This window comes from Aeromonas sp. 603404, from assembly GCF_049171775.1.
In the GTDB taxonomy this organism is placed as follows: Bacteria; Pseudomonadota; Gammaproteobacteria; order Enterobacterales; family Aeromonadaceae; genus Aeromonas; species Aeromonas veronii_A.
This window is the reverse complement of the sequence record NZ_JAAKPE010000004.1, coordinates 172,578-226,102: the sequence shown is the minus strand read 5'-3', so window position 1 is coordinate 226,102 and position 53,525 is coordinate 172,578. Positions and strand designations below refer to the sequence as shown.

Here is a 53,525-nt window from a genome sequence, read left to right as displayed (position 1 = left end):
TCCGTACGACACCGAATCTTACGTTCACCGTATCGGTCGTACCGGTCGTGCCGGTCGCAAGGGCGAGGCCATCCTGTTCGTGGCTCCGCGCGAGCGCCGCATGCTGCGCGCCATCGAGCACGCAACCCGTCAGGCCATCGAGCCGATGAAGATGCCGAGCACCGAGGACATCAACCAGCACCGTCTGGCCAAGTTCAAAGAGCGCATCCGCGAAACCATGATGGGCGAAGAGCTCGAGATCTACCACAACCTGGTAAACGAGCTGATCGAAGAAGATTCTGCCGATCCGCTGGAGCTGGCTGCCGCACTGGCCAAGCTGGTACAGGGCGACCAACCGCTGCTGCTGGATGACTCCATCCCGGATCCGCTGTTCAACAACAGCAACGATCGTGGTGGCTTCGAGCGTCGTGACTTCAACGATCGCGGCGGTCGTGACTTCGGTGACCGTGGCGATCGTCCGGCCCGTCGCATGCCGTCCCTGGAGCCGCGTCCGCTGAAAGACAACCCGGACGTGGAGATGGAGCGCTACCGTGTCGACGTGGGTGCCCATCACGGCGTCAAGCCGGGCCAGATCGTGGGCGCCATCGCCAACGAAGCGAACATCGAGAGCCGCTTCATCGGCAACATCGACATCGCTGACGACTTCTCCACCGTTGACCTGCCCAAGGGCATTAGCGCCGATGTGCTGGAAGTGATCAAGAAAGCCCGTGTTTGCCAGCGTCCGCTGCAGATCACTCGCTACACCGAGGTGCCGGCCGGTGGCAACACCAGCAGCCGTCCGCCGCGCGGTGATCGTCCGTTCCGTGGCGACCGTCCTTTCAACAAGGATCGCCGTCCGCAGGGTGACCGTCCGTTCAACAAGGATCGCCGCGAAGGTGGTTTCAACAAAGATCGCAAATTCGGTGGCAAGCGCCGCGAAAGCTGATTGCTGATCCCGTTATGAAGAAGGCCGCTCATTGAGCGGCCTTTTTTTGTGCCAGCCTCTCGCGAGGCGGTAAGGTGCTGGTGCGCCGAGGATAACAGGAAAACTGTGCTCAGAACCTTGTGGTGAGCGCTCAGGCTGCCATAAAGCTGTCATGCCGAGGAGATAGATGACGCCGACGTGGCATGCCTCACCATCGCCCTGAGGGGGGGTTGCTGGGTACCCGTCGCAGAGCGTTAGAAAAGGGGGGCATGCCGGCTAATGACACAACGGCGATGAGCAAGCCCATGCCCAACCAGCTGCTCCATGGGAAGTGCCGGGGAGGTGTTGCTCATACAGGCGATGGTCTGGCGAGAGTGCTCACCTGTTTTTGTCGTTGTTGCCGTTGTCGGCACCGATGTTTGTGTTTTCCGGAAAGCAAAAAACCGACCCTGAGGTCGGTTTTTTTAATTTGGCGGTGAGGGAGGGATTCGAACCCTCGATACGTTGCCGTATACACACTTTCCAGGCGTGCTCCTTCAGCCACTCGGACACCTCACCAAATTTTCGTTCGCTGCGCTGTTGCGCTGGGACGGGGCGTAATTTAGGGGAAAGGGCTGTGTGGGTCAACCTCTTTTCCCCTTATTTTTCATAATCTTTTCCGAATGCCTAACCCTTGTGCAGAATGCCGGTTTTTTAAACCGGATCAGGGCTTGTCGAGGATGATCAGGCTGTCCGGCAGCTCGTTTTGATCCCGGGTGGCCGGGAAGGCATCGGTCAGAATGGCGCTAACGCGCTCAACGCACTCCAGAAAACCTTGTTCGATCTCCTTGTTGCGCACTCGCGCCACGAAGTCGTCGATGATCTCCTGCCACTGGCCGTTGTCGATATGCTGGGCGATGCCGTCATCCACCAGTATTTCTACATAGTGCTCGGCGGCCGAGACGAAGATCAGCACCCCGAGCCGGTCGCGGGTGCGGTGCAGCCCCTGCTCGACAAATTGCAGGCGAGCCATCAGGGCCGCCCGGTGCTGGCGAACCTTCTTCGGGATGAGCCGCATCTTGATGGGGGTCCAGTGGAACAGCAGGCTCAGCAGCAGCCAGACCGACCACTGCACCAGCAGGATTTCGTACCAGCCGAGCCAGAAGCCGAGCTGGAACACCAGCAGAGGGGTGAGCATCGCCAGCAGCGCCGCCCAGAGGGTGGGAATGTAGCGATAGCCATCGCTGGCCGGGGCCAGCACGGTGACCAGTTCAGCATCAGTCTCTAGCTCCGCTTCGCGCACCTTGGCCTGAAGCGTGTGGAAGAACTGTTTAGAAATCATGATTTGTCTCTTTACTCCTGTTACCAGCCACCGGAGGCTCCGCCGCCGCCAAAACTGCCGCCGCCACCGCTGAATCCGCCGCCGGAGCGACCACCAAAGGAGCCGGCACCCAATCCACCAGCCATGTAGGTCGACCGACGTCGTCCTCCCGGCCCACCGCCACCCCCCCCGCGCAGGTTGCGGAGCACGATCATTGCAATCACCACCAGAATAAACAGCCAGGGGCCGCCACCGTTGTCACTCTTTGGCTGCTCGACCGGCTGATATTCTCCGGCGAGTGCCTTCATGATGCTCTGGCTGCCCGCCATGATCCCGGCCACCATATCGCCGCGCTTGAAGGCGGGCAGGATGCGGCCATGGATGATGTTGGCGGCGATGGCGTCGGGCAGGGCGCCTTCCAGCCCATATCCCACCTCGATCCGCACCTTGCGCTCATCCTGGGCGATCAGCAACAGCACGCCATTGTTTTTGCCTTTCTGGCCGATCCCCCAGTGGCGACCGAGTTGGTAGCCGTACTCCTCGATAGTCTCCCCATCGAGGCTGTCGACGGAGACCACCACCAGCTGGATGCCGCTGCGCTTTTCAAAGGCGGCCAGCTGTTGGGTCAGTTGATGGGCCTGTTTGCGGGACATCAGACTGGCTTCATCCACCACCCGTCCGCTCAGCGTCGGGAAGTCGGGCGCCGCTTGCAGGGCACTGGCCCAGAGCAGCAGACAGGGAAGAAACCAGCGCAGCATCATCTTCATTGGAAGCTGACCTTGGGTGCCTCATCGGCACCGGGTTTGGCACTGAAACTGGGTTTGGCTTCCAGATCCGAGTAGAGCAACTTGGACCAGATGACGCCGGGGAAGGTGCGGATCTCGGTATTAAACTGGCGCACCGCCTCGATATAGTCGCGGCGTGCCACCGAGATGCGGTTCTCGGTTCCTTCTAGCTGTGCCTGCAGGGCAAGGAACTGCTGATCCGCTTTCAGCTCGGGGTAGCGTTCTACCACCACCATCAGGCGGGAGAGGGCGCTGGAGAGCTGGTTCTGCGCCGCTTCAAACTCCTTGAGCTTGGCAGGATCGCCCACCTGCACGCTGCCGACCCGGGCACGGGCATCGGTGACCGCTTTGAGAGTCTCCTGCTCATGGCTGGCGTAGCCCTTGACGGTGGCGACCAGATTGGGAATGAGGTCGGCGCGGCGCTGATACTGGTTCTCCACCTGTCCCCAGCTCGCCTTGACCTGTTCATCCAGGGTCGGAATATTGTTCATGCCGCAGCCGGTCAGGCCGAGCAGCAGGGTCAGGGTCAACAGGCTCTGCGTGGTTCTGCGCCAGAGTGATGTGGCCATCTTGTTGTTCTCCTTTGGTATTTCGAGTCGATAGTGCGCCATGGATGGTGTACGACCAAGCGTGCACCACCATACCAGCTTGGGGTCAGTTGCCACAACGCGCAGGTAGTTCGGGTCGCTTGTTGATGCCGGAGACCTTGGGCAGTTGGGGCTTGTCTTTGAGCCAGGAGGCCAGCTCTTCCCCGCAGCCATTGCCGGGCGGAATGGGGGCCTGAGGTTCGCAATCGGGGCTGCCTACCGGGCAGCGCAGCCTCACGTGGAAGTGGCTGAAGTGGCCCACCCAGGGGCGCAGCTTGGCGACCCAGGGCTCGTCACCAGCCTGTTGGCAGACCGCAGATTTGATCACCGGATTGACGAAGATGCGGGCCACCTCGGGTTTGCTGGCCGCAAGCCGCAGCAGGGTGAGCTGCTGTGGGCCAAAGCGGCCCGGTAACATCTTGTAGCTGGGTTCGTCGATCAGTGCCCACTCCTTGGGGGCATCCTGCTCCCACTTGCTGATGGGACGGTTGGCCATGCGAAACCAGATATCGGCATCAAGTCCGGTCTGATGGCTGCGATGGCCAGAGGTAAAGGGGCCGCCCCGGGCCATCGCCAGATCGGCGATATAGAGATCCGGCAGCCCGGCCATGCGGGTCTGGTTGGCCAGCGCTTGCAGATAGTGGATGAGGTCGGGGTGGCCGTAGTAGCGCAGCCGTTTGGTACGGATCACCTGATAACCCGGCCCTTCGAGGGGTAGGGATACGCCGTTTTTCAGGCAACCGGCGGCATAACCACCGATGGCTTCCGCTTGCAATACAGTCGCCAGCAACAGGGACGTCAGCATGTGCGTGCTCCTTGTCTTGCTTCGAGTCGGCTCAGCAATACGAACAGACTCAAACATATAAATAAATAGGCCGCGGCCACCAGCAGCCAGATCTCGTAGACCAGTCCGCTGGAGTTGGCCATCTCGGTACCGACGAAGGTGAGCTCCTGCACCGAGATAAGGGAAACAATGGCGGTATCCTTCACCAGCGCGATGAGCTGACCGGTGAGGGGGGGCAACATCAGCAGCATGGCCTGCGGCAGGATCACATGGCGCAGCCGCACCCAGGGGGAGAGTCCGAGGCTCTGCGCCGCCTCCCACTGGCCACGGGGGATGGCGGCAAGCCCGGCACGGACGATCTCGGCGACGAAGGCTGCGCTGATCATGCCAACGCAGAGGGTGCCTGAGATGAGGTTTTCCCAGCGGGCAGGTGGGCCAAACAGCGCCTCTTGCCACGGGGAGAGTGATACGGTGCCGAGCCAGCGGGAGAGGCCGCTCGCAGGCAGCAGCTGGTTGGCGATAAAGAAGTAGAAGATGAAGATAAAGACCAGCGGCGGCAGATTGCGGATCAGCTGGATAAACAGGGTCGCGGGCATCACCAGCCAGGGGCGGCGGCTGAAGGCGGCTACCCCCAGCGCAGTGCCGAGCAGCAGCGCCAGCACCATGCCGAGCAGGGCGATGCGCAAGGTGGTGAGCAGACCGCTGAAAAAGTAGGGCAACTCGCCGTGAGGGCCAGGGGTGAACAGCAGATCGAAGGCCTCATGCCAGCGCCACTGATAGGCCACCCCGATGTGCAAGCGGCTGGCCAGCCAGAGGCCAGCCAGCAGCAGGATCAGGGCGATCGCCCCATCCAGCCAGTTGATGTTCCGACATGCCCCACGGACGATGCGCCGGATGGTCTCTTTTAGAGCAATCAGCATCAGGGGTTGGCGACCTGCGCTTCCCAGGCCAGCGACTTGAACCAGTAGTCATGGCGCGCCTTGAGCCAGCCATCGGCCTGACGGGCGGCGATCCACTCGTTGAACTGTTCAGCCAAGGCATCATCCCCCTTGCGCAGGGCAAAGCCTTCATCGCCTTGTGCCAACGGCTCGGCAAACGGCATAAAGAGGGCATCCGGGTGGCGCAGCGCCTCTTGCTCGGGTTTCGGGGAAGAGGAGAGGGCGCCGTGGGCGCGGCCGTTCAGCACCTCCTGAAATACCTGTGACTCGTCATCAAACTGGCGCAGGGTGGCCTTGGGGAAGTGTTCTTTTGCCACCTGTACCGGTGAGGCGCCACGACGTACCGCCAGGATCACCCCGCGCTGGTTGAAGTCCGCCACGGTTTTCTTCTCTTTGGCCATGGTGCTGGAGGCGGCCAGCTGCACCCCCGAATGGGAGTAGGCCTGGGTGAAGCGCACGCTCTTCTCCCGCTCGGGGGTGATGGTGAGGCCGCCGATGATGACGTCATATTTTTTCGCCAACAGGGAGGGGATGATGCCATCCCAGGCGGTAGGCACGAACTCTACCTGCCAGCCGTTATCTGTGGCGAGGCGACGGGCCACGTCAATCTCGAAACCGATTAGCGCCCCCTGCTTGTCGCGCATCGCCCAGGGGGCGAAGGTGGACATGCCGACCCGCAGGGTACCGCTCTGCTCGATCTGTGCCTGGGTGTCGGAGGGGGCAGTTTCTGCCAGTGCCGGAGTGAGCAGGCTTGCCAGCAGCAGGGCTGCGCCCGACAGGGTGGTCTTGAATGACAGATTCATGGTTAGCGTCCTTGTTGATCCGGATTCAGGTGACGGGCCAGCGCCCGCGAACAGGCTGACAGCGTCAGGGTTAACAGCAAATAGAGGGCAGCCACGGTAAACCACACCTCAAAGGTCAGAAACGTATCGGCAACCAGAGTACGCCCTTCGTTGGTCAGATCGAAGATGGCGATCACACTCACCAGCGCCGAATGTTTGATAAGGGAGACCAGCTCGTTGGTGAGCGGCGGCAAGGTGATGCGCACCAGCTGGGGCAGGATCACCTTGCGCAGGGTGATGGCCCGTGACAAGCCAAGCGACCGGGCTGCCTCCCACTGTCCTTTGAGAATGGCCTGTACACCTGCACGCAGCACTTCGGCGGTGAAGGCCCCCTGATAGAGGGAGAGGCTCAACACGGCGCAGGCAAGGGGGGCCAATCCCAGCATGGGGCCCAGCAAGAAATAGAGAATATAGAGCTGCACCAACTGGGGCGTGGTGCGCACCAGCGCCAGATAGGCGATAGCGAGCCAGGGGCCGAGCATGGAGGGAAGCAGCCGCAGGCTAACCACGCACACCCCGACCGCCATCGTGCCCAACAGACTGAGCAGCGCCACCTGCAAAGTGACCAGCAGGCCGTTTAGCAAGGGGCCGGCATAAAAGGTTCCCTCATCCCATTCGCCGAGAAAGGGCAACACCCGCGGCCACTGCCACTCATAGCCCATCTGGCGAGCGCCGCTATAGAGCGCCCAGCCGAGCAACACAGAGAGCATCACTGTGCCCGACAGCCAGCCGAGCAGGCGGGGGCGTTTGAGCCTAGCCATGATAGCTGAGCACCTGTTCGAGGAAGGCCCGGGTGCGCGGGTGCCGGGGGGTGTTGAACAGCTGGGCGGGCGGGGCCGACTCGATGATTTTCCCCTCATCCATAAAGAGCACCCGATCCGCCACTTGACGGGCAAAGCCCATCTCGTGAGTGACGCAGAGCAGGGTCATCCCCTCGTCAGCCAGCTCGCGGATCACATCGAGCACTTCGCGGATCATCTCGGGGTCGAGGGCGGAGGTGGGCTCGTCAAACAGCATCAGCTCGGGTTGCATGCAGAGGGAGCGGGCGATGGCGACCCGCTGCTGCTGGCCGCCGGAGAGCTGGTGGGGGTACTTGTCGGCCTGTGCCTGAATGCGCACCCGCTCGAGCAGCCCGAGCGCCCGGGCTTTGGCCTCCTGAGAGCGCAGCCCCAGGGTATGTACCGGCGCCACCATCAGGTTTTCCAGCACCGTCATATGGGGGAAGAGGTTGAACTGCTGAAACACCATGCCGACCCGACCTTGCAGGCGGCGCAGGTAGGAAGGGGTCACCGGCTCGCCAAACAGGAACAGCTGGCCGTCGTCGATCCCCTCCAGCCCGTTGATGGTGCGGATCAGGGTCGATTTTCCCGAGCCTGACGGGCCACAGATAACCCACTTCTCTCCCCGTTCAATGGTGAGATCGATGTGATGAAGAGCCTGAAAGTCGCCATAGAATTTGTCGACGCCACAAAAGCGCACACAGGGTTGCGAGCTGGTCAAGAAGCGGGTTCCACTGAGAATCATTTACGCCATGGTATTGATTTTATAGGGGGATGACAAAGAAAACCCCCTTGTCAGCATCCTGATGGCTATTCACAATGGCGCCATTTCGTGATGACAGGAGCTTTTCATGCGTATTACATCCTTGCTTGCCGGTTCCCAGGTGCAGCTGTTGATGCCGCCAGCGGTTCGCTATCGCTGCGTCATTTTTCTGTTGTTGCTGGTGAGTTGGGGCGTGGTGGCGGCCTCCTTGTGGGATGGTTGGGGCGCCATGGCGCTGCTCAACTGGGTGGGCGTGGTCTTTGGTGGCATCACCGGGATCATGGTGTCGCTGCCCCGCAGCTGGCAGCCCTGGCGCCTGGCGGAGCTGGGGTGGGACGAACAGCATATCTATCTGCTCAATGGCAACAAGGATGAGGCGCTGGCGCTGCCCCGCAACCAGCTGGTGGCGCTTGAACGGGAGCGACGAGTGGGTCACGACGGCCAGTGGCTCGACTTCAGCCTCGATCTGCAACTGAGTGAAGATGAGCTGGCGGCGGCCATGGCCTTGCTGGATCTCAAGGCGGGGGAGCTGCATCTGGTGAGCCCGTCTGTCTATCGCTTCGGCTTTAAACGGGCCTGGCACGGTCGCCGGATGCTGGCGCAACGGTTGTCAGATCTGCAATCGGCCTGAGTCGACTATTTTCTCGACAATTCCCGGCAAAGCTCAGATACTGCCAGTGACTCGAATTGATCTTGTCTGCACTGTTAACCCAAGAGATCAATCACTTGACGACAGTGTGGAGAAGGCCACGGCATGAAGCCATGGCAGGTCCGGCATAGGGGTTGTGCCCTTACCGTTATGCTGGGAATTGCATAGAGAAGGCACCTTGAATCGAGAGTGGATGGCATGAAGATTTACGTAGGAAATCTGTCGTACCGGATGACGGCCGACGAACTGAAAACCCTGTTCAGCCAGTTTGGACAGGTCGACAAGGTTGATATCATCATCGACCGCGATACCGGCCAGTCAAAGGGGTTTGGTTTTATTGAAATGCCGGTCAATGGTGATGCCGAAAAGGCCATCGCTGGTCTGCATGGCACAGAAGTCGGTGGCCGTACCATCACCGTCAACCAGGCCAAACCGAAGACAGATGCTCCCCGTGGTCGCCCGCAACAGCGCCACCGCTAAGGTACCTCGGCAATAAAAAAACGGCATGGGTTTCCCCCATGCCGTTTTTGTTTCTGGACGTTTTGCTGTGATCAGGGGACGTCGTAACCGAGCGCCGCCTTGCGGATGCGGAACCACTGCTGGCGGTTAAGCTCGACAGATTCGGCGGCCACGGCGGCAGCAATCCGCTCCCGTTTGCCGGAGCCAATCAATGGCAGCGGCTGGCTTGGCAGCATCATTACCCAGGCGTAGACCACCTGCTCGATAGTCTGGGCGCCCACTTCCTGACGGATCTGCTCCAGTTCGGCACGCAGCGGGGCATAGGCCTCATCGCTGAACAGTCGGCCGCCGCCGAGACATGACCAGGCCATCGGCTTGATGCCAAGCTGCTGGCACTGATCCAGGGTACCATCGAGGGTCCCTTCCTGATGAAGCGGCGAGATCTCCAGCTGGTTAGTGACCAGCGGGAAGGGGAGGCGCGATTGCAGTAGCTCGAACTGACGGGCGGTGAAGTTGGATACCCCAGCGTGCTTGATCTTGCCCGCCTGTTTCAGGGTGATAAAGGCGTCGGCCACTTCATCTGCGTTCATCAGGGGATCCGGGCGGTGGATCAGCAGCAGGTCCAGATGGTCGGTGCCGAGCTTGCGCAGCGAGGCCTCGGCGCTGGCGATGATATGGTCCTTGCCGGTGTTGTAGTGGTTGAGAGCATGCTCCGGCTTGGCGGTGAGGGCGATACCGCACTTGGTGACGATCTCCATCCGGCTGCGCAGGGAAGGCTCGAGGCGTAGGGCGTGACCAAAGGCCTCTTCGCACTGGTAGCCACCATAGATATCGGCGTGATCGATGGTAGTGACCCCCAGATCCAGATGATATTTCATCAGATCGAGCAGAGCGGCCGGAGAGAGCTGCCACTCCATCAGGCGCCAGTAACCCATGATGAGGCGAGAGAAGGTGGGGCCTTGCGGATGCAGGGCGACACGGGATACAGACATGGTTGACTCCTTGAAAAACACGATGCGAAAACGATGTGCAACATAGATGACTGCGGGCATCTTGGCCTCATGTGGCTGGCAAAGCAATAATGGGCAGTGGCATGATTCGAACTTTGGTTCTGATCGCAGAGTAGGAGAGAGTTGGATGGAAGGATTTGCCGAGCGCTTGCAGAGCCTGATCGGGGAGATGAGCGTGAGCGCGTTTGCCCGCAAGGTGGGGCTCAGTGAAGCGCTGATCCGCAAATATTTAAAGGGAGCCGAGCCTGGCCTGACGCGGGCCAACCAGATCGCCATGGGGGCCAACTGCTCGCTGGAGTGGCTGGCAACCGGCTGCGGTTATCTCTACCGTCAGGCGGAAGTGGTAGACAGGGAGGCGCTGGCAGCGGCGCAACTACTGCTGGGCGAGCTGCAACCCGGGGTGGGGCTGCCCGATGAGGAGGCACTGGTCACCCTGCTCGCCTATTACCAGTTTTTGCGCACCCACAAGAAAGCCGACGGTTTTCTCGACTTGGCGCTGGCGCGGGAGTTTGGCCGCCATCTGGGGGAAGCGTGATGAGGAGCATATTACCCTTTGGTCGTGTCACGGCCGGTTGATTATTCTGATACGCTCTAAGCAAGATAAGTCTCCATGGAATGGGCGATGAGCTACTTGATCCTCGGAAGTGGTGCGCTGGGCTCGGCGCTGGCAAGAGAGCTGATGGCAAGGGGGGAGTCATTCCTGCTGGCCGGGCGCAACTATCCCAAAGGGATCGAGATGGAGGACTTCTTCCCGCTGCCAGATGTCGATGCCATCTCGTTCGATGCCTTGTTTACCCTCTACGATTGCGATCCGCTTCCCACCGTTGTGATCAATACCATCGGCGTGTTGCACGATGTCAGCTTTATGCCGGAGCGGCGGGTCGAAGAGGTGCACCCCAAGTGGCTGTGCGACAGCCTGCTGGCCAATGCCTGGCCAACACTGGCGCTGGCTGCCCGTTTCAGCCGGTTGATGGGCAATGACCATCCGCTGTGGCTCTGCGCCATCTCAGATCTGGCGGGCTCCATCACCGCCAATCTGGAGGGGGGACGTTACAGCTACCGGATGAGCAAGGCGGCCCTCGACATGGGGGTGAAAACCCTGGCCCTTGAGTGGACGCAGCGTTTCCCGCAAGCAGGGGTGGTGGCCGTTGCGCCCGGCTTGATGGACTCCCCGATGAATACCCCCTTTCTGAGCGAGTTGCCCGCGGATCAATTGCAGGAGCCTGCCGAGGTGGCGGTGAAACTGCTCAATCTCATCAAGGGGTTATCATTGACTCAATCGGGCCAGCTACTGGATCTCAACGGTCAGCCGCTGCCCTGGTAAATCCCGCCTGCGGGTTCTACGGACGTCTATTGGCTTCACATTCTGCTCATGCGCCCCTTGCCAAGCGAGGGGCGCATGGCTAACGTCACTCTCCTGTTTCAGGAGGGATCTCATGCGCTATATCGATTTACGAAGTGACACCGTCACCCAGCCTACTGACGCCATGCGTCAAGCCATGCTCCACGCCGAAGTCGGTGACGATGTTTATGGTGAAGATCCGGGCGTCAACGCGCTGGAGGCCTTTGGGGCCAGATTGCTGGGCAAACAGGCGGCGCTGTTTGTGCCGTCCGGCACCATGTCCAATCTGTTGGCGGTGATGAGCCACTGTCAGCGCGGTGAGGGGGCCATCCTCGGCAACGCCGCTCACATCTATCGCTATGAAGCGCAGGGGAGTGCCGTGCTGGGCTCCGTAGCCCTGCAACCCTTGCCGATGCAGCGCGATGGCACGCTGGCATTCGATGATATCAAGGCTGCGCTGGCCCCTGATGATGCCCACTTCGTCCAGACTCGCCTCATCTGTCTTGAGAACACCCACAATGGCAAGGTGCTGCCGCTCCCCTATCTGCAAGAGATGGGGGCATTTGTTGCTGAACGTGGCTTGAAGCTCCATCTCGATGGCGCACGGCTTTTTAACGCCGCCGTGGCCAGCGAGACCCCGGTCGAGGTGATCGCCGCGCCATTTGACAGCATCTCGATTTGTCTCTCCAAGGGGTTGGGCGCACCGGTGGGCTCGCTGCTGGTGGGCAGTCACGACTTCATCGCCCGTGCGCGCCGACTGCGCAAGATGCTGGGGGGCGGCATGCGCCAGGCGGGCATTCTGGCGCAAGCCGGTCTGTTTGCCCTCGAGCAGCATGTGACACGCCTGGCGGATGATCACCGCCGTGCCAAACGGCTGGCCGAAGGGCTGGCTGCACTGCCGGGCATCGAACTCGACCTCTCGCTGGTGCAGAGCAATATGGTGTTTCTGCGACTGCGTGAGGGGGAATCAGCCCCTCTGCTGGCCTTTATGAAGGAGCGGGGGATCCTCTTTTCTGGTTACGGTGAGCTGCGACTGGTGACCCACCTGCAGATCAACGATGACGATATTGAAGAGGTGATCGACGCTTTCACCGAGTATCTCGGGGCGCGTTGAGACGGCTGGTCAGGTAGAGGTTATACCAAGACCTGTTCATACCGAAATAACAGAGGGCGCCGCGGCGCCCTCTGTTATTTGGTTGTTTGCAGCAAACTTAAGCCTGCCGCTGGCCGCCCATCAGCATGGCCTCATCGGTGGCGTCGTAGATCATCACCGCGATATGGGTCACCTGACCGCCGAAATCGGCCAGTGGCACCAGCGTCAGGTTCTGGAACATGTGGGGGGCCGAGCCGGTAATGGGGCGATAGTTGGAGAAACGCAGCAGGTAGGGCTTCTGCTCCCAGGTGCTGAAGGCTCGGTTGTTGAGCTTGAAGACCATGTTGGCCTTGCGCTCGAACCAGGCTCTGTCCACATCGGGGAAGAGCTCGAACAGCACGCCGTCACGCACGTCACTGGCCAGTCGGCCGCTGTGGCTCTCCATAAAGCCGTTCCACACCTGTACCTTGTACTCCTTGTCGAGCACCACCAAGCCTACGTCCAAGTTCTGGACTATGTTCATCAGCCAATGAAATTCACGGATTTCCATAGTCACTCCTAGAGCATGTGCATGATTTTGTTGTTCATGGTGGCGATGGAATCTTCGGTAAACAGCAGCAGCAGATCACACTGCACCGCGTAGTCCTGGATCCGGTAGTTGATCTCGATGGCGAGCGTGCGGCGCCAGCGACTCTTGTTAGTGTTGATCAGCTCGTTGATGGGTCTGTGCTGGCCGAGCACCACCGGGTGCCCCTGACTGAAGGGAGTATCGAGCTGGTTGGCGTAGCCGCGCAGGAAGGCGCCGATCAGCACGTTGGCGGTATCCATCAGCAGCTCCAGTTCGGCGGTGCGATCCAGCGTCCCCTGATGGTTCATCAGCTTGGCCAAATCTTTGAAGCTGGAGTCATGGAACAGGATCAGCGCTTCGCCGGCGATCCCCGCCCCGATAAACCCCTGACAGACGGCGGAGAGGGTATCCGAATCCGCAGCCGCCGAGAGCGCCATATGCAGCTCGGAGACCTCCAGCACGTTGACGTTGGGGATAGGCAGCACCACGAAGGCGTTGAGCAGACGAGCCAGCAAGTCGGCGGCCTGACCCATGGAGACGTTGGCCAGCTCCTGATAGACATCGCGGATTTCGGGGGTGATCTTGACGCCTGCATCGGCTACCACGCCGCTTGGCAAGGGCTCGGCTGCACTCGGCTGATTACCCGATGAAGCACTCCAGAAGCCATGTTGTTTGAGCAGGGCTAGCAGGGTATCTGGGGCGGCGGGCTTCTTGATGAAATCGAGCGCCCCCAGCCCCATGACCCGCTGATAGGCCTCAGGCTGGATATCTCCGGAGACCACGAAAACCTTGCTGCGTAGTCCTTCCCGTTTCAGGGTCTCCAGCACACCGTAACCGTCCATCTCAGGCATAGTGAGATCGAGAAAGATGAGATCCCCATGGCCCATCAGCACCTGTTCGATCCCTTCAAGGCCATTCGCCGCATAGTGCAAATCGACTTTCCAGTCAGCCGGTAGCGCTCGTGCCAGCTGTTTGCGGGCGAACCCGGAGTCATCACATATCAATACATTCATGGCGTTAGGCAGGCTCTGTTGGCAAGGATTGCTATAAGTGTGGCCCGCTAACAGTCAGATGCAATGTGGGAGGTTGTCACCCTGTGAAAATTGGTTATCCCATTGCCGGTTACGATAGCGTGCGGAGTATTTCTCAATAAATTCAGCGAACATCTTAACACGCAACGGGGCGAACTGGTGCTGGCAACACAACATGTAGAAGGGGCGATTGCCGGTCTGCCAGTCGGTCAGTACCGGTACCAGCTGCTCGTCATGGAGGAAGCTGCTCAGATAGTGCAGCGGGGCGTTGACTATCCCCAGATGACGCCGGGCTGCGCGCACGGCGGCCTGAGTCTGGTTGACGGTCAGTTTGGCGCTGCGTTTGATGCAGACGTTCTGTCCATCCTTGTCGGTCAGTTGCCAGTGCTGGTGTGGCCAGCAGTAGATGAGATCATGTTCTTCCAGCTGGCTGGGGTGGGAGGGGGTTCCCTTCTTGGTCAGATAGAGTGGCGAGGCAAACAGGCCGTACTCGATATGACCGAGACAGATCGCATTGGGCAGCGACTGGGGCAGCTCACCGTTGAAGAACACCAGATCCCGATCATTATCGAACAGGTGCTGGTGATCATTGGTCTGGGTGATATCGAACTGTACCTCGGGATAGTGCAGCCCGAATTCGGCCAGCATATCGATGAGGATGGTGTTGGAGAGCGCGATCGGCGCGGCTATCCGGATAAGCCCGGTGATGTCTGCTTCTTTACCCCGGATCTCGCTGGTGGCCTGCTCGATTTGTGCAAGCGGTGTGCAGAGACGCTCGTAGTATCTGAGCCCTTCATCGGTAAGACGGAGTTTACGGGTAGAGCGATGTAGCAGGGAGCAACCCAGTTGCTCTTCCAGCTGGGAAATGCGTCGACTGATGGTGCCTGTTGGCATGCCCAGTGCGGCTGCAGCATGGGAGAATCCTCCCTCTTGCACCACCTTGACGAACAGGTAGAACTCTTCGATGTGCTTCATAAACGCTGTTCTGGGTGTAACAAGGGGGCAACCATAAAAAGAGCCTTATCGCTTGGCAAGGGTAATTCAGCGTTTAATTGATCTGGATTCGATTTCTACTGATACCAGTTTAGATTTTCAATTGTTCTCGAATGAGGATTATTGTCTGCGCCACTGTCATTGTCATTGTCATTATTGCGAGATGTCACCCGTTAGCTCAAGAGAGAGAGGCGACATGGTATGACTAGAATACGACCCATCCTCAGGCAAAAAGAGGATCGTGCTGGTCAAGAGCAGTTCTTTTTTTCGGCGATGTGAATGTGATGACAGTCGCATATTCATCATGCCGGTCTGGAGAAGGTAGATATTCGGTTTTGAGGTATTTAAGTTCCTTGTTAAGTCGCTATTTGGGGCCGGTTTTGCTCTTTTTTGTCTGTTTATTCAACGCGCTGGTTAATAAATGAAAGTTTTACGAGGGAAATGCCGGCACTTTTTTTAGTTGACTTTGTTATCAGTAAATAAGTGTTTGTTGTGAATCGTAAAAATGTTTTTTGAAGTATCCAGAGTGCAATTCTTAGTGCTTGTTTTTGCTGGGAAAAAAAGTTAAAAACGAACGAGAGATTTGTTCTGATTGACAGGAGTATTGGCTGAGTCCTTTTTTCTGTGGCTGGATTGGCTCTCCTGTTGTTGATTTCTGAAATCAGTTATCTGCTTTTGGCCATCGCGAGAAATAGTGGCCGAGAGGTGTTTTCACCTTGCATTCTGCATACGGCGGTTTGCCCATTTGTTTTCCGGTTCACCAGTGACCATCCAGCATGAATGACTTTGACCAGATGAATACGCTTGACGAACGGTTACTGAAGACAATGGATGTTCTACATACCCCTATCTGGGTCTATGACATCGAACATCACCATATTTTCTGGGCAAACCGCGCAGCACTTCCCCTCTGGGAGGCCACCTCCCTGGACGAGCTCTGTTCCAGGGATTTTTCGGCTGATATGGCCACAGCCATAGCGCTGTTGTTGCAACGCTACCTCGGTGATTTTCAGCAGGGGCGAAGTTACAACGAGTGGTGGACTATCTCCCCAAAGGGGGTCAAGAAGCAGATCTATCTACGCCTCTCCGGGATTCAGCTGGCTGGCCGTCTGATGATGATGACCGAGGCGGTGCTCGACTCCGATACCCTCTATCAGGAGTCCTCGCTGGCAACCGGTGATACCCTGGCCTGCCTGTTCGATAGCAATGGCGCGTTCGAAAGCGGCAACTATCACTTCGAGATGTGTTTCGGTCATCGGATCGCCACGCTCTCCCAAGTTTTTTCCGGTAGTGACGACAGTTTTTACCAGAAGCTCTCCCGACTCGATGAAGTAGTGACCGAAGGGGAGTGCCGAACCCTCAAGGGGATGCGCTGGTTCCAGTATCAGTTCCGCTATATCCAGCAAGGAGCACGGATCCTGCTCACCATGCGCGATATTACCGATCGCAAACTCGAGGAGCTGGAGCATCGCCACCTCGCCTGGCATGACTCCCTGACCGGCCTGCTCAACCGTTATGGCTTGATGAAATCTCTCGAGGCCTATTGCGGGTTGGGGGAGCGTTTCGCGCTGGTATTCATGGATCTGGACAACTTCAAGCTGGTCAACGACAACTACGGCCATAAGGCGGGAGACCGCCTGCTGGAGCGGGTTGCCGGTCGCCTCAAACAGATTTGCCCCCGCGATGTTGAGCTGGCCCGTCTTGGCGGGGACGAGTTTACCGCGTTGGTTCCCTTGGGAAACCAGAGCGAACGAGCCCAGGATGTGGCCGATCAGATGCTCTCCCAGATGACCAAGCCGCTGCAACTGAGCGGTCTGCCGGAGGTAACCATCGGCGGCAGTATCGGCATTGCCATCTATCCCGATGATGCGGACGATGGTGATAACCTTATCACCCGCGCCGATATGGCCATGTATCAGGCCAAGCAGATGGGGCGGCTGCGCTGGCAGCGTTTTACCCCCAGCATGCAGCAGACCCTGCAGCGCAAGCTCAATCTCAAGCAGTTTCTGGCCAAGGCTATCGGTCGTCAGGAGCTGAGCCTCTGTTACCAGCCACAGGTCGATGTCGCCAAACGGCGTCTGATCGGTTACGAGGCGCTGCTGCGCTGGTATAACCCGGTGCTTGGCCATGTCTCGCCAGTGGAATTTATCCCCCTTGCCGAAGAGATGGGGCTGATCCGCGAGATCGGCAGCTGGGTGCTCTCTACCGCGCTTGCCCAAATGGCCAGTTGGAAGAAGCGCCTCCATCACCGGGTGCCAGTCTCCGTCAACCTCTCTGGTTTCCAGCTCTCGTCGGCACTGCCCGGGCAAGTGCGCCAGCAGCTGGAGCTGCACGGGGTGGATGCTTCCCTGTTGACGCTGGAACTGACCGAAACCGTGCTTATGCTGGATATGAAGGGGTGCCTCGATATTCTCGATGACTTGAGTGAACTGGGGATCAAGATTGCCATCGACGATTTTGGTACCGGCTACTCATCCCTTGCCTATCTCAATCGCCTGCCCATCGATACGATCAAGCTGGATCGCTCTTTCGTGGTCGGCCTCAACCTGCCGGTGATCCGGGCGACTGCGGCCATGGCCACCAATCTGGGGTTGGGGATCATGGCGGAAGGGGTGGAGGAGCCTCACGAACTGGCCGCACTGCAGACCCAGGGGTGCCATGTGTTCCAGGGATATCTGTTCAGCAAGCCGCTGACGGTGGCACAAGTCGAGGCAAGCGGTTTCGTGGTGGAGTGTCAGGTTGGGCGTTATCCACTGTTAGATGCCGTGATGGCAGAGTAACAAGTGTGCGTTAGGCCACAACTTGGAATTTTATTCCGCAATATTTAATCAAAATTAATCATTCTTTTGCGATCGGTCATGAGACGGATTGGCTGGAATTGCTAGCATGCGACCTCGTTTCTAGGGAAAGGAGTATCGCAATAATGAGTCATGCTGCTGTCAATGACCGTCCGGCCAGCCCTCCCAAAGGTTGGCTGAACCGTTTCCTCAATGGCGTCGAGAAAGCCGGGAACAAATTACCCGACCCCGCCATGCTGTTCCTCTACGCCTTGCTGATCGTCTGGGTCGGCTCCTGGGTGTTGTCACAATTCCAGTTTGATCTGGTCAACCCCCGTACCGGGGAGGCGGTAGTGGTCAACAACCTGCTGACCGGTGCCGGTCTGGCCGAGTTTCTCTCCACCATGGTGACCACTTTCACCGGCTTTGCCCCGCTGGGCATCGTGCTGGTGGCCATGCTGGGGGTCGGGGTGGCCGAGCAGTCCGGTTTTATCAATACCGGTCTGAAAAAGTTGCTCAAAGTGACGCCTGCCCGTTTTCTCACTCCCATGCTGATCCTGGTAGCGATCGTCAGCCACACCGCTGCAGATGCGGGCTATGTGCTGGTGATCCCCATCGGTGGCATCATCTTCCACGCTGCCGGACGCCATCCGCTGGCGGGGATCGCAGCTGCCTTTGCCGGCGTTTCCGGCGGTTTTGCCGCCAACTTCCTGCCCTCCGGCGGGGATGCGCTGCTGCAGGGCTTTACCCAGTCCGCCGCTCAGTTGCTCGATCCTGACTACATGGTCAACACCCTTTGCAACATCATCTTTACCGGAGCCTCTTCGCTGCTGATCATCTGCGTCGGCTGGTTCATTACCGAAAAGGTGGTGGAGCCGCGCCTCAAGCATGTGGCGCTTAACGAGGATCTGGAGAGTGCCGACGAGATGGGGCGCTACAGCGCGCAAGAGAGCCGAGCCTTCAACTGGGCCGGGTTTGCCATGCTGGCGGCTATCGTGCTGCTGGCGCTGGCGCTCTCCCCGAACGATTCCCCGCTGCGTGCTGCCGATGGCTCCCTGACCACCTTCGCTGCCCCCGTGATGAAGTCCATAGTGCCGCTCATCTTCCTGCTCTTTATCCTGCCCGGGATTGTCTACGGCTTTGTCGCAGGCAGCTTCAAGAGCGGCAAGGATGTGATCGATGCCATGTCGGCCACCATGAACAAGATGGGCTCCTACATGGTGATGGCTTTCTTCTGCGCGCTCTTCATCAAGGCGTTTGGTGACTCCAATCTGGGCACCCTGCTGGCCCTTTCCGGTGCCGAAGTGCTCCATGCGCTGGCGCTGCCCGGTGAGGTGACTATCGTCGGGATGATCCTGCTCACCGCCACCGTCAATCTGGTAGTCGGCTCGGCCTCCGCCAAGTGGGCGCTGATCAGCCCGATCCTAGTGCCCATGTTGATGGCGGTGGGGATCTCCCCCGAGCTGACCCAGGCGGCCTATCGGGTCGGGGATTCTGCTTCCAATATCATCACCCCGCTGATGGTCTTCTTCCCGCTGGTGGTGGTCTATTGCCAGCAGTATGTGAAGAGCACCGGGATCGGTACTCTGGTCTCCATGATGCTGCCCTACTCGCTGGCCTTCCTGGTGAGCTGGACGATTTTCCTGCTGCTCTACTGGGCGCTCGGCTTCCCGCTCGGGTTGCAAGCCCCTTACGTCTATCCGGCCCCTTAAGCTGGGTGTGCGAGGGAGCCTTGGGCTCCCTCGTTTTTTTCGCTATGGTGTTACCTCATTTTGGAGGTGCCATGAATCAGACCATCGATCTTATCCTTTCCCATCGCTCCATTCGTCAGTTCACTGCCGAGCCGATCGCCCCGCAGCAGCTGGATGTCATTCTCGCCGCCGCCCAGTCCGCCTCGACCTCGAGCTTTTTGCAGGTGACCAGTATTGTGCGAGTCAGTGAACCCGAGGCGCGTCAGCAGCTGGCCATGCTGGCGGGCAATCAACCCTATGTGGTGCAGGCGGCCGAGTTTCTGGTGTTCTGCGCCGATTACCATCGTCACAGCCAGATCGTGCCCGAGGCCCAGACCGGTTATGCGGAACAGTTGTTGATCGGTGCCATTGACGGCGCCCTGATGGCGCAAAATGCCCTGCTGGCGGCGCAGTCGTTGGGACTGGGCGGGGTCTATATCGGCGGCATTCGCAACCATCCTGCCGAGGTGAGCGAGCTACTGGGCTTGCCCCATCAGGTGATCCCGCTGTTTGGCCTCTGCCTTGGCCACCCTGCCCAGCAGCCGGAGCAGAAACCCCGCCTGCCCAGGGGATTGGTGGTGCATCAGGAGCGCTACCAGCACGAGCTGGATCGCGACCTGCTGGCCCGGTACGATCAGCAGATCGCGGACTACTATCAGGCCCGCAGCAGCAACAACAAACAGCAGACCTGGAGTAGCCAGATCCGCGCCATTCTGGGCAAGGAGTCCCGCCCTTTCATGCTGGGATTCCTGCAATCGCGGGGCTTTAACCTCAAGTAATGGCGCTGATGGGCGATACTATGGGAGTGATGACCATCATGGTCATTTTCCCGTGATCCTGAAATCTTTCCCTGAGACCGGGTATACAGCTTGGCGACAAATCGTGGGCAAGGGGGGATCTACAGGCTACCTTAAGTAGATAAGCTGTTGTAGGATCACGCAATTGGATTGGGACAGGGGTTTGGACATCCTATGATTTTAACTTTGGTATTGCTGTCTATCGGCGCGCTCCTGTTTTTGGTTATCGCCTATAACGTGGTACAGCAATATAAGCAGAAGGCGGAGGCTGAAAAGCGTCACGCCGTTGCCAGACACAAGACGGTAGCCGACGAGACCGAAGAGGTACTGCTGAACGTCAATCTGGTGCCTTTCTCCAAAAACATGGTGTTGCTGTTGCAGCACCGGATCCTTGATGCCTATCGCGCCATCGCCCAGGTGATGCCCAACAACCAGATCAAGCAGCGCATCGCCGATGTGCAGATCCAGATCAAGAACGTGCAGGAAAATTACAGTGCGCAGGATGAGGGGCACTTCAAAACCCCCGAGTCTGATCGTCAGGCGATCCAGATGTTGCAGCTGGTAAAAAAGCTACGTGCCGTACTGCGTGTCGAGCACAACAAGGGCAAAATTGATCCGCAGGGGTTTGCTCAGGAAGATCGTCGTCTCGAGCTGATGCAGCTCAAAATCAACATCTCGAATCTGGTCAAGCGGGCGATGGATGCCCGCATTCAGGGCCAATATGGTACTTGCCGCCAGCTCTATACCAAGGGGTTGTCGGCAATGGCCAGCATTGGCGACAAGGATCCCTATCTGTTGGCTCGTGAAGAGGATATGCGTCAGGGGCTCAAGGAGCTTGAAGAGCTGCAGCAGCAAAACAGCGCGCAGGATCTGCAAAACATCAAGGACAAGGAAGCCGACGAGCTCGATGTCCTGTTTCAACCCAAGAAGAAATGGTAAGCATGTCCCACCCACTCGATTCCACACTGGGGCCAATGGCCCCATTTGTTTCTCAGCTGTTGACCGAACTGGCCGCTGCTGGCGTCACATTTTCCCAGCCAACGGTCGATCACCTCTGTTATCGGGCGGCGACCTTGCAGGAGTACCGCGCGCTATGTACTGTATTGGCTGAAGCGGGCTCCTTGCTGGTGGAGGGGATGATCGGCGGTCGCCCGATTGCCACTTATCAGTTGCATCAGCCACTGCTGGCTGGTGAGGTGCAGGTACCCTGTATCGAGCTGGCGGCGCCGAAACCGGGGCGCGTCCATCAGGCAGGACTGGAACATATCGAGCTGGTGGTCACTTCACTGCAGGATCTGGTAGCGCGCTATCCCGAGTTACCGTTCAAAACCGGCAACATGCAAGATACCCGTAACCCCGATATCGGCCTGATGTTGCCCTCCGGCCAGATCAAGTTTCATCTGCGCTCGCTGGCTGAGGTGATCGCCGAAGAGGTGGCGACCGGTGCTGTGGTCGCGGTGCCGGCGGATTATTTCGATCAGGAGTGATCCTGCTCTAAATGCGGTGCGAGCCTGACAGGCTCTTGAATAACGCAGTAAAAGGGGTCACCGGTGTGACCCCTTTTGCTATCTGGCGGTGCTGGGTTGCGAGAGCGCTATCTGCTCGTGGCTGACCCTGTTTGTGCTGAGATCGTTACCCGTGCCGGTGTGGTTGCTGGGCAGAGAGTGGCGATTGGCTTCGCTGCTTGAGGCGACCAAGCCAGAGGCTCAAGCCCGCCGTCAGGATGAGGACCAGTTCAATTCCCATGACCAGACCGCCCAGCTCGCCTTGCTCCCAGAAGGGGTGCAGGTAAAGTCCCCCCAGACTGGCTCCCAGATAGTAGGCCACCAGATAGAGGGAGGAGGCGAGGGCGCGGTTGTGTTCGACATGATGACCAACCCAGGCGCTGGCGCAGGCGTGTGCCAGGAAAAAGCCGAAGCTGGAGATCAGCAAGCCACTCAGGATCCCGGGCAGACTGCCCTGCAGCAGCCACAGACTGCCGAGGGCCATCAGGGCGATCCCGACCAGCAGCATGCGTTGCGCCCCCCAGCGGTTGGCAAAGCGGCCGCTCATTGAGGAGGCCACCGTCCCCGAGAGATAGGTGAGAAACAGCATGCCGAGCCACTGGGTGGGCAAGGAGAAAGGAGGCTTTGCCAGCAGGAAGGTGAGATAACTGAACTGGTTCAGAAACACCATAAAGTTGAGCCCGCCGATAAGGTAAGCCCCTACCAGCAAGGGATTGGTCAGGTGTTGCTGCAAGGCGCGGGCAAATTGACCGCGAACGGGGGCGCTCGCCACAAAGCGGGTCTGGTGGGGCAGCAGCCAGAAGACCAGCGGCAGCAGTGACAGGCTGATCACTCCGATCCCCAGAAAGGTATGCTGCCAGTCGCCAAACCAGCCCGCCAACAGACCGCCGACCACCCGACCGGCAATGCCACCGAGGGAGTTGGCGGCAATATAAACCCCCACCGCCGAGAGCAGCGCCCGTTTACTGAACTCTTCCCCCATATAGGCAATCGCAGTGGCTGGTAAACCGGCCAGCAGCGCGCCCTGCAGGATACGCAGCAGCAGCAGGGAGCCAAACTGCTCAACCAGCGGGATCAACAGTGAGAGCAGGATCGCCAGGGTGAGGGTACCCAGCATGACCTGCCGACGGCCATGGCGATCCGCCAGTCTGGCGCAGATCAGCAGGGAGGTGGCGAGGCCAGCAGTGCATCCTGCCAGGGTCCAGCTGGCCGAGAGGGAGTTGACCGAGAAGACCTCGGCGATCAGGGGTAACAGGGGATGGGTCTGGTAGAGGTTCAGAAACACCAGAAAAGAGCCCAGGCTGAGGGCCAGGGTTGCACGTATCCACTCGCGACTTCCGACTTCAATCATTGCGTATTGTCCTGACTGCTTTTGGTCAGAGTAGAGTCCTTGCGGTTATAAATATAATATATTTAAGTTATCCATCTCATAAGATGAATTGATACATGGATCTGAAACAGCTCACCTATCTGCTGGCGGTCAGGGATGCCGGCTCATTTACCAAGGCAGCCAACAGTCTGCATGTGGCACAACCGGCCATCAGCATGGCCATCGCCAAGCTGGAACAGCAGCTCGAGTTGCGACTGTTTGATCGACAGGACCGGGCGGTACGGCTCACCCCTGAGGGGGAGGTGCTCTGTCGCCATGCCGAGCGTCTGTTGCTGCAGATGCATCAGGCCGAGGCCGAGATGGCCGAGCTTAAGGGGTTGGAGCGGGGGGAGGTGCGGATCGGGATCCCCTATATGATGGGCTCCTACTATTTCCCCCCTCGTCTGATGGCCTTCAAGCATCGCTATCCCGGCCTCAAGATCCGGGTCGAAGAGGCCGGCACCCGTGAGCTGCTCAGCCGGATGGTGGATGGCTCCCTCGATCTGGCCATTCTCATCACCAGTGATCTCCCCCCCGCCATCGAGGGGGCACATCTGTTGAGCGAAGAGATGTTGATGGTGGTGGGGGACGATCACCCCTTGCGCGGCGAACCGGCCGTCACCCTCTCGCAGTTCTTTGCTCAGGAGCTGGCGCTGTTTCGCCGTGGTTTCTATCACCGGGAGCATATGGAGGCACTGGCCCAGAGCCTTGGCGTTGAACCCGATATCGCCTTCGAGAGCAATCTTATCCCTCTGCTCAAGGCGGTAGTGCGGCAAGGCTTTGCGGTGACCACTTTCTTGCGGATGGTGCTGGAAGAGGAGCCGGATCTGAGCGGCGTACCCTTCGACCCGCCCATCTATCTCGATCTCTGCGTAGCGTGGCGGCGTGGTGATCCGCTCTCCATGGCCAATCGTGCCTTGCGCGATTTTCTACTCAAGGATCGTCCGGCCTGATGGCGGCGGGTCATTGCTGAAAGTTTGTTACTATTAACGGTGGGTTCGCTTGAGGGCTACACCATGAAACTGCAGCAATTGCGCTATATCGTCGAGGTGGCCAACCACAGGCTGAATCTGTCGGCCACCGCCGAGAGCCTCTTTACCTCCCAGCCCGGGATCAGCAAACAAGTGCGGATGCTGGAGGATGAGCTGGGGATCCAGATCTTCGAGCGCAGCGGTAAACACCTGACCCAGATCACCCCCATCGGTCGGGATGTGATCAAAGTGGCCGCCGAGGTGTTGGACAAGGTCGCCACCATCAAAGTGATGGCCAGGCAGCATGTGCATCCGGAGCAGGGAACTCTCACCATTGCCGCTACTCATCTGCAAGCCCGTTATATTCTGCCCGCCATCCTCAAGGGTTTTATGGCCCGCTTTCCCAAAGTTGCCGTAACTGTGATGCAGGGGAGTGCGACGCAGTGCCGCGCAGCCGTGCATGATGGCTCTGCCGATCTGCTGCTGGCGGATGAACCGGAGGAGGGGAGCGAGCTGCTCATGCTCCCCTCTTTTCAGTGGCAACGGGGCTTGGTGCTGCCCAAGGATCATCCGTTGGCCAAAGCAACATCGCTGACCCCGGCTGAGCTGGTGGAGTTTGCATTGGTGACCGATGGAAGGGCGCTCTCCACAGCTCAAGGCACTGATTGCGCTCATGCCGAGAGCCGGATCGCCTGCTGTGCGAGCGACAGCGATGTGCTCAAGACCTATGTCAGACAAGGAATGGGCATCGGGGTGATGGCAACTTTTGCCTGGGAGCCCCAGCGCGATGGGGATCTGGTGCTCAAAACGGCGCCCTGGCTACCAGGCGGTGTGGCCGCTATCGGGTTGCGCAGAGGGGCATTTTTATGCGGCTATCTCTACGATCTGATTGAACGTCTCGCGCCGCAATTGACCCGGGAGCGGGTCGATCAATACTGCGCGGCCCGCACTGGCGAAGAGCTTGAAGCTCTGCTGGTCAATCTGACCGTACCACAGCGATAGCCAGGGTTGATGTGTGGTCGATCCAAGAAAAACGCCTCCGAATAGGAGGCGTTTGACTATCTGGTATTCGTCAATGCAGGCTCATTTTTTGAGCATGTGATCCAGCTTGTTGGCCTTGGTCGACAGATAGAACTCGTTGTGGGGATTGCGCCCTTCCTGCAACGGTACCCGTTCGGCCACCGGAATACCGAAGGATTCCATCGCTTTCATCTTGCGCGGGTTATTGGTCATCAGTTTGAGAGACTTGACCTCAAGCTGCTTGAGCATATCGGCGCAGATGGTGTAGTCGCGCATATCGGCGGCGAAACCAAGGGCTACGTTGGCCTCCACGGTATCGGCACCCTGATCCTGCAGGTGATAGGCGCGGATCTTGTTGAGCAAGCCGATGCCACGGCCCTCTTGACGCACATACAGCAACACGCCACGACCGGCTTTGGCGATATTCTCCATGGCCGCCTGCAACTGGAAACCGCAGTCACAACGCAGGCTGAACAGGGCGTCGCCGGTCAGGCACTCTGAGTGGATCCGGCCCAGCACGGGCTCTTCACCGGTAATGTCGCCCATCACCAGTGCGGCATGATCTTTGCCTGTGCCGGTTTCCTGAAAACCTACCAGCGTGAAGGTGCCCCAAGGGGTGGGCAATTTGGATTTGGCCACGAGGGTAACGCTGCTCATAGGTTGCTCCTTACTACTAACGGCTCAAAAAAGGGGGCCAGTTTAGCGCGCCTTGTCAGGAACGACCATAAGAACAAGTCCCTGCATTGCTTAATGAAATCTCCAAATGAGATACAAGCACAGTCGCCTGCCGGGGTTTTGGCCCTTTGTGCGGATTGATGACTGCCAGGCTCACCACATTCGGGTATAATCGGCGCCCATTAACCCACCCCTTCGGGATGGGAGCAACACAGTGCAGGAGAGAAGTTATGCCTCAGATGGCCCCCGTAATGACAATTGATGGCCCCAGTGGTGCAGGTAAAGGCACCTTGTGTCAGCTGCTTGCTGAGAAGCTGGGTTGGCACTTGCTGGACTCGGGCGCCATCTATCGGGTGTTGTCCCTGGCCGCCCTGCATCACGATGTAGAGCTGGACAGTGAAGCCTCACTGGTGCCGCTGGCCGCCAATCTGGATGTGCAATTTCAGGTAGAAGGCGATCTGGTCAAGGTGATCCTGGAAGGGGAAGATGTCTCCCGCACCATCCGCACCGAAGAAGTGGGTAATGCTGCCAGTAAAATCGCCGCCTTCCCCCGTGTGCGCGAAGCCTTGCTGCGCCGTCAGCGTGCATTTCGTCAGGCCCCGGGTCTGATTGCCGATGGTCGTGACATGGGTACAGTTGTTTTCCCCGAGGCCGAGGTGAAGATTTTCCTCGACGCCAGTGCCGAAGAACGGGCCCAGCGTCGCTATAAGCAGTTGCAAGATAAGGGCTTTGATGTTAACTTTGAGCGTCTTTTAACCGAGATTCGGGAACGTGACGATCGCGACAGAAATCGCGCTACAGCACCCCTGAAACCGGCAGAAGATGCTCTGGTGGTAGACTCTACCGCCATGACCATAGATGAAGTGCTGGCAACAGTACTCGCCTATGCAGAGCAACAACTTGGTGATGCCAGCGCAAGCTGACATCCGGTCGTCTGCACCAAGGATGGCGCAGATTATTTAAAACAGCCCCGCTTGTGCCGGATTGCAAGTGGATGTTTCATTTGTGACATAAACAATGATCGAATCTTTTGCTCAACTCTTTGAAGAGTCCCTGAACGCCGTTGAAACCCGTCAAGGTTCCATCGTCAAGGGTACTGTCGTTGCTATCGAGAACGGTTTCGTACTGGTTGACGCCGGTCTGAAATCCGAGTCCGCTATCCCGGCTGAAGAATTCAAGAACGCCATGGGCGAGCTGGAAATCAACGTCGGCGACACCGTTGACGTGGCTCTGGACTCTATCGAAGATGGTTTCGGCGAAACCAAGCTGTCCCGCGAAAAAGCCAAGCGCCACGAAGCCTGGCTGCAGCTTGAGAAGGCTTACGAAGAGCAAGCTACCGTTATCGGTATCATCAACGGCAAGGTCAAGGGTGGTTTCACCGTTGAACTGAACGGCATCCGTGCCTTCCTGCCGGGTTCTCTGGTTGACGTGCGTCCGATCCGTGACACCGCTCACCTGGAAAACAAAGAACTCGAGTTCAAAGTCATCAAGCTGGACCAGAAGCGCAACAACGTTGTTGTTTCCCGTCGTGCCGTGATCGAGACCGAGAACACCTCCGAGCGCGAAAGCCTGCTGGCTAACCTGCAAGAAGGTCAAGAAGTTAAGGGTATCGTCAAGAACCTGACCGACTACGGTGCATTCGTAGATCTGGGCGGTGTTGACGGCCTGCTGCACATCACCGACATGGCGTGGAAGCGCGTTAAGCATCCTTCCGAAATCGTCAACGTTGGCGACGAGATCGCTGTCAAGGTTCTGAAGTTCGACCGCGAGCGTACCCGTGTATCCCTGGGTCTGAAGCAGCTGGGCGAAGATCCCTGGGTTGCTATCGCCAAGCGTTACCCGGAGACCACCCGTCTGTCTGGCCGCGTGACCAACCTGACCGACTACGGCTGCTTCGTTGAAATCGAAGAAGGCGTTGAAGGCCTGGTACACGTATCCGAGATGGATTGGACCAACAAGAACATCCACCCGTCCAAAGTTGTTAACGTTGGCGACGTGGTTGACGTGATGGTTCTGGACATCGACGAAGAGCGTCGTCGTATCTCCCTGGGTCTGAAGCAGTGCAAATCCAACCCGTGGCAGCTGTTTGCCGAAACTCACGCCAAAGGCGACCGTGTTTCCGGCAAGATCAAGTCCATCACTGACTTCGGTATCTTCATCGGTCTGGATGGCGGCATCGACGGCCTGGTTCACCTGTCGGACATCTCCTGGAACAACCAGGGCGAAGAAGCCGTGCGTGAATTCAAGAAAGGCGACGAGATCGAAGCCGTTGTTCTGCAAGTGGATCCGGAGCGTGAGCGCATCTCCCTGGGTGTCAAGCAGATCGAAGAAGACCCGTTCAACAAGTACCTGGCTGACAACAAGAAAGGTGCTATCGTGAAGGGTAAGGTTACCGAGGTTGATGCCAAAGGTGCCGTTATCGAACTGGCTGATGGCGTAGAAGGCTACCTGCGTGCCTCCGACGCTGCTCGTGACCGCGTAGAAGACGCCACTCTGGTGCTGTCTGTTGGTGACGAAGTTGAAGCTAAATTCATGGGCGTTGATCGTAAGAACCGCACCGTAAGCCTGTCTGTCCGTGCTAAGGACGAGGCTGATGAGCGTGTTGCCATCGATAACCTGAACCAGCAAGAAGAAGTTGTGTTCAGCAATGCTATGATGGAAGCGTTCAAAGCCGCCAAGGGTGAGTAATCCTTGATGCAAGAAAAGGGCGGCATTGCGCCGCCCTTTTTTATCCTGGCAAAATGAATATTGCATGTGATCGGGGAAGGAGATTTAACGTTATGACCAAATCAGATCTCATCGAACAACTGGCAGCCAGCCGCATGCATATGCCGGCCAAGGATGTCGAAGCCGCCATCAAGGAGATCCTTGAGCAGATGGCGTCGACCTTGCAAAACGGCGACCGGATTGAAATCCGCGGATTTGGCAGTTTTTCACTGCACTATCGTGCGCCCCGTGTGGGCCGCAACCCCAAGACTGGGGACAAGGTTGAACTGACCGGGAAATATGTCCCGCACTTCAAACCTGGCAAAGAGTTGCGCGAGCGCGTCAACATCATTGAATAATGCAGAAATGGGCATACCTCGGGTATGCCTTTTTTCTTTTTGGCACCGATTCCTGTGCCAATCGTCTTGTTTCTTAAACTCTTTTCCCATTCACTCTAGAGTCTGCCTGCGATTTTAAGGATAATCAGCCTCTCATTAGATACTGACAGGGAGCTCTTATGAAGCGTATTTTGGCCCTCATTCCGCTGGTGCTGGTGTTTGTTCTGACCCTGGCGCTGGGCTCACAAAATGGCCAGCTGGTTCAGTTCAATTACCTGATCGCTCAGGGTGAGTTTTCACTTGCCATGCTGTTGGGCTTCTTCTTTGCTGGCGGCTTTTTGCTGGGCTGGCTGGTATTCGGCCTGCTGTTCCTGCGCTTGAAAATGCAAAACCGCACCCTCAACCGCACCATGCGTCGTCAATCCCGCGAGTTGGAGCTGGCCCGGTCACCGGGTAAGGAATAATGTTCCTCAATGCTTGAACTGCTTTTCCTGCTGTTACCCATCGCCGCCGGTTATGGCTGGTACATGGGTCGCAGGAGTGTTCGCCAGGACACCCAAAAACAGAGTAACCAGTTTTCCCGCCAGTATGTGGCGGGCCTCAACTATTTGCTGTCCGATGAATCCGACAAGGCGGTGGATCTCTTTATCCAGCTGCTTGAGGTGGACAGTGAAACCATCGAAACACACCTCTCCCTCGGCAACCTGTTTCGCCAGCGTGGGGAGGTCGATCGTGCCATCAAGATCCACCAGAACCTGGTAACCCGCCAACTGACCCGGGAGCAGCGTCAGCTTGCCCTGCAGGAGCTTGCGCGCGACTTTTTGGCTGCTGGTCTGCTGGACCGAGCGGAAGCGCTCTGGAATGAGCTGTGTGATGACAGCGACTATGAAGAGACGGCGCTGGCACAGCTGTTGATCATCCATCAGCAGTTGCGGGACTGGGATAAGGCCATCGATGTGGCGGTTCGTCTGCAAAAATTCCAGGGCAAGAAGCTGGCCGACCCCATCTCCCATTTCTATTGCGAGCAAGCCGAGACCGCGCTGCGTGAGGGCAATAAAGGGGAGGGGCTGGCCAAGCTCAAACGGGCGCTCAGTATCAATCCGGTATGTGCCCGGGCCAGTTTGCGCCTCGCTGAGCTCGCCATGGCAGAGGGGGAGTATGAGCAGGCCAGCAAGGAGCTGCTGCGGGTGTTCGAGCAGGATATCGACTTTGCCTCCGAGGCAATGCCCAAATTGCTCGAGTGCTATCAGCAGTTGGGGCGCACGCCTGCGTTGATCCCGCTGCTTGAGAAGGCTGTGGAAGATCACGCCGGTGTCAGCGTGACCCTGGCCCTTGCCAAGCTGGTTGAAGAGCGTGATGGCCTGAGCCAGGCCCGTTCGCTGGTGTTGCGTCAGCTGCGTCGTCATCCGTCGATGAAAGGTTTTTACCAGCTGGTGGGTTTTCAGCTGGCCAGTGCGGAAGAGGGGCCTGCCAAGGAGAGCCTCGAACTGCTGCAACAGCTGGTCGGCGAGCAGATCAAAATCAAGTCAACCCACAAGTGTCGGCAGTGCGGCTTTGCCACTCACTCGCTGTTCTGGCAGTGCCCGTCTTGTCGCCAGTGGGGTTCCATCAAGCCGATCCGTGGTCTGGACGGTGAATAACAAGCAATAGGATGTGAGATGCAAGATCCCAAAGTACTGGTAGCGCTGGATTATCAGCACGAGGCAGATGCCTTAGCGTTCGTTGAACGTATCTCTCCGGCCCAGTGCCGTCTCAAGGTAGGCAAGGAGATGTTTACCCTGTTTGGCCCGCAATTTGTACGCCAGCTGGTGGCCAAGGGATTTGATGTCTTTCTGGATCTGAAGTTTCACGATATTCCCAATACCGTTGCCAAAGCCGTGGCAGCCAGTGCCGAGCTCGGTGTCTGGATGGTCAACGTGCATGCCAGTGGTGGTGAGCGGATGATGCGTGCCGCCAAAGAGGCGCTGCTGCCTTATGGCGACAAGGCGCCATTGTTGATCGGGGTGACCGTACTGACCAGCATGGAGCAGTCCGACATGATCCCTCTTGGTCTGGATGTGAGCCCTGCCGAGCAGGTGATCCGGCTGGCTACCTTGACCAAGACATCCGGCTTGGATGGGGTTGTCTGCTCTGCCAACGAGGCCCATGAGCTTAAAGCCTTGCTGGGCGAAGATTTCAAGCTGGTGACCCCGGGTATTCGCCCGACCGGTTCAGCGGCCGGGGATCAGCGCCGGGTGATGACACCGAAAGCGGCGGTCGAGGCGGGGTCCGATTATCTGGTTATCGGTCGCCCCATTACGCAGGCTGCCGATCCGGCCGCCATGCTGGCCAGCATCAATGCCGAGCTGGCTGGTGCGTAACAGGCTCACTCAGTGATACGCGGTGCAGGCCGAGCAACAGGCCTGCACCGGCCCCGATAAGATGAGAGCCGATGTGTACCCTGGCATTGATCAGGGTGGATATCGGGCTCTCTCCTGCGTTGTAGAAGTCCATCGCCAGCTTGAGTCCCATCCCTGCCAACAGTAGCCAGCCCGATGTGCGGCGTCCGTGGCGAATATCCTGCATTGCCCCCCAGACAAACAGGCCATGCAGCGAGCCGGATAGCCCCATGTACCATTGGGTCTGCGGGCACCACCACCAGATCCCCAAGCCCACTGCCAACCAGAGCAGCAACATCAGCAGCGGCAGGTGAGCCCCACCCAGATAGTCGCGAAACAGGCTATAGAGGATGGCGAGGCCGCCCAGATTGAGCAGCAGGTGCCACAGATTGGTATGAGCCAGATTGCCTGTTATGATCCGCCACCCTTCGCCCCCGGCGATCAAGGGCCGATCGAAGGAGAGCTGAAGATTGGGAACGGTAAAGAAGAGTAGCAAGCTGGTGAGAGAGAGCGTGATAACCCAGAGCAATCCAGATTTGTCTGACAACATGAAACAGTCCAACGACAAGAACAGTCGATACTGTACACGTTGCACCCGAGCCCTCAAAGCCTGCCTGTGCGATTATATTGTGCCGGTTGACAATCACACGCCCCTCTACATCTTGCAGCACCCCAACGAGGTGGCACATCCCAAGGGGACTGCCGCGCTGCTGGCGGCCTCTTTGCAACAGTGCGAGATCCATGTGGGGGAGGACTTTTCCCGCGATGAGTGGCTCAATGTGCTGCTGGCTGACCAACCCCGTCGTTATTATTTGCTCTGGCCGGATGAGGATGCCATTTCGCTGACCGATCTTCGCCAACAGTGGGAGAGTGAATCCTCTGGCTCCGCATCCGTCGCCTTTATCTTGCTTGACGGCACCTGGCGCAAAGCCTATCGCATGTTGCAGAGCAACCCGGCACTGGCCCGCTTGCCCCGCATCGGCATTGGTGCCATTGCCGGTCAATATGCCATTCGAAAGAAACCCTTTCCCGATGCCCTCTCTACCATAGAGGCGGGCTATCACCTCTTGTCCCGGTGGGAGGGGAGGCCGGAGCACTATGCGCCCTTGCTGACCCTGTTTAACCGGTTGAATACCCAGTGGCAGGACTTTGCCGAAGGCCGCCGCGCGTGACAATTCAAGGAGTTATCAAGATGAAAAAAGCAGTCGTGGTTTTCAGTGGCGGTCAGGACAGCACCACCTGTCTGGTACAGGCATTGGCCCGGTATGATGAAGTGCACGCCATCACCTTCGACTATGGCCAGCGCCATCGGGAAGAGATCGACACCGCGCGTCGTCTGGGCAGTGCTCTGGGGATCGCCGCCCACAAGGTGATGGATGTGACGCTGCTCAATGAGCTGGCGGTCTCTGCCCTGACCCGTGACGACATCCCGGTCAGCTGCGAGCTGCAGGATAATGGCCTACCCAACACCTTCGTGCCGGGTCGCAATATCCTGTTCCTGACCCTGGCTTCCATCTATGCCTATCAGGTGGGCGCCGAAGCGGTGATCACCGGTGTCTGCGAGACCGACTTCTCCGGCTATCCCGATTGCCGTGACGAGTTTGTCAAGGCCCTCAATCAGGCGGTGTCGCTGGGGCTGGATCGCGGCATCCGTTTTGAAACTCCCTTGATGTGGCTCGACAAGGCCGAAACCTGGGCACTGGCGGATCACTATGGTCACCTCGACACGGTGCGCCAGCAGACCCTGACCTGCTACAACGGCATTGCCGGTGACGGTTGCGGCACGTGTCCTGCGTGTGAACTGCGCAGTCGCGGTCTGAACAACTATCTGGCCGACAAGGCGGGTATCATGGCCAGACTGTTTGAGAAAACCGGGCTGGGCGAGAAAAGCGCAGAGTGAGCCTGCGTCTTGCCGTGGCTTGGGGTATAATCCGCGACTTTTGCAACAAGCCGTGATCGAGATGCACTACCCAATCAACGAGATTTTCCAGACCATCCAGGGGGAGGGCATCTTTACCGGCCTGCCCGCCATCTTTGTTCGCCTGCAGGGTTGCCCGGTGGGCTGCCCCTGGTGCGATACCCGTCATACCTGGGTTGTTGATCCGGCTCGTGAAGTGGGTAAGGCGGCGGTACTGGATGGTTCCAACGAATCCGATTGCTGGAGCCAACTCAGCACCGCGCAGATTATCAAGAGCTTTGGCGATCTGGGTTATCAGGCACGCCATGTGGTGATCACCGGTGGGGAACCCTGCCTCTACGATCTGCACGAACTCTCGTCAGTATTACTGGCGGCGGGTTATCAGGTGCAGATTGAAACCAGTGGCACCAGCGAGATCAAGACTCATGAGCAGACTTGGGTAACCGTCTCCCCCAAGATCGGTATGAAAGGGGGGCTGCCTGTGCTGGTCTCGGCGCTGGAGCGGGCCAACGAGATCAAGCATCCGGTGGCCACCGAGCACCATATTGAAGAGCTGGATGCGCTGCTCGCTACCGCTACCCTGCGCCCGGACGTGGTCATTGCCTTGCAGCCGATCAGCCAGAAACCACGGGCCACCCAATTGGCGATGGATACCTGTATCGCGCGTAACTGGCGACTCTCAATCCAGACTCATAAATATCTGGATATCGATTAATATGGATTGGCTATCCGACGAACAGGTACTGCTGACCCTGACCAACAAGATGCCTTACGGTAAATATCAGGGTCGACGTATCATCGATATTCCCGAGCCCTATCTGGTGTGGATGGCGCGCAGCGGTTTTCCGGCGGGTAAATTGGGCCAGACGCTAGCGTTGGCTTACGAAATCAAACTCAATGGACTCGAGTCCATGATTATTCCCATTATTAACAGGATGTCGGTATGAGAATATATACGAGGCAGGGCGACAAGGGCATGACCCGGCTGGCCGATGGTATCCCATTGCCCAAGGATCATTTGCGGGTCGAGACCTACGGTTATATCGATGAGCTCAACTCCCATATTGGTTTGTTGATTTGTGACGTCCCATCGCAAGAGGTCGGCTTATTGGCTGATTTACAGCTGTTGCAACAGGAGTTGTTTGATCTGGGGGGCGAGTTGGCATTCTCCAGCGACGCCCAGAATGAATCGATTTGGCAGGTTAATGCCGCTTGGACAACTCGCCTTGAACAGCAGATAGATCGTTATAGTGAGCCATTGCCACCGCTGCGCCAATTTATATTGCCCGGTGGTTCCCGTGCTGCGGCGCAAGCGCATGTGGTGCGCACTCTGGTGCGTCATTGCGAGCGCTTGCTGCTGACATTGAGCCGGGAAGAGCGGGTCAATCCCGAGGTGCTGCCCTATCTGAACCGGATGAGTGACTGGTTCTTTACCGTTGCCCGCTATCTCATCTGCGTGGCAGGGGAGCGTGAAGTGCTGTGGGTCAAGGCAGCAGATCGCCCGCAATCAGCTATCTGATATTTCACGTTTAAGCGGCAATAAAAAACCTCGCCTTGGCGAGGTTTTTTATTAGCAACGAGATTGAGATCAGATAGCAAAGTCTTCCAGTGATTTGCCTGCTGCCACTGCGCTGGCAATGACCGAAGGCATACGGCCCTGGCCGGTCCAGGTTTTCTCTACGCCATTATCCTGATAGCGATATTTGGCCGGACGTGGCGCCCGCTTGCCTTTTTCTGATTTGCCGGGGTTGGTAGCGACAGCGCTTACCAATTCTGCCGGGTCAATACCGGCGGCTTTCAGCATTTCGCTATATTCGTTAATTTTCCGCAGATGCTCTTCACGGGCCTGACGCTCGGCAGCTTCATCTTGCTGACGTTCAGCAACGATAGTAGAGAGTTTTTCCAGTGCCTCTTCCAGTTGTTCCAGAGAAAGCTCGCGGCAGGTCGCACGCAGACTGCGGATATTAAGCAGTACCTTTAAAAATTCATTCATAGGAGTTACCACGTCGAGTCAGAGAAAAATATTATGTTCCAGCTGATTCTTGCTTGGTGATTTAAATAAGTCAAGCCGGGTTAAATATTATATCCGTGGGGAACATCAATACAGATATTTAATATGGCCTGCAATAGGCTTGGTGATTGGATGCCAATGAAGCCGCAGTAGGTGAAAATAGCGTCAAAGTTGGCGTTGTTGCATCATTTGACTACCATTTTCCGACCTTGATTTGTTTATTATGATTATTTAATCAAAAAACTTGCTATAAGCTGCCATCTCGATAAAATGTGCGGCGAATACCTTTAAGTAGAGGCGCGCTGCCTATGAGTATTTGTGCGGAGGGTGATGCCTGTGATGCACAAGGAAAGGAGTCAGCGCCGAAGTGGCCAGGCCATCATACCGGGCTGCTGGTTCTGCATCTAATAGGTGCAGGACTGCCATAGTCATCCACTATGGAGCGCTACCTGAAGGGGCTGAGGAGTATAACCTCCCCATAGGTTTTGTTTCTTTAGATCCTCTCGGTAGATCTCCACCTGTAATCTTTAGGTGCAAAGAGATCATGGACATTAGTCATTTCGCCGACTCCGGTTGGTCCGTTCTTCCCCCCCTGTTGGCTGTCGCGCTGGCGATCATGACCCGCCGCGTGCTGCTGTCCCTTGGTGTGGGCATCGTCACCGGCAGTTTGCTGCTCAATCAGTTTTCACCCCTCGAATCCCTGCATTACATGTTGAATACCGTGCTCAAGATCTTCTGGGTCGATGGCGCGCTCAATCGTGACAATGTCAACATGATCCTGTTTATGCTGCTGCTGGGTGGCCTCATCAGCCTGATGAGCGTCTCCGGGGCGACCCGTGCCTTTGCCGAGTGGGCCGAGCGTCGTGCCAAGACCCGCAAGGGCGCCAAAGCCCTGACTGGCATGATGGTGTTTGCCTTCTTTATCGATGACTTCTTCCACAGCCTGTCGGTGGGGGCCATCTGCCGTCCGGTGACCGACCGCTTCCAGATCTCTCGTGCCAAACTGGCCTATCTGCTGGACTCCACCGCGGCGCCGGTCTGCGTGCTGATGCCCATCTCCTCCTGGGGGGCTTATATCATCGCCCTGGTTGGCGGCATCATGGCGGCACACGGTCTGACCGAACAGAGCCCCATCGCGGCGTTTGTCGAGATGATCCCGATGAACCTTTACGCCGTCTTCACCCTGATCATGGTGCTGGTGGTGATCGCCTGTCAGCTCGATATCGGCCCGATGCGTCAACACGAAGCGTGGGCGCTGGAAGGCAAGCTGTGGGATGAGTCCAAGGGCCGCCCCATCGGTCTGGATATGGAGAGCCCGGAAGAGAGCAACGGCGGCATGATCGACATGGTATTGCCGATCCTGACCCTGACTGCGGCCACCATCTATTTCATGATTGATTCCGGTGCTGCGGTGCTGAGCGAGAAAGGGCTGCCGTTCAGCGTGCTCGGCTCGTTCGAAAACACCAACGTCGGCTCTTCGCTGGTCTACGGTGCCCTGTGCAGTCTGGTGGTCTCCATCGGTCTGGCGATGCGTCTGAAGCTGGGTGCCAAGAACTGGATCAAGGCCGCGCCACAAGGCGTCATGGCCATGCTGCCGGCCATCAACATCCTGCTGTTCGCCTGGACCATAGGTGCCGTGGTGCGTGATGTGGAGACTGGCAAGTACCTGGCTTCGCTGGCTAACGGCAACCTGCCGATCGAAGTGCTGCCTGCCGTGGTCTTTATCCTCTCCTGTGCTATGGCGTTTGCCACCGGCACCAGCTGGGGAACCTTCGGCATCATGCTGCCACTGGCCGGCGACATGGCTGCCGCCAGCGACATCAGCCTGATGTTGCCGATGCTGGCCGCGGTACTGGCTGGCTCGGTGTTCGGGGATCATAGCTCGCCCATCTCCAGCACCAGCATCCTCTCTGCCACCGGTGCCGGTTGCCATCACATCGATCACGTGATGACCCAGCTGCCTTATGCACTGGCCATTGCCTTCGGTGCGGCCATCGGTTACCTGGCGATGGGCTTGATGCACTCCAGCCTGGCCGGTTTCAGTGTCAGTGCCCTCTGGTTTGTGCTCTTTACCAGCTATCACCTGAAAAAGGCCAAAGCGCGGCCAGCGCTGGCCACCGCGTAACATTTATAGAGCAAGGGGCCCGCGGGCCCCTTGGTTTTGTCAGGGGCTTTGGTTAGCATGCGCCCCATAAATTCAGTTTCGGAACAGTATCATGGCTTCACTGCACTACAAATTTGCCACCATGAATTCAGGCAAATCCACCCAGCTCATTCAGGCGCACTTCAACTATCTGGAGCGGGGCATGCATCCTCTGGCGATGACGCCAGCCATCGATGACCGTTTCGGGGTCGGGGTGATCAGTGCCCGGGTAGGTCTTGAACTGAAGGTGGACGTGTTCAGCGACAGCTGTGATCTGTTTGAAATGGTGAAAGAGCGTCATGCGAAGAAACATATCGATGTCTTTATCGTGGACGAGGCCCAGTTCCTGACCCGTGAGCAGGTCTACCAGCTGGCCCGCATCGTCGATGAGCAGGATATTCCGGTGATGGCCTATGGCCTCAAGACCGATTTTCGCGGCGAGCTGTTCCCGGGCTCATACCATCTGCTCTGTCTGGCCGACAAGTTTGAAGAGCTGAAGAGCATCTGCTGGTGCGGCAACAAGGCTCACATGAACTCCCGGGTCAACGAAGCGGGTCAGGTGATGCGTGATGGCGAACAGGTGGAGATCGGCGGCAACGATCGCTATGTGTCGCTCTGTCGCAAACACTATCTCGAAGGTCGGGCCTACAAGTAAGTCGGCTGCGATATCTGAATAGTCGAGAAGGGTGCCAATCTGGCGCCCTTTTTATTTTCCCCAACTTGTATCGCTGTGGTTCAGTCGATCTCGATATCCACCGGCGCAATGATGGGGTCGGCCACCGGCAGGCGTTGAAACAGCTGGCGAAAATGGTGCTGCACCCGGCCTATATCGACCAGTGACATGCCGGAGGCAAAACCGAACCAGACATAGAGGCCGGTGAGATCGCGAAACATCGGCGGCAAATAGCGGGGAGCGGCAATCAGCCCCTCCAGATAGTGCTGATAGAGCACCGGAATGTCATCCAGCGTCACCTTGCCGACAAACAGCATCGGCAGGATCTCGGGCACCCCTTCCAGTACGGCGCTGCGGATAAAGTTGACCGTCTCCACATAGCCACGCACGTAGGAGAGATCCTTGGTAAAGCAGGCGCCGCCGCCCACCATGCCGCCACGAAAGACCCGCTGGGTGATCTTGTAGGCGTCGTGCTCGCTGGTGCCCTGCTGCACGAAGTGCTGAAACACCTCGATAAAATCGGCGCCGCGCTCGGCCATGTCGATGGCCATCACCCGATCGGAGATACGCTTGGCCCGATCCGGAAAGGAGCTGAAGGTGAGGGTCTCTATCAGGACGGCCAGCCCCTCCTGACAGGCGGTGATCCGCGGTGAACCAGCGCTCAGCCAGGTGGCATAGGGCTGCTGGCGACCGTTGAGGGTGGTGCCGACATGGACCCACCCCTCGTGTACCTCCAACACCTGCAAGTCCAGCTCGGAGAAATGGGCGTGGGAGTTGAGCTTGATGTAGTCGCCCCCGGCCGCGGCATCGGAGACAATCCCATCGCTCAGCTTTACCTGCACAGTGCCGTCACTGAAGTAGCTCGACAGCTTGCCCTGCAGTTTGGCGACCGCGGCTTCTCCTTCGAACTCCTTGGGGTAGGGGCGCACCAGATGGCGGGCGCCGGGCAGGGAGAAGATATCGCACAGGCGGGCGCCCAGCTCCTTGAGAGTCTTGCGATCCCCGCGCAGGTGATCGCTGGCAGAGCCATAAAGCAGCTGGCTGTAACGCTGAAAATCGGGTTGGCCGCGCTGGCGCAGCATCTCGATCACCACCATGTACTGATCAACCGTCTCTTGCAGGATCCGGCCAAGATCGTCCTGTGGCCCCAACTTTCTGCGGATCCGGTCCCGCAGCTCCTTGAGCTCCAGATACTTGTTGCGCGGATCGAAGCCGAGGGGGAGGGCATCATAGAAGTGCCTGTCGATAGCGGGCAGCTCCCTGCCACCGCTTGCCAGAAAGCGATCCTGCAGATGGCGTGGCCATTTGATGGCATCCAGAATGCGGATGGGTTTTTGCAGGGTGAGCAGCTCATCCGAGAGTGATTTCAGATGAAGGCGATACTTTTCTTGGATAGTCATGGGGCCCCCTGTGGGGCAAGCGTCATCGTGGATTTGGCTGAGTATATGCATAGCGCTTGCCAAAAAGAAGCGAGCCACAGGGTTATCGGGTTGGCGTGCTTTTTGTTGATAGCAAATTGGTTTAGACTGCGCCCCTTGATCCCAATCTTGTCGTGGAAATGATGAATATCCCCAGCTCCGAAATGATAATGCGTTGGTTGCAACAGGCTCGTATCGAGCACTATGTCTGCGACCAGTGTCACGGTATCCACATTGTCTCTTTGCAGTCGGTCGATGGTATTCAGGAGAGCCGGATCTTCGTGGAAGAGGAAGGCCTGCTGTTCTCCTCCGAGCTGGAAGTGCGCCCCTCCGCAATGCTGCCGCTGGTTGCCGAACTGGGCCGACTCAATATGCAGTACCCCTCCCTCAAGGTGTTCCTCGATATCATCGATGACAACCTGCCGCGGCTGGTGGTCGGCCACACCGTCTTTACCAAGGCCGGACTCAGCGTCGAGCAGTTCCTGCTGTTCGTGCAAAGCACCATCGCCGCAACCCACGAACTGGTTGCCGAATGCGAACGTTCCGGCTTCCTCAACCTGCCGGAAATCCAGGTCGCACCGGAATCTGTGCATTAAGTGTTCGAACGGTTCGTCATGTGAAAAAAGCCATTGACGCGGGTGGGGCTTTCCCCTAAATTACGCCCCGTTCCAGCGCAACAGCGCAGTGAGCACCGTGTTGGCTGAACACGTTAAACCCACAGACAAAAATTTGGTGAGGTGTCCGAGTGGCTGAAGGAGCACGCCTGGAAAGTGTGTATACGGCAACGTATCGAGGGTTCGAATCCCTCCCTCACCGCCACATTGCAAAGCCCTGATGGAAACATCAGGGCTTTTGTTTTATGGCGCAATCCAGAGCGGTTGTCAGCATAGGACTGCAAATCCTCATTGTTGATAGCCCAGCATCTGGTTGAGCCGATTGGCCAATTGGAATGAACAGCCGGAGTGATCTTGCTGCCGAACCCAAGCCTGATCCTGTCAAACTTGCTGTCGAATTCAGTTAAAGGGCCTCTCGCAAGAGAGGCCCTTTTCATTGCTCGCTGATTTGCCCTGCTCGGTACTTAAAAGGCATTCCGTGGTGATACCGGTTAATGCTCCACAGTCAGCGGATCCGGGAGCAGGTTCAGATGCTTGGTGATGGCCTGATAGAGCTGGGGGTAGTTATCGTCAAAATGATGTCCTCCCGGCAGGGTGATGCTGGTGACGTTGGGTTGGTTGAGACGGGGGCAGAGGCGGTCGCCGTCATCGTCATCGGCTCCTTGCAGGCAGAGCATCGGCAGGTCGCGGATGGTCTTCACCTGCGGTTCGGTCGGGTAGCTGCGGGCCTTGTGAGTCAACATATCGCTGACGTGGATCTCGAAATCCGAGCTGGTGGAGGGGGAGAGCATCACGGCCCCGACCAGCCGCTGACGATAGTGCTCCGGCAGCCGGTTGATGACGAAGGGGACAATCTCGGCACCAAACGAGAAACCGACCAGCAGCCAGCGGGGGCGCTGCCAGCGAGCCTGATAATCATCGAGGATCTGCTCCAGATCGGCGGTCACCTGCTCCGGGGTTTTTTTCTTCCAGTAGTAGGTGAGGGAGCTCCAGCCCACGACCGGCATGCCGTGCAGCTGAAACTGGGCGCTTAACCCCTTGTCGAGGGCCGCCCAGCCACCATCGCCGCTGAGAAAGATCACAATGGGGGCGTCGGATGGCTGCTTGACCGGCAGCTCAATCAGGCTCAGGTCATCCTTGACCGGGGCGGCGTGCGCCGCAAAAGACGAAACGGGCAGTACGAGACTGAGTAACAGCAAAATCAAGGCTCTCATTGGCCATGCTCCTATTTCTTGATCAGCCCCAACGGGCCGCGGCTAATCAGGGTGATCAGGTGAGTCAGGGTTCTGGGCAGTACCAGCTTGCTGCTGCAGAGCAGGTAGCGGGGTTCCCAGCGGGGCGAAAATTTCTCCTTGTAGCGTCTGAGCCCCTGGAAGTTGTAAAAACGGCTGCCACGCACAAACAGGGTATTGCCAAGGCGGGCCCAGTAGCTGTTGAGCGGGTGATCGTTGAAGCCGGACATGGGGGCCATCCCCAGATTGAAGCTGGCGTACCCTTGCGCCTTGCCCCACAGCAGCAGCTCGACAAAGAGAAAATCCATGATGGGGGCAGTACCGGTATCCAGGCTGTAGCGCATCAGATCGATGGAGAGCATCTCTTTGTTATCGCTCACCCAGAGGTTGGCAAAGCCAACGATTTGCCCTTCGTGCCACACCAGCGCAGCCGGGCTCAAGGTCAGGTAGTCTGGCTCGAAACGGCCGACCGAGAAGCCCTTCTCCTTGCCCATCTTGCTCTGCAGCCAGGTATCGGAGACGGTCTGCAATCTGGGCAGCAGGGGGGGCACGGTACTTGCCTCGACTACCTCGAAGGTCAACCCTTCCCGCTTGCCCTTGGCGTGGCTCTGGCGCAGGTTGCGCAGGCGGCTGCCCGCCAGATCGAAGGTAGCCAGATCGACCATCGCCTCTTCACCGAGCTTGAAGGGGATCAGCCCCAGCTCCAGATAGAGCGGAAGATAGCGGGCAGAGACCTGATAAAAGACCGGGTTGGCGTCGTGCTCGTCGCACCGCTCGCGAAATTGCCAGAGCAGCTCTTCGATCTGCTCGGGGCGACCGACGGGATCCCCCATCACAATCCAGCTGTTACCCTCTATGCCATACATCAGAAAGGCGTCACCGGCGGGGTGGAACAACAGGGACTTGTCCTGCAACTGGGCCAGATAGCCGTGGATCCCCCCTTCGCGCACCACCAGCTCGTGAGCGCGCGCCAGCGTCTCCTTGTCCGGTTTTTCACCGACTACGCGCAGCGGCGCAAGCAGCTGGGCAACCCCGGCCACGGCCAGCACGGCCACCACGCTCCCCATGGCGCGCAGGCCGCGGGCAGCCCCGCCGTGGGGCGAGAAGTGGAACCAGAGGGCGTGGTCATACTCCACCTGACGGTAGGAGAAGAGCAGCAGCCACAGCGCTCCCAGCAGCACGGCGCCGACTGAAATGAGCCAGCCCGGGGTGTACTGGGGATAGAGCAGCGACCCCTTGCGATAGAAGAGAGAACGGCAGGGGGTCATGATGAGCAGGACGCTGCCGAGCAGTAGGGCAGACTCCCAGTCACCGCCCTTGAGCAGGGAGAAGGCGATACCCAGAGCCAGCAGCAGCTGGGTGATGCGAAACGCGGCGTCGTGACGGCGATAGAGGCTGCGCGCCAGCAGGATCAGGAGGATACCGCTCACGCTGCCGAGCACGTGGGAGAGCTCCAGCAGATGGAGCGGCAACACCTGCAGCCACACCTCGATGTGGCTGCGCATGGTCGGGATCATCCCCGAGCAGAGCAGCAGGCTGCCGGCGGCGAAGGTGCCCATGCTGATAAGGGCAGGCAGAAATTCGCGCACCACGCTCATCAGCCCCTGTAGCCGCTGCCAGCGCGCTTTTTGTTGCAGCATCTCCTGACTCGCAAAGAGCAGCAAGGCACAGAGAAAGGGAAGCAGGTAATAGATGCAGCGGTAGAGTAGCAGCGAGGCGAGCAGCTTGTCGGCCTGCAGGTAGTGGGCCAGCAGCAGGCTCATGCTCGCTTCGAACACCCCAATCCCGCCCGGCACGTGGGCCAGTACCCCGAGGAAGCTGGCCAGCACGAAGGCACTGAGCAGCACGGGGTAGGGGACGCTATCTGCAGGCAACAGCACAAACAGCACTGCGGCGGCGGCCATCCAGTCGGCCAGCGCGACCAACAGTTGCAACAGACGAACCTTGAAGCCGGGCAGGATCAGGGTGTGTTCGCGCCAGGAGAGACGGTGTGTGGGCCAGCAGAGGTAGCAGGCCACCAACAGCAGAGCCATCATGCCCGCCAGCTTGAGCAGGGTATCTGCCCATTGCGGCCAGTCAGGCAGCAACTGTGATACATCGCAGGTCAGTAGGGCGCCACCTCCCCACGCCAGCAGGCCGAGGAAGAAGGTGATGGAGCAGAACAGCACCACGCGGGCCACTTCCCCGGTGGCGAGCCCCAGTGCGGAGTAGAGGCGATAGCGTACCGAGGTGCCGGTCAGCAGGGCAAATCCCAGGGTGTTGGAGAAGGTGTAGGCGATAAAGGAGGTGATGCTGACCTGTTGCCAGGGAAGGCGCTTGCCCAGCGCATGGAGCGCCAGCATGTCATAGCTGCAGAGGCAACTATAACTGAGCAGGGTCAGCAACAGGGCGCCCGCCAGTCGCGGCAGGGGTTGGGACCAGATGGCCACACGAATATCGTGCCAGTGCCATGTCTGGGTCAGGTGATACAGCACGGTCAGTGCGGTGCCGAGCAGCAGCAAGCTGCACAAGGGGCCGAGCCATTTAAGCAGATGACGCCACATGCCATGTTCCTGTGGTCATTGACCGTTTCCCGCAAAGGGGGAGCCGGGTCGTGGATCCGGTTTGGACGAGGGAGGCGCTCGTCAGGAAAATTTCGGGAAGAGATGGAAAGGGAGGCGTCAGCCTCCCTTGGTGCTATCAAGTGACCAGTTGGATCACTTGGTTTTCGGTGCAACTTTGACGGCAGGGGTCTTGGCGTGGGTGGCTTTATGGTGTTTTTTCACCACCTTGGTCTGGGTCGCCTGCGGTGTGGCTGTCTTGGTCGGGGTGGCCGCCATGGTCAAACCGGAGGTGAGGGCGAAGACGGCAGCCAGGGTCAGGGGAATGATCTTTTTCATGTTCAATTTCCTTATTCGGGTGGATGTTATGGAGCGTTCTCCATGACAGTCATCCTATGACGGTTGCTGCGACCCTTCAGTGAGCGGTTGGTGACGGTTTGTATCCAAATGTACAGGTAGGGTTAGGCAGAAGCGGGCGCCGTGGTCACTGGCCAGCAGCGCCACATCGCCCCCGTGATGACGAGCAATGCTGCGCACGATGGCCAACCCCAGCCCGGTGCCGCCGGTGCGACGATCCCGGCTCTGATCAAGGCGCACGAACGGCTCGAAGATCTGGGGCGCCAGCGCCGGATCGATCCCCGGTCCATCGTCGCTCACCTCCAGCAGATAGTTCTCCTGCAGCCGCGAGATGGAGAGGGTAACCTCGCTCTCGGCGTAGCGCAGGGCATTGCCGATGAGGTTCTCCACCGCGCGCGTCAGCAGACGCTGATCGCCGCACCAGGGCATGTGACGTGGCGGCAGATCGAGGGTGAGCTTCTTTTCGGGGGCCAGCGCTTGCCAGTCGCCGAGATGCGCTTGTGCCCAGTGGCTGAGCTCCAGCTCGTCTTGCTGCAGCGGCAGTTCGGGTCTATCCAGCTTGGCGTAAGTGAGCATCTCTTCGATCAGGGCGTCCAGCGCCCCCAGATCCCGCTCCAGCGCCTGCTGCTCCTGCTCGGCAGGGGCAGGATCGAGCATGGTAAGCCGATAGCGCAACCGGACCAGCGGGGTGCGCAACTCGTGGGCGATGGCATCGGTCAGTTGCTTGCGGCTGGCAATCATGGCCTGCAATTGGGTCGCCATTTGATCGAAGGTGCGTCCCACCCGGGCCAGACTGCTGCCCGGTGGCAGATTGGTTCGGCAGGAGAGATCCCCATCACCTACGCGACGTGCGGTTTGCTCCAACTGTTGCAAGCCGCGCCAGTGGGGACGCAGCCACAGAAGGATGGGTAGGCCGAGAGAGAGGCCGATCAGCAGCAGCAGTCCCACATCGACCCAGTGCAGCTCGTGCAGGTAGGAGAGATAGGGAACCGGGCCGACAATCAGCACCCGATCGGTATCGGGGATGCGCTGCAGGAAGGTGTCATCTTCCTCGACGATGACAATATTGCCAGCGGCCAGAAAGGCCTGATCCTCGCTGGCCAAGGGCTGGCGCACCAGCTCGCCGATCTTGAGGGGGAGGGTAAACTGACTGCTCTGCTCGGCCAGCCGATCGGGCCAGCGCTCTGGCGGGGTTCTTGCCAACTCGCCGGTCAACAGGCCAAGAGAGCCCTGCATCATGCGTTCGAGATAGCGATCACCCGCCCGTTCGGCGGTCACCTGATAGACCACGCCAACCAGCAGGATGGCCAAGGTGAAGCAGCCGATCAGCAACAGATAGAACTGGATAAAGAGACGGCGCATGGCGGTGCTCCCGAAAGAGGGTTATTCCCAGGCGTGGGGGACGAAGAGGTAGCCTTTCTGGCGCACCGTCTTGATCCGGGTCGGGTTGTCGGGGTTATCACCCAGTTTGCGGCGCAGGCGGGAGATGGCCACATCCATGCTGCGATCCTGACCGTCGTACTCCCGGCCGCGCAAGCTGCGAAAGAGGGCTTCCCGACTCAAGATTTGGCCCGCGTGGCAGGCGAGCTCCCACAGCAGATCAAAGTCGGCGGTCGAGAGAGCAATGCTCTCGCCATCGAGGCGCACATCTCGCCCCGGGCCATCCACCCGCAGCCGACCAAATTGCAGTTGCTGGGGAACGCTGCTGGTGGCTGCCGGTTGGGTTGATGCTTGCTGGTGCTGGCGAAACTGCACCCTCAGTCTGGCCAGTAGCACGGGGGGCGGGGTGGTTTTAAGGATGTAGTCGTTGGCGCCCAGCTCCAGACTCAGGATCTGGTTCATGTCGCTATCCAGCGAGGTGAGCATTACGATGGGGCCGTCGAAGCGCGGCCGCAGATCCCGACAGAGGGACATGCCATCCTGCCCCGGCAACATGATATCGAGCAGCACCAGATCGGGCTGTTCGGCCTCGACCCGAGCCAGCGCCATATCCCCTCTGGGCTCGAGGATCACGTCCATATCGTGGCGACCGAGCCAACTGCTGATGAGTTGGCCAATCTCGGGATCATCTTCGACAAAAAGAATGCGTTGCATAGAAAAGCTCCAACGGAAAGCAGGAGAGAAGAAGAGCGATCAGCATATCAATGGCGCTTGGGAAATACAGAAAAAGAACCGGGCAGGCTGATGTGTGGGGGAGTGTGGCTGTGTGTATCGATGAGGAGGCGCGAATCGTGACAAATGGGCGGAGCCGCGTTTATCGATCTAGAGGATGATGGCCTTGCAGACAAGGCATGGCACAGTCGATCGCAAAACAAAAAACCGGCCAAGGCCGGTTTTTCGCGGAGCAGACCAGAAGGTCACTGCACCAAGTCGATGGACGTCACCTTGCGGTGATTATCGACATAATAATGGGGTGGCTGATGGGGCTCGAACCCACGACAACCGGAATCACAATCCGGGACTCTACCAACTGAGCTACAGCCACCACTGAAATCTTCATCAACACTCGCCAATCCAGAAGAAAAGGAGAGCATCAATGGCGCGCCCTGCAGGATTCGAACCTGCGACCCACGGCTTAGAAGGCCGTTGCTCTATCCAACTGAGCTAAGGGCGCTTTGTACCAACACGTCTTAGGGACGAGTCGATGAACATGGTCGGTGATAAAGGATTCGAACCTTTGACCCTCTGGTCCCAAACCAGATGCGCTACCGGGCTGCGCTAATCACCGAAAATCCCTGACCAGCATATCGACATGAGTCGTACTGGGCAACGGGCGGGCATCATAGCCAAGCGTAAGGGCCAGCGTCAACGACTTTTTCCCCCAGTAAATTCAAGTGCCTACTTATTGCCCGCTACCGGTCTGGCGTGCGTCTGCCGCTAACATCCTAGCTAAAAAAATGCGACAATGCGCGGCAGTTGAACACATGGTGAGTGGAGAACGATGTCTGCCAAAATCATAGATGGAAAACAGGTTGCGCAAACGATTCGCAGCCAGGTCGCGGCGCAAGTCCAACAGCGGTTGGCGGCAGGGAAACGGGCTCCAGGGCTGGCAGTCATTCTGGTGGGGGCGGATCCCGCCTCTCAGGTCTATGTCGGCAGCAAACGTCGGGCGTGCGAGGAGGTGGGGTTTCTCTCCCGCTCCTATGACCTGAGTGCCACTGCCAGTCAGGAAGAGCTGCTGGCGCTGATTGATCAGCTGAATGCGGATAGCCACGTAGATGGCATTCTGGTTCAGTTGCCGTTGCCGGATCACTTTGATACCACTCAGGTGCTGGAGCGGATCCAGCCTGACAAGGATGTAGATGGATTTCACCCGTATAACGTCGGTCGTCTGGCCCAACGTATTCCGGCGCTGCGCCCCTGCACCCCGAAAGGGATCATGACACTGATCGAGACCACCGGCGTGAAGACACATGGTCTGCATGCGGTCGTGGTGGGTGCGTCTAACATAGTGGGGCGTCCCATGACCCTCGAATTGTTGCTGGCGGGCTGTACAACCACGACCTGTCACCGTTTTACCCGAGATTTGGAAGAGCAGGTACGCCGTGCCGATCTGCTGGTTGTTGCGGTCGGCAAGCCCAACTTCATCCCTGGCGAGTGGATCAAACCGGGGGCACTGGTAATCGATGTGGGCATCAATCGCCTGGCTGATGGTTCGCTGGTCGGTGATGTGGAGTTTGAGACGGCGCGCAGCCATGCCTCCTTCATTACCCCGGTACCCGGTGGCGTGGGCCCGATGACGGTCGCCAGCCTGATGGAAAATACCCTGATCGCCTGCAGTGAATATCACGACTGATCATGGCTGGTGATAACCCTGTGATCCCGTGAGGAGGCAGGGTTCGCCAGAAATCTGACAATAAAAAACCGGTTGCTCAGAGAGGAACCGGTTTTTTATTTATCCAACGGGTGTTATTTACATATTTTGTGCTTCGTTTGGCACAATCACAGAGGCGTGATTTCCTTTCGGCCCCTGTTGCAGTTCAAAATTGACAGCCTGACCCGCTTTCAGGGTCTTGTAGCCCTCCATTTGAATCGTGGAGTAGTGAGCGAAGATATCCTCACCGCCCCCTTCCGGACAGATAAACCCAAATCCTTTTGCGTTGTTAAACCACTTAACTGTGCCGGTTGCCATACTTCTACATCCTTTTATTGATTACCCAGAAGTCGTTGAGTAACCTGCGCCAGCCCTTTATAACTAGGGACATGGGCCCATAGCAGACGGGCACAGATTAGCAAGTAACCAATCTAGTCTAACTTTTGAGCGAGTCAAGAAGTTGTTAACAGCTGATGTGATCTGGTTAACAAGTCTATTGACAACCTTGTGTTAGACGGTAGTAATCTAGAGGTACCAAAGCGCGATTATGAGCAAGCAGAAAGAACTCTTTGCTAATGAAGAGATTGCAGAAGCAGAGAAAACAAAGCTGCAGCCGCCACCCATGTATAAGGTTGTGTTGAACAACGATGACTACACGCCCATGGAGTTTGTGGTGGAGGTGCTGCAAAAGTTCTTTGGTATGGATTTGGACAAGGCGACTCAAGTCATGCTGAGTGTGCATTATAGTGGTAAGGGTGTCTGCGGCATGTTTACCGCAGAGATCGCCGAAACCAAGGTTGTCCAAGTCAACACCTATGCACGTAACAACGAACATCCACTGCTCTGTACTATGGAAAAGGCTTGAATCTGATGACTTGATGGCGAGTGTGACACCACATTGTAGCTGTACTAGGGGAGGTGCCTATGTTGAATAAAGATCTAGAAAAGACGCTGAACGAGGCTTTCAAACTGGCCCGTGACGAGCGCCACGAATTCATGACCGTCGAGCACCTGTTGTTAGCCCTTCTGGATAACAGTTCAGCCCATGAGGCGCTGAGCTCTTGTGGTGCCGATGTTGAGCAGATGCGCAAGGAGATCCGCGCATTCATCACCCAAACTACTCCGCTCATACCGCGCGACGATGAAGATCGTGAAACCCAGCCGACACTGGGCTTCCAGCGCGTGTTGCAGCGTGCCGTCTTCCATGTGCAATCCTCCGGCAATACCGAAGTCAGCGGTGCCAACGTGCTGGTCGCTATCTTCAGTGAACAGGAGTCACAAGCAGCCTATTTCCTGAAAAAAGCCGAGATCAGCCGTCTCGACGTCGTCAATTTCCTCTCCCACGGGGTGCGCAAGGACAGCAAGCCTGATCTCGGCAGCAATAACAATCCCGAGTCTGATGATGATGTCTCGGCCGCACAGATCGAGAGTTTTGCCACCAACCTGAACCAGCTGGTGCTGGAAGGGCGCATCGATCCGCTGATTGGCCGTGATCAGGAGCTCAATCGTACCATTCAGGTGCTCTGCCGCCGTCGCAAGAACAACCCGCTGCTGGTGGGTGAAGCCGGCGTGGGCAAAACAGCCATTGCCGAAGGGTTGGCCTATCGCATCGTCAAGGGGGATGTCCCCGAGGTGATTGCGGGCAGTACCATCTATTCGCTGGATATGGGTTCTCTGCTGGCGGGCACTAAATACCGTGGTGATTTCGAGAAGCGCCTCAAGGTACTGCTCAAGCAGATTGAGCGTCAGGAAGGGGCCATCCTCTTTATCGACGAGATCCATACCATCATTGGTGCCGGTGCGGCATCCGGTGGTCAGCTGGATGCGGCCAACCTGATCAAGCCGCTGCTCTCCAATGGTTTGCTCCGTTGTGTGGGATCCACCACTTATCAGGAGTATGCCCAGATCTTCGAGAAAGACCGTGCGCTGGCCCGCCGCTTCCAGAAGATCGATATTGTCGAGCCGACTATCGATGACACCACTCGCATCCTGATGGGGCTCAAGAGTCGCTATGAAGCTCACCACGGCGTACGCTATACCGCCAAGGCGATCCGTGCAGCTGCCGAGCTCTCTGCCAAGTACATCAATGATCGTCACCTACCCGACAAGGCGATCGATGTGATCGACGAGGCGGGCGCCGGTCAACGGTTGTTGCCGGCGAGCAAGCGCAAGAAAGTGATCAATGTGCAGGAAATTGAGTCCATTGTGGCCAAGATCGCTCGCATTCCGGAAAAATCAGTCTCCTCTTCAGATAAAGAAGTACTGAAGAACTTGGAACGCAATCTGAAGATGGTGGTCTTTGGTCAGGATAAAGCCATCGAGGTGCTGACCGATGCGATTCGCCTCTCTCGTTCAGGTTTGGGTAACGAGCGTCGCCCGGTTGGTTGCTTCCTGTTTGCCGGTCCTACCGGTGTTGGTAAAACAGAGGTGACCCAGCAGTTGGGCAAGGCATTGGGTGTCGAGATGCTGCGCTTTGATATGTCCGAGTACATGGAACGCCACACCGTCTCACGCCTGATTGGTGCGCCTCCCGGCTATGTCGGTTTTGAGCAGGGGGGTCTGCTGACTGATGCGGTGATCAAGCATCCTCATTCCGTTGTGTTGCTTGACGAAATTGAGAAAGCTCACCCGGACGTATTCAATCTGCTGTTGCAGGTGATGGACAACGGCACCCTGACCGACAACAACGGGCGCAAGGCGGATTTCCGTAACGTGATTTTGGTCATGACTACCAACGCCGGTGTGCAGGAGACCCAGCGTAAATCGATTGGCTTCCAGCAACAGGATTTGAGCCACGATGCCATGGCGGTGATCAACAAGACCTTCAGTCCGGAGTTTCGCAACCGGCTTGATCACACCATCTGGTTCAACCATCTGGATATGACGGTGATCCATCAGGTGGTCGACAAGTTCATTGTAGAATTGCAGGTTCAACTGGATGCGAAGGGAGTTTCTCTCGAGGTGTCCGAGCGTGCCCGCCACTGGTTGGCGGAGAAGGGGTATGACAGAGCCATGGGCGCCAGACCGATGGGTCGGGTAATCCAGGAGCACCTCAAGAAACCCCTGGCCAACGAGATCCTGTTCGGTTCACTGGTTGACGGGGGAATTGTGAAGGTTGAGTTGGTAAATGACAGCCTCAGCTTTGATTTTCAGGTCAATGTTGAAGCTGTTTCCCACTAAGCGTCAGTGATCAGAAAACGACAAAAAACCCCAACCGAAAGGTTGGGGTTTTTTGCTGAATTCCTGGCTTAGCGAGAGCGGAAAACAATACGTCCCTTGGAGAGATCGTAGGGAGTCAGTGCTACCGTTACTTTGTCTCCAGTCAGGATACGAATGTAGTTTTTGCGCATCTTGCCTGAAATATGAGCGATAACCACGTGACCATTCTCCAGTTCCACACGGAACATGGTATTGGGCAGGGTTTCGAGAATAGTGCCCTGCATCTCAATACTGTCTTCTTTAGCCATTGAATCCTCTTGATAAGCCACAACAAAAAACCGCTGGATCATGCCGGATTTAAGGCTATGTGTAAAGTTTACTCGGGCTTGGTGTCGATATTTTTCCATTCCCCCTGAATTAACAGCTCGTGAGGGAGGTAATTGCGTTTGTAATTCATCTTGCGACACGCCTCTACCAGATAGCCAAGATAGAGCCAGCTTCGCCCGGTTCTCCTGGCCAGATCGAGCTGGCAGAGGATGGCAAAGGTGCCCAGGGAGCGATCGGCATAATCCGGATCGAAGAAGGTGTACATGGCGCTCAAGGAGTGGGGCAGCAGGTCTGTGGTGGCGACACCGATCAGGCGGCCCTCTTTGCGCATCTCCAGGTAGAGCGGCGGCATCCAGTCACAATGGAGAAACCCGCGATACTGACTGCGGTTGGGGGGATACATGCTGCCATCCTGATGGCGTTCGCGGATATAACGTTCGTAGAGCAGGTAATACTCGGGTTTGTCATCATAGCTCAGGACGATCTCGATATCCCTGTTGAGCTGGCGGATCCGCTTCTGGCCACGGCTGGGACGAAAGCGTTCGCTGTGAATACGAAGGGACTGGCAGGCATGGCACGCCGGGCAGTGGGGGCGATAGATGTCGTTGCCACTGCGGCGAAAACCGGCAGTCAACAATCGCTCGTAACCGTTGGCGTTGAGCAGATTGTGATCCATCAGCACCAGCAATTGCTCCTGTTCATGGTCCAGATAACTGCAGGGATGCTTGGGAGTCAGCCCTACTTTGAGGATCACTTCTTCAGTCATAAGCTGATCTCCCCCTCTCGCCAGCAGGAAGCCAATAGTGGTTGATGGCCAAGGCGCGCCAGCTCAGCCAGAAAACGGGCCCTTGGCCACTCCTCGATACCCAGGGTCGCCAGAAACGGGTTTTGCATCTGGCAATCGATAAGTGCTCCACCATGGCGTGAAAAGTGGCGACAGAGTGCCACCATGGCAAGTTTGGCGCCGTTATCAATCCGGCTGAACATGGATTCACCGCAAAACAGTCGGCCGATAGAGAGGCCATACAGTCCCGCTTGCAGCTCTCCCTCCTGCCAGATCTCGATAGAGTGGGCATGACCCAGCCGGTGCAACTGCTGGTAGGCCTCGATCATGGGCTGGCTGATCCAGGTGCCATCGGCAGTGCGACGAGGGGCGGCGCAGGCGGTAATGACTTCATTAAAGGCGCGATTGACAGAAATATCGAATGGGGTTCGACGGATAATCTTCTGCAGTGTCCGTCCCACATGGAGTTGGTCTGGGCGGATCACTCCGCGGGGATCCGGTGACCACCACAGGGTCGGCTGGTGGGGTTCATTCCACGGGAAGATCCCCTTGTGATAAGCTGCCAGCAATCTGGCAGGGGAGAGATCCCCGCCGATCGCCAGCAAGCCGTTGGGCTCTTCCAGCGCATGGCTGGGGTCGGGAAACCAGCAAAGCTCATCATCCAGTTGGGTAAGATAGCGAGACATAAGGCAACGAGGTTCATAGATGAAGGCCATTATCCTGATAGTATCCAGCTTGCTCTGCTTTGTCACTGCGCCCGCCGGGGCGGAGGTCTACCAGCGCAATACCGCGCGGCCAGTCAATCAGGTGGTGTTTGGTCAGGTCGAAACGGTGCGCAATATTACCCAGCGCCAGATCCTGGAGTCAGAGCACTCTGGCTGGAAGACGCTGGGGGGGGCTGTGTTGGGCGGCCTGCTGGGGAACCAGTTTGGCGGCGGTCATGGCCGTGAAATCGCCACCGCCGTCGGGGCGCTCGCGGGTGCTGCGGCTGCGCAGCAATACCAGTCCGGGGGAACCGTGGTGGAAAACAAGTTGGTGGAGCTGCTGATCCGCAACGAGCAAAATGCCCTTATCAACGTGATCCAGGATTATGATCCCGCCATGGTCTTTACCAACGGGGACAAGGTGCGCATTCTCTACTTCGATGATGGGGTGCGGGTCGACAAGACCTACTGACTTTCGATAGTCATGGTGATGGGGAGACTGTGGCAGGAAAGGAACCCGCAGACTCTCCTGCTGGAAAGTCTGTCGGGCGGTAATACACGGGACTGATGCCCTGAGGATTCAGATAGCTGTCTCTTGAGAGACTATCTTGTCGCGACCGGTGTTCTTTGCCTGATAGAGCAGCCGATCCGCTACGCTCAGCGCCTCGTCCATGGATATCCGCCCGACGCTGATCACGCCGTAACTGGCGCGAACAAAGAGCGGGGTTTCCGGTGACA

At 57.9% G+C, this 53,525-nt stretch carries 58 protein-coding genes, 5 tRNA genes and 1 riboswitch (2 of these 64 cut by a window edge); of the genes, 32 read left to right on the top strand and 31 right to left on the bottom strand.

Annotation, left to right across the window (positions count from 1 at the left end; all coding sequences use genetic code 11):
• Positions 1–925 carry the final stretch of a DEAD/DEAH box helicase gene (locus tag G5306_RS08355; RefSeq protein WP_199258754.1) on the top strand. 971 nt of this gene lie to the left of the window's left edge, so the window shows 925 of its 1,896 coding nt (coding positions 972–1,896); the start codon falls outside the window, past its left edge; it ends in the stop codon at positions 923–925.
• A gap of 449 nt (positions 926–1,374) precedes the next feature.
• Here G5306_RS08355 and G5306_RS08350 read toward each other — a convergent pair.
• The 9 genes from G5306_RS08350 to G5306_RS08310 all read right to left on the bottom strand — a co-directional run bounded on the left by G5306_RS08350 (position 1,375) and on the right by G5306_RS08310 (position 7,664).
• Positions 1,375–1,462 (bottom strand) — tRNA-Ser (locus G5306_RS08350).
• Between the two features lie 145 nt (positions 1,463–1,607).
• Complete coding sequence (locus G5306_RS08345; RefSeq protein ID WP_005337196.1) at positions 1,608–2,225, bottom strand: TPM domain-containing protein; 618 nt, start codon at positions 2,223–2,225, stop codon at positions 1,608–1,610.
• Positions 2,226–2,245: 20 nt separating this feature from the next.
• The gene (locus G5306_RS08340; RefSeq protein WP_421312711.1) at positions 2,246–2,971 is read right to left on the bottom strand and encodes a TPM domain-containing protein; all 726 of its coding nucleotides are present in this window, start codon (positions 2,969–2,971) and stop codon (positions 2,246–2,248) included.
• Entirely contained in the window at positions 2,968–3,558 is a 591-nt protein-coding gene (locus G5306_RS08335; RefSeq protein ID WP_421312710.1) for a LemA family protein, read from the bottom strand. The genes G5306_RS08340 and G5306_RS08335 overlap by 4 nt, the downstream gene beginning before the upstream one ends.
• An 85-nt stretch (positions 3,559–3,643) precedes the next feature.
• Entirely contained in the window at positions 3,644–4,381 is a 738-nt protein-coding gene (gene mepA, locus G5306_RS08330; RefSeq protein ID WP_040067286.1) for a penicillin-insensitive murein endopeptidase, read from the bottom strand.
• Positions 4,375–5,280: an amino acid ABC transporter permease gene (locus G5306_RS08325; RefSeq protein ID WP_069555751.1), complete on the bottom strand. Its 906-nt coding sequence runs from the start codon at positions 5,278–5,280 to the stop codon at positions 4,375–4,377. Before G5306_RS08325 ends, mepA begins: the two co-directional genes overlap by 7 nt.
• Entirely contained in the window at positions 5,280–6,101 is an 822-nt protein-coding gene (locus G5306_RS08320; RefSeq protein WP_043823663.1) for a transporter substrate-binding domain-containing protein, read from the bottom strand. The genes G5306_RS08325 and G5306_RS08320 overlap by 1 nt, the downstream gene beginning before the upstream one ends.
• A 2-nt stretch (positions 6,102–6,103) precedes the next feature.
• Positions 6,104–6,901: an amino acid ABC transporter permease gene (locus G5306_RS08315; RefSeq protein ID WP_421312709.1), complete on the bottom strand. Its 798-nt coding sequence runs from the start codon at positions 6,899–6,901 to the stop codon at positions 6,104–6,106.
• The gene (locus G5306_RS08310; RefSeq protein ID WP_421312708.1) at positions 6,894–7,664 is read right to left on the bottom strand and encodes an amino acid ABC transporter ATP-binding protein; all 771 of its coding nucleotides are present in this window, start codon (positions 7,662–7,664) and stop codon (positions 6,894–6,896) included. The genes G5306_RS08315 and G5306_RS08310 overlap by 8 nt, the downstream gene beginning before the upstream one ends.
• Before the next feature lie 106 nt (positions 7,665–7,770).
• On the opposite strand from G5306_RS08310, the gene G5306_RS08305 reads away from it, so the two are divergent.
• A complete protein-coding gene (locus G5306_RS08305; RefSeq protein WP_416004608.1) occupies positions 7,771–8,313 on the top strand; it encodes a hypothetical protein in 543 nt (180 codons plus the stop codon).
• A gap of 216 nt (positions 8,314–8,529) precedes the next feature.
• Positions 8,530–8,811, top strand: a complete 282-nt coding sequence (locus G5306_RS08300) for an RNA recognition motif domain-containing protein (RefSeq protein ID WP_005337180.1) — start codon at positions 8,530–8,532, stop codon at positions 8,809–8,811.
• Between the two features lie 71 nt (positions 8,812–8,882).
• Here the strand turns inward: G5306_RS08300 and G5306_RS08295 are convergent, their stop codons facing one another.
• Positions 8,883–9,782, bottom strand: a complete 900-nt coding sequence (locus tag G5306_RS08295) for an aldo/keto reductase (RefSeq protein ID WP_268011802.1) — start codon at positions 9,780–9,782, stop codon at positions 8,883–8,885.
• Positions 9,783–9,927: 145 nt separating this feature from the next.
• Here G5306_RS08295 and G5306_RS08290 point away from each other — a divergent pair, with 145 nt between their 5' ends.
• From G5306_RS08290 to ltaE, 3 genes are all read left to right on the top strand, one after another.
• Entirely contained in the window at positions 9,928–10,335 is a 408-nt protein-coding gene (locus tag G5306_RS08290; RefSeq protein ID WP_257687487.1) for a helix-turn-helix domain-containing protein, read from the top strand.
• 87 nt (positions 10,336–10,422) lie between these two features.
• Positions 10,423–11,124 carry a short-chain dehydrogenase gene (locus tag G5306_RS08285; protein ID WP_421297225.1) on the top strand — a complete coding sequence of 234 codons (702 nt, stop codon included), beginning with the start codon at positions 10,423–10,425 and terminating at the stop codon, positions 11,122–11,124.
• Between the two features lie 112 nt (positions 11,125–11,236).
• On the top strand, positions 11,237–12,256 hold the full coding sequence (gene ltaE, locus G5306_RS08280) for a low-specificity L-threonine aldolase (protein ID WP_416004610.1): 1,020 nt from the start codon (positions 11,237–11,239) through the stop codon (positions 12,254–12,256).
• Between the two features lie 97 nt (positions 12,257–12,353).
• On the opposite strand, the gene G5306_RS08275 is transcribed toward ltaE, so the two are convergent.
• Genes G5306_RS08275 through G5306_RS08265 form a run of 3 tightly spaced genes read right to left on the bottom strand, consistent with a single transcriptional unit; the run spans position 12,354 to position 14,809 of the window.
• Entirely contained in the window at positions 12,354–12,785 is a 432-nt protein-coding gene (locus tag G5306_RS08275) for a PAS domain-containing protein (RefSeq protein ID WP_180993760.1), read from the bottom strand.
• 8 nt (positions 12,786–12,793) lie between these two features.
• On the bottom strand, positions 12,794–13,816 hold the full coding sequence (locus tag G5306_RS08270) for a response regulator (protein ID WP_103251765.1): 1,023 nt from the start codon (positions 13,814–13,816) through the stop codon (positions 12,794–12,796).
• 54 nt (positions 13,817–13,870) lie between these two features.
• Entirely contained in the window at positions 13,871–14,809 is a 939-nt protein-coding gene (locus G5306_RS08265) for a LysR family transcriptional regulator (protein ID WP_421312707.1), read from the bottom strand.
• 845 nt (positions 14,810–15,654) lie between these two features.
• Here G5306_RS08265 and G5306_RS08260 point away from each other — a divergent pair.
• The 5 genes from G5306_RS08260 (at position 15,655) to G5306_RS08240 (ending at position 21,618) form a co-directional block, all read left to right on the top strand.
• Positions 15,655–17,607 carry a putative bifunctional diguanylate cyclase/phosphodiesterase gene (locus G5306_RS08260; protein ID WP_421172599.1) on the top strand — a complete coding sequence of 651 codons (1,953 nt, stop codon included), beginning with the start codon at positions 15,655–15,657 and terminating at the stop codon, positions 17,605–17,607.
• 143 nt (positions 17,608–17,750) lie between these two features.
• Positions 17,751–19,316 (top strand): AbgT family transporter, encoded by a 1,566-nt coding sequence (locus G5306_RS08255; protein WP_216953385.1) that lies wholly within the window; start codon positions 17,751–17,753, stop codon positions 19,314–19,316.
• Between the two features lie 71 nt (positions 19,317–19,387).
• The gene (nfsA, locus tag G5306_RS08250; RefSeq protein WP_421312706.1) at positions 19,388–20,113 is read left to right on the top strand and encodes an oxygen-insensitive NADPH nitroreductase; all 726 of its coding nucleotides are present in this window, start codon (positions 19,388–19,390) and stop codon (positions 20,111–20,113) included.
• A 192-nt stretch (positions 20,114–20,305) separates the two neighbouring features.
• Positions 20,306–21,070, top strand: a complete 765-nt coding sequence (locus G5306_RS08245; protein ID WP_216953387.1) for a DNA repair protein — start codon at positions 20,306–20,308, stop codon at positions 21,068–21,070.
• The gene (locus G5306_RS08240) at positions 21,064–21,618 is read left to right on the top strand and encodes a VOC family protein (protein ID WP_421206550.1); all 555 of its coding nucleotides are present in this window, start codon (positions 21,064–21,066) and stop codon (positions 21,616–21,618) included. The genes G5306_RS08245 and G5306_RS08240 overlap by 7 nt, the downstream gene beginning before the upstream one ends.
• Before the next feature lie 145 nt (positions 21,619–21,763).
• On the opposite strand, the gene G5306_RS08235 is transcribed toward G5306_RS08240, so the two are convergent.
• Positions 21,764–22,987 (bottom strand): MFS transporter, encoded by a 1,224-nt coding sequence (locus G5306_RS08235; RefSeq protein WP_421312705.1) that lies wholly within the window; start codon positions 22,985–22,987, stop codon positions 21,764–21,766.
• Positions 22,988–23,082: 95 nt separating this feature from the next.
• Between G5306_RS08235 and G5306_RS08230 the strand changes: the two genes are divergently transcribed.
• Both G5306_RS08230 and G5306_RS08225 read left to right on the top strand, forming a co-directional pair.
• Entirely contained in the window at positions 23,083–23,958 is an 876-nt protein-coding gene (locus G5306_RS08230) for a LysR family transcriptional regulator (protein ID WP_042053074.1), read from the top strand.
• 63 nt (positions 23,959–24,021) lie between these two features.
• Entirely contained in the window at positions 24,022–24,978 is a 957-nt protein-coding gene (locus tag G5306_RS08225) for a LysR substrate-binding domain-containing protein (RefSeq protein ID WP_204379921.1), read from the top strand.
• Positions 24,979–25,059: 81 nt separating this feature from the next.
• On the opposite strand, the gene ribA is transcribed toward G5306_RS08225, so the two are convergent.
• The gene (ribA, locus tag G5306_RS08220; protein WP_005337152.1) at positions 25,060–25,653 is read right to left on the bottom strand and encodes a GTP cyclohydrolase II; all 594 of its coding nucleotides are present in this window, start codon (positions 25,651–25,653) and stop codon (positions 25,060–25,062) included.
• 248 nt (positions 25,654–25,901) lie between these two features.
• Between ribA and cmk the strand changes: the two genes are divergently transcribed.
• The 6 genes from cmk (at position 25,902) to pyrF (ending at position 31,075) form a co-directional block, all read left to right on the top strand.
• Positions 25,902–26,594: a (d)CMP kinase gene (gene cmk, locus G5306_RS08215; RefSeq protein WP_019444698.1), complete on the top strand. Its 693-nt coding sequence runs from the start codon at positions 25,902–25,904 to the stop codon at positions 26,592–26,594.
• A 94-nt stretch (positions 26,595–26,688) separates the two neighbouring features.
• Positions 26,689–28,359, top strand: coding sequence for a 30S ribosomal protein S1 (gene rpsA / locus G5306_RS08210; protein ID WP_005337148.1), 1,671 nt, complete (start codon positions 26,689–26,691; stop codon positions 28,357–28,359).
• 92 nt (positions 28,360–28,451) lie between these two features.
• On the top strand, positions 28,452–28,736 hold the full coding sequence (ihfB, locus tag G5306_RS08205) for an integration host factor subunit beta (protein ID WP_005299934.1): 285 nt from the start codon (positions 28,452–28,454) through the stop codon (positions 28,734–28,736).
• A 158-nt stretch (positions 28,737–28,894) separates the two neighbouring features.
• Positions 28,895–29,179 carry a LapA family protein gene (locus tag G5306_RS08200; RefSeq protein WP_005337143.1) on the top strand — a complete coding sequence of 95 codons (285 nt, stop codon included), beginning with the start codon at positions 28,895–28,897 and terminating at the stop codon, positions 29,177–29,179.
• Positions 29,180–29,188: 9 nt separating this feature from the next.
• Positions 29,189–30,355 carry a lipopolysaccharide assembly protein LapB gene (gene lapB / locus G5306_RS08195; protein WP_421312704.1) on the top strand — a complete coding sequence of 389 codons (1,167 nt, stop codon included), beginning with the start codon at positions 29,189–29,191 and terminating at the stop codon, positions 30,353–30,355.
• An 18-nt stretch (positions 30,356–30,373) separates the two neighbouring features.
• A complete protein-coding gene (gene pyrF, locus G5306_RS08190; RefSeq protein WP_042083286.1) occupies positions 30,374–31,075 on the top strand; it encodes an orotidine-5'-phosphate decarboxylase in 702 nt (233 codons plus the stop codon).
• Here pyrF and rrtA read toward each other — a convergent pair.
• A complete protein-coding gene (rrtA, locus tag G5306_RS08185) occupies positions 31,050–31,643 on the bottom strand; it encodes a rhombosortase (RefSeq protein WP_270657478.1) in 594 nt (197 codons plus the stop codon). The two genes, pyrF and rrtA, sit on opposite strands and share 26 nt — an antisense overlap.
• Here rrtA and G5306_RS08180 point away from each other — a divergent pair.
• The 5 genes from G5306_RS08180 to G5306_RS08160 all read left to right on the top strand — a co-directional run bounded on the left by G5306_RS08180 (position 31,642) and on the right by G5306_RS08160 (position 34,530).
• On the top strand, positions 31,642–32,265 hold the full coding sequence (locus G5306_RS08180; RefSeq protein WP_421312703.1) for a tRNA-uridine aminocarboxypropyltransferase: 624 nt from the start codon (positions 31,642–31,644) through the stop codon (positions 32,263–32,265). The genes rrtA and G5306_RS08180 overlap by 2 nt on opposite strands.
• Positions 32,266–32,285: 20 nt before the next feature.
• Positions 32,286–32,993, top strand: coding sequence for a 7-cyano-7-deazaguanine synthase QueC (queC, locus tag G5306_RS08175; protein WP_005359893.1), 708 nt, complete (start codon positions 32,286–32,288; stop codon positions 32,991–32,993).
• A gap of 61 nt (positions 32,994–33,054) precedes the next feature.
• Entirely contained in the window at positions 33,055–33,726 is a 672-nt protein-coding gene (gene queE, locus G5306_RS08170) for a 7-carboxy-7-deazaguanine synthase QueE (RefSeq protein WP_421312702.1), read from the top strand.
• A gap of 1 nt (position 33,727) precedes the next feature.
• Positions 33,728–33,958 carry a DUF3820 family protein gene (locus tag G5306_RS08165; RefSeq protein WP_005337126.1) on the top strand — a complete coding sequence of 77 codons (231 nt, stop codon included), beginning with the start codon at positions 33,728–33,730 and terminating at the stop codon, positions 33,956–33,958.
• Entirely contained in the window at positions 33,955–34,530 is a 576-nt protein-coding gene (locus G5306_RS08160) for a cob(I)yrinic acid a,c-diamide adenosyltransferase (RefSeq protein WP_106844486.1), read from the top strand. Before G5306_RS08165 ends, G5306_RS08160 begins: the two co-directional genes overlap by 4 nt.
• 69 nt (positions 34,531–34,599) lie before the next feature.
• Here G5306_RS08160 and G5306_RS08155 read toward each other — a convergent pair whose 3' ends face one another.
• A complete protein-coding gene (locus G5306_RS08155; protein WP_279490670.1) occupies positions 34,600–35,004 on the bottom strand; it encodes an H-NS family nucleoid-associated regulatory protein in 405 nt (134 codons plus the stop codon).
• Between the two features lie 302 nt (positions 35,005–35,306).
• Positions 35,307–35,478, top strand: a riboswitch (Lysine riboswitch).
• A gap of 88 nt (positions 35,479–35,566) precedes the next feature.
• Here G5306_RS08155 and G5306_RS08150 point away from each other — a divergent pair.
• Together G5306_RS08150 and G5306_RS08145 are read left to right on the top strand one after the other, a co-directional pair.
• Positions 35,567–37,147: a Na+/H+ antiporter NhaC family protein gene (locus G5306_RS08150; RefSeq protein WP_421206536.1), complete on the top strand. Its 1,581-nt coding sequence runs from the start codon at positions 35,567–35,569 to the stop codon at positions 37,145–37,147.
• A gap of 91 nt (positions 37,148–37,238) precedes the next feature.
• Positions 37,239–37,820 (top strand): thymidine kinase, encoded by a 582-nt coding sequence (locus tag G5306_RS08145; RefSeq protein ID WP_005337121.1) that lies wholly within the window; start codon positions 37,239–37,241, stop codon positions 37,818–37,820.
• Positions 37,821–37,900: 80 nt separating this feature from the next.
• Here the strand turns inward: G5306_RS08145 and G5306_RS08140 are convergent, their stop codons facing one another.
• Positions 37,901–39,238, bottom strand: coding sequence for a flavohemoglobin expression-modulating QEGLA motif protein (locus tag G5306_RS08140; RefSeq protein ID WP_421312701.1), 1,338 nt, complete (start codon positions 39,236–39,238; stop codon positions 37,901–37,903).
• A gap of 158 nt (positions 39,239–39,396) precedes the next feature.
• On the opposite strand from G5306_RS08140, the gene G5306_RS08135 reads away from it, so the two are divergent.
• The gene (locus tag G5306_RS08135) at positions 39,397–39,852 is read left to right on the top strand and encodes a YbjN domain-containing protein (protein WP_005337119.1); all 456 of its coding nucleotides are present in this window, start codon (positions 39,397–39,399) and stop codon (positions 39,850–39,852) included.
• 135 nt (positions 39,853–39,987) lie between these two features.
• Positions 39,988–40,075, top strand: a tRNA-Ser gene (locus G5306_RS08130).
• A 286-nt stretch (positions 40,076–40,361) separates the two neighbouring features.
• Here the strand turns inward: G5306_RS08130 and G5306_RS08125 are convergent.
• The 8 genes from G5306_RS08125 to G5306_RS08090 form a co-directional block, all read right to left on the bottom strand.
• Positions 40,362–41,084, bottom strand: coding sequence for an AcvB/VirJ family lysyl-phosphatidylglycerol hydrolase (locus G5306_RS08125; RefSeq protein ID WP_421312700.1), 723 nt, complete (start codon positions 41,082–41,084; stop codon positions 40,362–40,364).
• A gap of 11 nt (positions 41,085–41,095) precedes the next feature.
• Positions 41,096–43,645 carry a bifunctional lysylphosphatidylglycerol flippase/synthetase MprF gene (mprF, locus tag G5306_RS08120; RefSeq protein ID WP_421312699.1) on the bottom strand — a complete coding sequence of 850 codons (2,550 nt, stop codon included), beginning with the start codon at positions 43,643–43,645 and terminating at the stop codon, positions 41,096–41,098.
• Positions 43,646–43,798: 153 nt separating this feature from the next.
• Complete coding sequence (locus G5306_RS08115) at positions 43,799–43,981, bottom strand: hypothetical protein (RefSeq protein ID WP_421312698.1); 183 nt, start codon at positions 43,979–43,981, stop codon at positions 43,799–43,801.
• A 54-nt stretch (positions 43,982–44,035) separates the two neighbouring features.
• The gene (rstB, locus tag G5306_RS08110; protein WP_421312697.1) at positions 44,036–45,361 is read right to left on the bottom strand and encodes a two-component system sensor histidine kinase RstB; all 1,326 of its coding nucleotides are present in this window, start codon (positions 45,359–45,361) and stop codon (positions 44,036–44,038) included.
• Positions 45,362–45,382: 21 nt separating this feature from the next.
• Positions 45,383–46,093, bottom strand: coding sequence for a two-component system response regulator RstA (gene rstA, locus G5306_RS08105; protein WP_021230547.1), 711 nt, complete (start codon positions 46,091–46,093; stop codon positions 45,383–45,385).
• A 315-nt stretch (positions 46,094–46,408) separates the two neighbouring features.
• Positions 46,409–46,484 (bottom strand) — tRNA-His (locus tag G5306_RS08100).
• A 52-nt stretch (positions 46,485–46,536) separates the two neighbouring features.
• Positions 46,537–46,613 (bottom strand) — tRNA-Arg (locus G5306_RS08095).
• A gap of 37 nt (positions 46,614–46,650) precedes the next feature.
• Positions 46,651–46,727, bottom strand: a tRNA-Pro gene (locus G5306_RS08090).
• Positions 46,728–46,940: 213 nt separating this feature from the next.
• Between G5306_RS08090 and folD the strand changes: the two genes are divergently transcribed.
• Positions 46,941–47,795 (top strand): bifunctional methylenetetrahydrofolate dehydrogenase/methenyltetrahydrofolate cyclohydrolase FolD, encoded by an 855-nt coding sequence (gene folD / locus G5306_RS08085; RefSeq protein ID WP_005337113.1) that lies wholly within the window; start codon positions 46,941–46,943, stop codon positions 47,793–47,795.
• Between the two features lie 117 nt (positions 47,796–47,912).
• Here folD and cspD read toward each other — a convergent pair whose 3' ends face one another.
• Positions 47,913–48,131 carry a cold shock-like protein CspD gene (cspD, locus tag G5306_RS08080; RefSeq protein ID WP_005300025.1) on the bottom strand — a complete coding sequence of 73 codons (219 nt, stop codon included), beginning with the start codon at positions 48,129–48,131 and terminating at the stop codon, positions 47,913–47,915.
• 229 nt (positions 48,132–48,360) lie between these two features.
• On the opposite strand from cspD, the gene clpS reads away from it, so the two are divergent.
• Positions 48,361–48,678, top strand: a complete 318-nt coding sequence (clpS, locus tag G5306_RS08075; RefSeq protein WP_005337111.1) for an ATP-dependent Clp protease adapter ClpS — start codon at positions 48,361–48,363, stop codon at positions 48,676–48,678.
• A 59-nt stretch (positions 48,679–48,737) separates the two neighbouring features.
• A complete protein-coding gene (clpA, locus tag G5306_RS08070) occupies positions 48,738–50,993 on the top strand; it encodes an ATP-dependent Clp protease ATP-binding subunit ClpA (RefSeq protein WP_005337110.1) in 2,256 nt (751 codons plus the stop codon).
• 68 nt (positions 50,994–51,061) lie between these two features.
• Here the strand turns inward: clpA and infA are convergent, their stop codons facing one another.
• The 3 genes from infA to aat form a co-directional block, all read right to left on the bottom strand.
• A complete protein-coding gene (gene infA, locus G5306_RS08065) occupies positions 51,062–51,280 on the bottom strand; it encodes a translation initiation factor IF-1 (protein ID WP_005300033.1) in 219 nt (72 codons plus the stop codon).
• Between the two features lie 68 nt (positions 51,281–51,348).
• Entirely contained in the window at positions 51,349–52,065 is a 717-nt protein-coding gene (locus G5306_RS08060) for an arginyltransferase (RefSeq protein ID WP_216950965.1), read from the bottom strand.
• Positions 52,062–52,769: a leucyl/phenylalanyl-tRNA--protein transferase gene (gene aat, locus G5306_RS08055; protein WP_257697061.1), complete on the bottom strand. Its 708-nt coding sequence runs from the start codon at positions 52,767–52,769 to the stop codon at positions 52,062–52,064. The genes G5306_RS08060 and aat overlap by 4 nt, the downstream gene beginning before the upstream one ends.
• 19 nt (positions 52,770–52,788) lie before the next feature.
• On the opposite strand from aat, the gene G5306_RS08050 reads away from it, so the two are divergent.
• The gene (locus G5306_RS08050; RefSeq protein ID WP_058059142.1) at positions 52,789–53,259 is read left to right on the top strand and encodes a glycine zipper 2TM domain-containing protein; all 471 of its coding nucleotides are present in this window, start codon (positions 52,789–52,791) and stop codon (positions 53,257–53,259) included.
• 108 nt (positions 53,260–53,367) lie between these two features.
• On the opposite strand, the gene G5306_RS08045 is transcribed toward G5306_RS08050, so the two are convergent.
• A protein-coding gene (locus G5306_RS08045) for a diguanylate cyclase (RefSeq protein WP_257697060.1) crosses the window boundary here: on the bottom strand, positions 53,368–53,525 show its 3' portion. Its footprint extends 1,090 nt past the window's final position; the window shows 158 of its 1,248 coding nt (coding positions 1,091–1,248); the start codon falls outside the window, past its right edge; the stop codon is at positions 53,368–53,370.

What these genes read in the sequence shown, in the direction of transcription:
- G5306_RS08305 (WP_416004608.1), top strand. Translation starts at nt 7,771, where the DNA reads ATGCGTATTACATCCTTGCTTGCCGGTTCCCAGGTGCAGCTGTTGATG.
- queE (WP_421312702.1), top strand. Translation starts at nt 33,055, where the DNA reads ATGCACTACCCAATCAACGAGATTTTCCAGACCATCCAGGGGGAGGGC.
- G5306_RS08260 (WP_421172599.1), top strand. Translation starts at nt 15,655, where the DNA reads ATGGATGTTCTACATACCCCTATCTGGGTCTATGACATCGAACATCAC.
- G5306_RS08320 (WP_043823663.1), bottom strand. Translation starts at nt 6,101, where the DNA reads ATGAATCTGTCATTCAAGACCACCCTGTCGGGCGCAGCCCTGCTGCTG.
- ribA (WP_005337152.1), bottom strand. Translation starts at nt 25,653, where the DNA reads ATGAGCAGCGTTACCCTCGTGGCCAAATCCAAATTGCCCACCCCTTGG.
- G5306_RS08315 (WP_421312709.1), bottom strand. Translation starts at nt 6,901, where the DNA reads ATGGCTAGGCTCAAACGCCCCCGCCTGCTCGGCTGGCTGTCGGGCACA.
- mprF (WP_421312699.1), bottom strand. Translation starts at nt 43,645, where the DNA reads ATGTGGCGTCATCTGCTTAAATGGCTCGGCCCCTTGTGCAGCTTGCTG.
- G5306_RS08145 (WP_005337121.1), top strand. Translation starts at nt 37,239, where the DNA reads ATGGCTTCACTGCACTACAAATTTGCCACCATGAATTCAGGCAAATCC.
- clpA (WP_005337110.1), top strand. Translation starts at nt 48,738, where the DNA reads ATGTTGAATAAAGATCTAGAAAAGACGCTGAACGAGGCTTTCAAACTG.
- folD (WP_005337113.1), top strand. Translation starts at nt 46,941, where the DNA reads ATGTCTGCCAAAATCATAGATGGAAAACAGGTTGCGCAAACGATTCGC.
- G5306_RS08125 (WP_421312700.1), bottom strand. Translation starts at nt 41,084, where the DNA reads ATGAGAGCCTTGATTTTGCTGTTACTCAGTCTCGTACTGCCCGTTTCG.
- rrtA (WP_270657478.1), bottom strand. Translation starts at nt 31,643, where the DNA reads ATGTTGTCAGACAAATCTGGATTGCTCTGGGTTATCACGCTCTCTCTC.
- G5306_RS08290 (WP_257687487.1), top strand. Translation starts at nt 9,928, where the DNA reads ATGGAAGGATTTGCCGAGCGCTTGCAGAGCCTGATCGGGGAGATGAGC.
- G5306_RS08340 (WP_421312711.1), bottom strand. Translation starts at nt 2,971, where the DNA reads ATGAAGATGATGCTGCGCTGGTTTCTTCCCTGTCTGCTGCTCTGGGCC.
- G5306_RS08225 (WP_204379921.1), top strand. Translation starts at nt 24,022, where the DNA reads ATGAAACTGCAGCAATTGCGCTATATCGTCGAGGTGGCCAACCACAGG.
- G5306_RS08325 (WP_069555751.1), bottom strand. Translation starts at nt 5,280, where the DNA reads ATGCTGATTGCTCTAAAAGAGACCATCCGGCGCATCGTCCGTGGGGCA.
- mepA (WP_040067286.1), bottom strand. Translation starts at nt 4,381, where the DNA reads ATGCTGACGTCCCTGTTGCTGGCGACTGTATTGCAAGCGGAAGCCATC.
- clpS (WP_005337111.1), top strand. Translation starts at nt 48,361, where the DNA reads ATGAGCAAGCAGAAAGAACTCTTTGCTAATGAAGAGATTGCAGAAGCA.
- aat (WP_257697061.1), bottom strand. Translation starts at nt 52,769, where the DNA reads ATGTCTCGCTATCTTACCCAACTGGATGATGAGCTTTGCTGGTTTCCC.
- pyrF (WP_042083286.1), top strand. Translation starts at nt 30,374, where the DNA reads ATGCAAGATCCCAAAGTACTGGTAGCGCTGGATTATCAGCACGAGGCA.
- G5306_RS08050 (WP_058059142.1), top strand. Translation starts at nt 52,789, where the DNA reads ATGAAGGCCATTATCCTGATAGTATCCAGCTTGCTCTGCTTTGTCACT.
- cspD (WP_005300025.1), bottom strand. Translation starts at nt 48,131, where the DNA reads ATGGCAACCGGCACAGTTAAGTGGTTTAACAACGCAAAAGGATTTGGG.
- nfsA (WP_421312706.1), top strand. Translation starts at nt 19,388, where the DNA reads ATGAATCAGACCATCGATCTTATCCTTTCCCATCGCTCCATTCGTCAG.
- G5306_RS08285 (WP_421297225.1), top strand. Translation starts at nt 10,423, where the DNA reads ATGAGCTACTTGATCCTCGGAAGTGGTGCGCTGGGCTCGGCGCTGGCA.
- ltaE (WP_416004610.1), top strand. Translation starts at nt 11,237, where the DNA reads ATGCGCTATATCGATTTACGAAGTGACACCGTCACCCAGCCTACTGAC.
- G5306_RS08310 (WP_421312708.1), bottom strand. Translation starts at nt 7,664, where the DNA reads ATGATTCTCAGTGGAACCCGCTTCTTGACCAGCTCGCAACCCTGTGTG.
- G5306_RS08060 (WP_216950965.1), bottom strand. Translation starts at nt 52,065, where the DNA reads ATGACTGAAGAAGTGATCCTCAAAGTAGGGCTGACTCCCAAGCATCCC.
- G5306_RS08270 (WP_103251765.1), bottom strand. Translation starts at nt 13,816, where the DNA reads ATGAATGTATTGATATGTGATGACTCCGGGTTCGCCCGCAAACAGCTG.
- queC (WP_005359893.1), top strand. Translation starts at nt 32,286, where the DNA reads ATGAAAAAAGCAGTCGTGGTTTTCAGTGGCGGTCAGGACAGCACCACC.
- G5306_RS08160 (WP_106844486.1), top strand. Translation starts at nt 33,955, where the DNA reads ATGAGAATATATACGAGGCAGGGCGACAAGGGCATGACCCGGCTGGCC.
- G5306_RS08155 (WP_279490670.1), bottom strand. Translation starts at nt 35,004, where the DNA reads ATGAATGAATTTTTAAAGGTACTGCTTAATATCCGCAGTCTGCGTGCG.
- G5306_RS08200 (WP_005337143.1), top strand. Translation starts at nt 28,895, where the DNA reads ATGAAGCGTATTTTGGCCCTCATTCCGCTGGTGCTGGTGTTTGTTCTG.
- G5306_RS08265 (WP_421312707.1), bottom strand. Translation starts at nt 14,809, where the DNA reads ATGAAGCACATCGAAGAGTTCTACCTGTTCGTCAAGGTGGTGCAAGAG.
- G5306_RS08135 (WP_005337119.1), top strand. Translation starts at nt 39,397, where the DNA reads ATGATGAATATCCCCAGCTCCGAAATGATAATGCGTTGGTTGCAACAG.
- G5306_RS08180 (WP_421312703.1), top strand. Translation starts at nt 31,642, where the DNA reads ATGAAACAGTCCAACGACAAGAACAGTCGATACTGTACACGTTGCACC.
- G5306_RS08275 (WP_180993760.1), bottom strand. Translation starts at nt 12,785, where the DNA reads ATGGAAATCCGTGAATTTCATTGGCTGATGAACATAGTCCAGAACTTG.
- ihfB (WP_005299934.1), top strand. Translation starts at nt 28,452, where the DNA reads ATGACCAAATCAGATCTCATCGAACAACTGGCAGCCAGCCGCATGCAT.
- G5306_RS08345 (WP_005337196.1), bottom strand. Translation starts at nt 2,225, where the DNA reads ATGATTTCTAAACAGTTCTTCCACACGCTTCAGGCCAAGGTGCGCGAA.
- G5306_RS08335 (WP_421312710.1), bottom strand. Translation starts at nt 3,558, where the DNA reads ATGGCCACATCACTCTGGCGCAGAACCACGCAGAGCCTGTTGACCCTG.
- G5306_RS08245 (WP_216953387.1), top strand. Translation starts at nt 20,306, where the DNA reads ATGATTTTAACTTTGGTATTGCTGTCTATCGGCGCGCTCCTGTTTTTG.
- G5306_RS08115 (WP_421312698.1), bottom strand. Translation starts at nt 43,981, where the DNA reads ATGAAAAAGATCATTCCCCTGACCCTGGCTGCCGTCTTCGCCCTCACC.
- G5306_RS08300 (WP_005337180.1), top strand. Translation starts at nt 8,530, where the DNA reads ATGAAGATTTACGTAGGAAATCTGTCGTACCGGATGACGGCCGACGAA.
- G5306_RS08140 (WP_421312701.1), bottom strand. Translation starts at nt 39,238, where the DNA reads ATGACTATCCAAGAAAAGTATCGCCTTCATCTGAAATCACTCTCGGAT.
- rstB (WP_421312697.1), bottom strand. Translation starts at nt 45,361, where the DNA reads ATGCGCCGTCTCTTTATCCAGTTCTATCTGTTGCTGATCGGCTGCTTC.
- rstA (WP_021230547.1), bottom strand. Translation starts at nt 46,093, where the DNA reads ATGCAACGCATTCTTTTTGTCGAAGATGATCCCGAGATTGGCCAACTC.
- G5306_RS08150 (WP_421206536.1), top strand. Translation starts at nt 35,567, where the DNA reads ATGGACATTAGTCATTTCGCCGACTCCGGTTGGTCCGTTCTTCCCCCC.
- G5306_RS08235 (WP_421312705.1), bottom strand. Translation starts at nt 22,987, where the DNA reads ATGATTGAAGTCGGAAGTCGCGAGTGGATACGTGCAACCCTGGCCCTC.
- G5306_RS08165 (WP_005337126.1), top strand. Translation starts at nt 33,728, where the DNA reads ATGGATTGGCTATCCGACGAACAGGTACTGCTGACCCTGACCAACAAG.
- G5306_RS08255 (WP_216953385.1), top strand. Translation starts at nt 17,751, where the DNA reads ATGAGTCATGCTGCTGTCAATGACCGTCCGGCCAGCCCTCCCAAAGGT.
- G5306_RS08295 (WP_268011802.1), bottom strand. Translation starts at nt 9,782, where the DNA reads ATGTCTGTATCCCGTGTCGCCCTGCATCCGCAAGGCCCCACCTTCTCT.
- G5306_RS08230 (WP_042053074.1), top strand. Translation starts at nt 23,083, where the DNA reads ATGGATCTGAAACAGCTCACCTATCTGCTGGCGGTCAGGGATGCCGGC.
- cmk (WP_019444698.1), top strand. Translation starts at nt 25,902, where the DNA reads ATGCCTCAGATGGCCCCCGTAATGACAATTGATGGCCCCAGTGGTGCA.
- rpsA (WP_005337148.1), top strand. Translation starts at nt 26,689, where the DNA reads ATGATCGAATCTTTTGCTCAACTCTTTGAAGAGTCCCTGAACGCCGTT.
- infA (WP_005300033.1), bottom strand. Translation starts at nt 51,280, where the DNA reads ATGGCTAAAGAAGACAGTATTGAGATGCAGGGCACTATTCTCGAAACC.
- G5306_RS08240 (WP_421206550.1), top strand. Translation starts at nt 21,064, where the DNA reads ATGGTAAGCATGTCCCACCCACTCGATTCCACACTGGGGCCAATGGCC.
- lapB (WP_421312704.1), top strand. Translation starts at nt 29,189, where the DNA reads ATGCTTGAACTGCTTTTCCTGCTGTTACCCATCGCCGCCGGTTATGGC.